Raw genomic sequence first — 55,051 nt, forward strand, 5'->3', positions numbered from 1 at the left:
AGTATGCACCTTCGATTTCCATTGGCTCAAGAAGCCTGAAGTCATATATTCAGACTATAGAAAAGTGCATTGATGAGTTTTGCCCAGATATTGTTTATGCTCAAGAAACTTTACCTGGATTAGCTGCTTTAATTTCACTAAAGCTTAGAAAGCACAGCAGTTCCTCTCTTGTATTAGATTTTCATACATTTTCAGCGTATGAATACTGGATGCGCTTATTTTCAGTTGCCAATCCTTTCAAAGAGTTTGTACAATGTATTAAGACATATATTGCTCAGGGAATTTTGATATTCTCTGGTAGTCCAATTATTGCAGCAGGTGACTCGATTCCTAAACTAATTTCTCAGTGGTATGGTAAAACTCCACAGCAGATTTATAGTATTGGGAATGGAGTGACCGAAGACTTGCTAAATACTGAATCGTTTTTGGATAAAGACCCCTATCAAGCATTTAGACCGGCAAAAATAGTGGTTCTTATTGCTCCTAAAACATTTCAATTTCCAAGTAATGATATGTCTGTATCAATGACTATTGAGGTTGCTAAACATCTCGAAAGTCATCAGCAAAAAGTACATTTTGTTATCATAGGTAGGGATAGTAGCGATATTTCAGAACCAATCCCCTCTAATATTTCTTTTTTAGGGTTTTTACCTAAAAGAGAGGATTTTGTTGAGCATCTTAAGTATGCAGATATTGCTTTGTTACCATTCTCTAAACAAGCAGTAGCAGGTGGCGCTCGTAATAAAGCATTAGATTATTTCGCTAGTAAAAAACTAGTTGTATCAACACCAGAAGGCTTGCGAGGTTTAGAAGAATTTCGGAATTTAGAACATCTTTTAGTAACAGGATACTCTACTGAAGAAGTTGCTAACACAGTGCTGGATGCAGCTTCAAACTTTGAAAAATATCAATCGCTTGTGGATACAGCATATACCTTAATTACAGAGAAATATTCCTGGAATGCAAGAGCGCACAATGTCGCCGAAATCCTTATGAAAATCAGTCATTCTTAGTTTAATCGAAGAATACTTAATATTTAAATATTTCCGAATTTAAATATTCTTACAAATTGCTTTTTAAATAATAACCTTACCTGTGACACTAACTCTCATAATTCTAAAAATAAAAATTTGAAGTCATGAAAAATCGATTTTCTTATAAGCTTCTTGGTGTTAAAGTTGATGCACTCTCTATCCCCGAGTTAAACTTATTAATTGAAGAATCTATTGATAAAAATGAGAAATGGATTATTGCTAATCATAACTTGCATAGTCTTTATCTCTTTCATAACGATCCAAAAATGCAATCTTTTTATGCCCAGGCTGAATATATCCATATTGATGGTATGCCTCTATTGTTTATTGGAAAATTGTTAGGTTTTCCGATGAAACGAGAACAAAGAGTAACCTATGCTGACTGGGTATGGCCTCTGATGGAAGAAGCAGCGAATAAAGGCTGGCGTGTATTCTATTTAGGTTCAAAGCCAGGAGTAGCGGAACAAGGAGCAAGTATTTTGCACCAGAGATTTCCTAGTTTACAGATTGCTTGCGCTCATGGCTACATTGATATGGATAAAGATAGTCAAGAAAATCTCGCTACTCTGGCTGCAATTAATGCTTACAAACCTCATGTATTAATGGTGGGAATGGGTATGCCACGCCAAGAGCATTGGATTTCTGAAAATCTTGAACATATTCATGCCAATAGTATTTTGACTAGTGGAGCCTGTATGGATTATGTCGCAGGAGTACTACCCACTCCTCCTCGCTGGATGGGGAAGGTGGGTTTGGAATGGTTGTATCGGTTGTTGTCTGAACCGAAAAGACTTTGGAGACGTTACTTACTTGAGCCTTGGTTTGTAGCTACATTATTTTTACGGGAAATTTGGAGTATGCCAAGCCAACAAAAAAAAAATAAAATGCTGTTATTTCTCAGTACAAGATTTCACAAGTTTGTTGCGTGATTGAGTCTTGCAAAGCCTTGTCAGTAGGTAACTCAATTCGTTATGAATTTATGAAATACTGTATTAAGGCTTAATCAAGAATTACTCAAGACTCCTTATTCTGCGTTCATAAATTCCAAATACCCATTACTAAGTTCTTTCACCGCCAAATCATAAAATTGTTTACCGTGTTCTGGCGTTGCTAAAGCCGGATTTGAACCCATCCGTCCATCGGGATAACGCACTCGAAAGTCAGCTGCACTATAAATTGTGTGTCCGCTTGCAACTTCTGGTGAAAGGAATGCTTGCTTAATCGCCTCTGGATAAACGTACTGGGTGAGAGCTACTTCACTTGGAGTTGCGTGAGAACCTTCTTGATTCCCATATAATTCTTTAGCCAGCTTATATACAGAACCACACATAAACCAGTTTGCTACTTGACATTGCACTTGCTGGGCATTGGGAATCTGCAAATCTTCTAAATGTGCGTAAGTTTCTGAAAATGCAGCTTTGAGGGTAGCGATGTTACCACCGTGTCCGTTGATAAAGTAGAACTTGGTAAAACCAGCTTTGGCTAAACAAGTTACATAATCTCGCACTACTTGAATTAAAGTGCTGGGGCGGAAACTGATTGTACCAGGAAAAGCAGTATGATGCAGTGCCATCCCCACATTGATTGTAGGGGCAACGATCGCTCGAGTCGCATCACCCACACCACGAGCGATCGCTTCTGCACAAATGGAATCAGTACCAATCAACCCCGTTGGCCCGTGTTGTTCTGTGGAACCAATAGGGAAAATAATACCCCGTGACTGCTCTAAATAAGCTTCGACTTCTTGCCAAGTACTTAAATGCAGTAACATTTTTGATGATTTTCCTCAATAAAATTGCGGTGGGACAAAAGCTTTTTCTGCAAAACAGCAGGTTTTGTAACTAAACTTCCGCTAACACGATTATGAACTCCTTTGCTATCTGGTGGTGGCGATCGCGATAAAATCAGTTGGGATGTTGAAGAGAAAGGAACCGCAGAGGCGCAGAGAGCGCAGAGAGAAGAAATGAATGTTAGGTTGTGGGTTGTAGGGTTGCTTGGAGTTTGAGTAAGCGATCGCTCGCTGTTTGTAATGTCTCAGGTGTTTTGCTGAAGCAAAATCTGATTAATGAGTGGCCTTTTTCTGGTTGGCTGAAAAAGCTGGAACCTGGAACTACAGCAACACCAATATTTTTAATTAGATGGTAAGTGAATTCAATATCTGTTTTGTAGCCAAATTTGGAAATATCTGCCAGAACATAATAGGCTCCTTGGGGAAGGAAGTAGGGAATGCCAACTCGATCGAGAATTTGTAAAATCCTGTCTCGCTTCTGGTGATAAAGTTTGGCTAGTTCTTCATAATAGGATGGTGGTAGTTGCATGGCAGCAACTCCGGCTCGTTGTAATGGTGCAGGTGCGCCAACGGTGAGGAAATCATGGACTTTGCGAATGGCTCCTGTTAATTTGGGGTTTGCCAAAATGTAGCCGACTCGCCATCCAGTGACGCTGTAAGTTTTGGATAGACCATTGATGGTAACGGTGCGTTCTTCCATACCGGGAAGGGTCGCTAAGGCAATATGTTGAGTGCCATCATAGAGAATATGTTCGTAAATTTCATCTGTGAAGGCTAAGACATCCCACTTTTGACAAAGTTCAGCAATTAGGGTGAGTTCTTCACGGGTGAAGACTTTGCCGGTGGGGTTGTGGGGTGTGTTGATAATAATGGCTTTGGTATTGGCATTGAAAGCTTGACGCAACTGTGCTTCATCAAAAGTCCACTGGGGAGGATGCAGTGTCACGTAGCGGGGTGTAGCACCAGCTAAAATCGCATCGGGGCCATAGTTTTCGTAATATGGCTCAAATACAATTACTTCATCCCCAGGATCGACTGTGGCTAGCATCACGGATGCCATTGCTTCTGTGGAACCACAAGTGACGGTGATTTCGGTTTCAGGGTCGATATCTAAGCCGAGATACCAACGAACTTTGTTGGCGATCGCATGACGAAATGGGCGATCGCCCCAGGTAATGGCATACTGGTTGACATCTGCCTCTATTGCATCATTTGCTGCCTGCTTTAACTCCAAGGGACAGGGAAAATCAGGGAACCCCTGAGCCAAATTCACTGCACCATGTTGCAGTGCTACCCGCGTCATTTCCCGAATCACCGACTCTGTAAATTGGTCTGCCTTCGCTGATATTTTTTTACGCCCAATCTTACTCAACCCGATACCTCCGTTGATTTCCATTGCCTTTAGGCGGGAGTTTGTCGAAAATCCATAATACAGATACATTTATCGTAGTATACTCAAATTCCAGATTCAGGGGGAATGCAACGTCATAATCTATATACTTAATTATTGATATTAATAGTCAATTACTGAAGTAACGATCCAGAATCATCATGAAATCTTTGCACCGTCCCGATCTCTATAGCTGGTCTAATTTCAATCCGGCAAGAAATATTGATTTCAATGGGATTGCCTGGATTCGCCCAGATGGAAACATCTTGATTGACCCAGTAGCCCTCTCAAACCATGATTGGAATCATCTCAAATCCCTCGGTGGTGTAGTTTGGATTGTGCTGACGAATTCCGAGCATGTTAGGGCAAGTAAAGATATTGCCGATCAAACTTATGCTAAGATAGCTGGCCCTGTGGCAGAAAAAGACACTTTTCCCATACCTTGCGATCGCTGGTTATCTGATGGTGAAGAGTTTGTACCTGGGTTAAAAGTAATTGAACTCCAAGGCTCGAAAACTCCCGGTGAATTAGCTCTGTTACTGGAGGAGACGACTTTGATTACAGGAGATTTAGTCAGGGCACGGAAAGCAGGTAGCTTAACTATATTGCCAGATGACAAACTGCTGAATCGAGAGGAGGCTGTTGCCTCTGTTCGCAGGTTAGCAGAACTGAGTCGGATAGAAGCAGTGCTGGTGGGGGATGGTTGGCCTATTTTTCGTGATGGACGCGATCGCTTACAGGAACTTGTCGCGACGCTGTAAATGGGTGGGAGTTATAAGAAGGGAAAGAGGAAGGCCGTTTTGCCACCCGAACGCGAGTGCGCCTCCCAGAGTTGGGCTTTTCCCTTTCCCGCTCTTTTTAATTATCAGAAGCAAAGCGCGATTCTTCTGTGGAAAGGCTGTGCGATCGCGTGCAGAATATTTACAGTGTTGCCTAAAATTATGGATAATTCCCCAGTGGTCGCTCAAGCAGATGCATCCTTACCAAATTACACTCAGGAAAATATACATTTAGTGGAGTCAGCAGTTATAAAAGAAAAAATCGGAACTGATTTTGACTCTCGCATGATGCTGCGGTGTTTAGAACTTGCTCGCCGCGCTTTAGGACGGACTTCGCCAAATCCGTTGGTGGGAGCGGTGATTGTCAAGGATGGTGAGATTGTTGGCGAGGGGTTTCATCCTCGTGCCGGTGAGCCTCATGCAGAAGTGTTTGCTTTGCAAGCAGCAGGCGATCAATCTTGTGGTGCAACAATCTATGTGTCACTTGAACCTTGCAATCACTATGGACGGACTCCCCCTTGTTCGGAAGGATTAATCCAAGCTGGAGTGGCAAAAGTAGTAGTAGGTATGGTCGATCCCAATCCATTGGTAGCTGGAGGTGGTATTGCCCGTTTACGGGCGGCGGGGATCGAAGTGTTGGTAGGAGTAGAAGAATCAGCTTGTTATCAACTAAATGAAGCTTTTGTGCATCGCATTCTCTACAAGCGACCTTTAGGAATTTTAAAATATGCTATGACTTTAGATGGCAAAATTGCTACCACCTCTGGTCATAGCACTTGGGTAACAAGCCAAGAGTCCCGCAATGAAGTACATCAATTGCGGGCGGCTTGCGATGCAATAATTGTCGGCGGTAATACAGTCAGACAAGATAATCCTTATTTAACCAGCCATCATGCAGAGGCACATAATCCCCTGCGGGTGGTGATGAGTCGCCATCTCAACTTACCGGAAAGTGCCCATCTGTGGCAAACTGCGGATGCTCCAACTTTGGTGTTGACAGAAAAGGGTGCTAACCCCCATTTCCAAGAATTGTTGCGAAAACTTGGGGTGGAAGTCGTGGAATTAACATCGCTTACACCAGATAAGGCGATGGCGTACTTATATGAACGGGGTTTTTGTAGCGTGTTGTGGGAATGTGGCGGTACTTTAGCTGCCAGTGCGATCGCTCAAGGAGCAGTGCAAAAAGTTTTAGCATTTATCGCCCCAAAAATCATTGGTGGTAGCATTGCTCCCACACCTGTGGGCGATTTAGGTTTTACTACCATGACTGAGGCGTTGTCTCTAGAACGTGTTCGTTGGCGTGTAGTCGGCTCTGATTGCTTAGTAGAAGGTTATTTTCCTCAAAAAGCCATAGTCAATAGTAATAACACTTGACTATCAATCAATTAATCGTGATTTTGCTATCATGAACACTGACGTTCATGGGCAAGATCGCGGATAAGAGCTAGCCGAGATTCAATGTAGTGGCTAAGAAAATCAGTTTCGTTAGAATCTAACAACACTTGTGTTTCGGTTTGTTTCACTAACCACTGCACCAAGCTAGCATCATCCAGTTGCAAGAGGAGCTTGGCTTGAGCGGTTTCAACCACTGACCAAAGCTGACGCATAATTGTAGGAGTCATCAGACCTCAATTGAATAATTTAGCTTTGCTGTTTTCAGATTACACAATTTCGATCGCACTTTAGGACATTAATGTAGAAGCTGAGACAAGTATTATTAAAAACTTAATAATGGGATTTATAACTTTATGAAGATTAAGAATTTGAAACTCAGTTGGAAGATAGGGATTAGGGATTGGGAAGACAGATTTTCATGAGTTGAGTTGCAAAAGCTAGAAGGCAAATACACTCAATTCTAAAAACTGGGTTTTTGTGTTTCTGAAGACCGAAATTATGTTGATTGTAGCTCAGTCAAGACAGTTTTCTAAAGACTATATTCAATCATGAATCTGTCTTCTAAGATACAAAAATCTCACTTTTGAGAACAATGGGTTACAGGAAATTAACACTGTCTGGCCGTCGAGGGACTGACAAAATCATGTAAATTTGCATCCCAAACACTGATGTAAATAAAATCACATTGTTGGCGGATAATTTGACCCTTGACTGAACCATTTTTAAAACTAAAATTATCAGACTGACGCTGTTGTATCTGCTTAAGTCCCTGCTTAATTTCTTCAGTGGCTTGCCCATCTAACAATCCATTCAAGGTAGTCTCCATTACCTGTGGGTCTACCGATTGGGCAAAAGATACCTCAGTTTGACGCAGCACTTTAGAATTTCGATCGAATAAGTAGCCAAGGTCAATTTTGTTTGGCACTAGTTTGTAAACAACAGCACGCGTCTTACCCCATGCGCCTCTTAAATCTTGATTTGGTTTGCCAAGGGTAGCTTCTACGGCACTTCTTGATGTACCTGTAGGAAATGCGGGAACACTTTGTCTGTTGTTAGTAAAAGCTACTTTACTAGGCGGACGATCGTTCTTCTGTGGTGCTGAAGGTACTTCTGGTGTGGGAACAGCAACATTTTCTGGTTCTGGCTGTGGTGTAGAACGCACTTCTGGCGCTGGAGTATCTGAAGTTACAGGTTCTTTTTCTGGCTGTGGTACGGATACAACTGGGGGATTAAAGGTTGGCAAAGGGGCGGGAATTACTCGCTGTCGTGGTCGTGAGATGGGTACAACTGGAACCGGAGAAGTTTGGGAAGAAACGGGCGATTTGGTGGATACGGGAGTGGGCAAAGATTCTGGCGATGGGGTGGAACTTGTGGCAATGGTTGTTTCTGGTTGTTGCTGACGAATGATGTTAGGAATTACTACTGCACCAATCAAGCCGCCTACCAGCAAAGTACCAACAATCAATGTTGGTTTTTGCCAGTTTCCAGGGGTGGAAGACCCTGGAATCACAGAATTTTTTTGCGGCGAATATAATGGCTGGGTTTGTCGAGTTGATGCCACAGTGGGATAAAAATTAACTGTGGGAGTATTTGCAGCTAACTCAGGAGGGATATTACTAGCAGATTGCAAAGCGTGTAACATTTTACTAGCAGTGCTGTAGCGATCGCCAGCATGGGGCTTAATTGCCTGATTGAGTATTGCCGCCAATTGGAAAGAGACGTTAGGGGCATATTGCTGCCAAAGTATTTCCCCAGTTTTCAGATCGGTTTGCAATTCTTGCGGGTGTTTGCCAGTCAGCAGATAAACCGCCGTTAAACCTAAACTGTAGATATCAGTGCCGTAAACTGGACGGCCAACAGCTTGTTCGCTAGGCATATACCCAGGCGTACCAATAACGAGCGATCGCGTGGGGTATCCTGGAGGATTCACCACGGAACGGATTGTTTCTTTGACTGCACCAAAATCAATCAAAACTGGCTTGTTATCAATCGAACGGAGAATGATGTTCTCTGGCTTGATATCTCGGTGAATAATGCCCTTACTGTGGACATAATCTAAAACTGATAGCAGACTCAAGAGAATTTGCCGAACAGCAGCTTCACTCTCAAATCCTTTGGCTTCGACAATTTTTGTCAGAGTTTGGCCGTGAATCCATTCTTGGACAAGGTAAAATTGCCCGTTCTCAGAAAAGTAGGCGTAGAGTTTAGGAATTTGGTTACTACTTTCACCTAAATACTCCAAGGTTGCGGCTTCCCGTTCAAACCGTTGTTGGATAAGTTGGTAATTTTGCGGGTCATTATTGGTTATCGGTTTAAGTTGCTTGATAACACAACGACGGCGAGAAGGCATGTGAACATCTTCTGCCAGAAAGGTTTCGCCAAAACCACCAGCGCCGATTACCTGGATAACTTGATAGCGATTGTTTAGCAGGGTTATTGTCATGAAAAATCACAAGCATAGACATCGGAGACACTCCGCCTCTGGGCTTGTCGTCAGACATCGCCCTTTCCAAATGTACATCACATAAGTAAAGCCAGGGCGAAGGTCATTCGCGTCTACACAAGCAAATTTTACCTCTGTGGACTAAGGATTTAAACCCACCTCGGAGTTTTTGGTTGTGTAGACGTGGTTTTTAACCGCCGATTTTGCTCAGAAAAAGTTAAGGGTTTGAAACCCACGGAGATGTTTTAAGCAAACTCTATAGTTTCAACAAACTCTAAAATACTTTCCTTAATATCTTCAGCTTCTTCTTCCAGGGAATCGGGAGTTTCGCCGTCCAGAAAGCTGTGCTGACTACTAACTATATACAAAAATTCACCACTAATAAAGGTGAGCAGTCCCCGGTACGCATCTAATCTGATCGCAGTTCCATTATTTTCTTGCTTAGAAATCGTTGAACCTTTAGGCATATCAATTAACACATAGTAAGCGCCTCGCAAAGTATTTTCCAGATATTCGGTATACTCCACAGAAGCATCTGGTACATTGGCAAAAATCGCCTGGGGTACATACTTGTCTACTAAAATTGTTTGTAAATATTCTTCTTGTCCAACAGATTCCAGTTCCTCTAACTGTTCTAGAGGGAAAGGATAATAATCGATCCTCAATAAAGTACCGATGTCATCAGAAAAGCCAACTACTCCTTCTTGGCTTTGAATTCTACCGCCCTGCTGGGGATCGACCGGAATTGGCACGGTAAAATTACCTAAAGGGGATTGATATGTCTGTTCGCTAAAATCTTCTATGACTACTGTCTCATCTTCGTCATCGTCTGCATATTCTTCTTCTTCTTCTGCTTCTTTAAAAGCTGCAATTACCTCCTTAATGATTTCCTCTGCTTCTTCATCTTCCAGTTCTAAAGCTGCTTGTAGCTTTTTGAGGTAGGCTTGTTTCGGTTTGGCGATCGCGAGTTCATCGTCTAAAAGCACTATCACCCCAGCTGCAAAACCATCCAGCACTAATTCATCCGAGAGAGAGACTTTAGCCGCATTAAACAGAGGCCCAATTCCCTCTTCTTGTGCAATGGAGATGAGTCTATCAACTATTTCGGTGATTTCATCTTCTGAGTATTCCTCAAAAACCTCGAATTCCCAGAGGATACCCGCTAAACTTTCTGCATCTACATCTTCAATCACGGAATCAGCGATCGCAGTGACAGTTGCGATCGCCGCCACCGCCTCCTCTGGACTTAGTGATTCCTCTGATGTCTTTGGTGAGTTAAAAACCTTGTCATATTTGGTCATAATTGCTACTTAAATTAATCCTTGATAGTAATAACAGATTTAAAGCGACAATGGTCAGTTTACCAATGGAGCGAATCTTCTAGAGAAAAAGTTAGCGAATACCTGGTTGAATCAATAATTAGTCAAAGATAACGAAACTTTCTTGACAGCTAATCTCCAGCGCTAATTAATCCGATTCTACAAACTACTGACTAGCCAACATCATGATTTGAGACATATTCCGAAGCGATCGGCGATATTTTTGTAAAAATAAATAAATGAGGGTGATTAATCAAAGGTTTGTAATCAGCCCTGGAGCCGCTTAACAAGAGCCAAAATATTGTAAATTTTTGTGATGAAGCTATTGTCGTTAATAACTGCTATATTCCTTTGTTTTTATCCTCTAGCAGATGAATTATATCTATCGATAGAATTATAAACTAGCTAGCGATAGATACCTACACCGCGAGCCGGATGTCACAATACCGATGTTTGTAGTGACACACAATACTCGAAATCTTTGTACTGTTAGTTCTACAACTGTGAATTACATAAATTTTGAGTCTTTTTATGGTAAGAACCCCTCCATCTCAGTTTTCGCCAGATCAATACAAAGTTGATTCTGCACAAGAAAAAGTAGACGCTATTGTAGAAACACCACCATCAGATACTGAGGTTGATCTAGAGTTTCTTTACACCAGAGATATTGAATTTCGTCAAGAAACTATTTACTTTCTTGTGGTCGATCGCTTTTATGATGGCGATCCAGATAACAGCGAAGGTGAAAACTCAGAACTGTACGATCCCAATAGACAAGAATGGGGTAAGTACTGGGGTGGTGACTTGCAAGGTATCATCGATAAATTAGATTATCTCAAAAATATGGGAGTTACTGCCCTTTGGCTAACTCCATTATTCGAGCAAGTAGAAGAGTTATTTATTAGCAATGCGGCGATGCATGGCTATTGGACAAAAGATTTTAAGCGGATTAATCCTCGCTACATTGCTAATGGAGAGAATCCTTCTTTAAATGCTACTCAAGAAGAAAAAAATACGACCTTCGATCGGTTAATTACAGAACTGCACAAGCGGAATATGAAGCTGGTGCTGGATATTGTCTGCAACCATAGCAGCCCTGATACCAGTGGGAGCAAAGGTGAATTGTATGATGATGGTGTTAAAATTGCTGACTTCAATGATGATGTCAATAATTGGTATCACCACTATGGCGAAGTGCAAAACTGGGAAGACGACTGGCAAGTACAGAATTGTGAATTATCTGGTTTAGCAACCTTCAATGAAAACAATACAGAATATCGGCAGTATATCAAGTCAGCAATTAAACAATGGCTAGACCGGGGTGTGGATGCACTGCGGGTTGATACTGTCAAGCACATGCCTATTTGGTTTTGGCAAGAATTTACTGGCGAGATGAGCAATCACAAACCAGATGTATTTATTTTTGGTGAATGGATTTACAGTAATCCTAGTGACGATCGCTCAGTAGAATTTGTTAACCACTCAGGCATGACACTTCTAGACTTTGGGCTATGTGTAGCAATTCGAGCCGCACTAGGGCAAGGTTCAGAAATGGGATTCCAAACAATTCAATACATTTTTGACCAGGATTATCGCTATAAGGGGGCAACAGAGTTAGTTACCTTCATCGATAACCATGATATGTCCCGCTTCCAATCGCTGAACCCCGATCCAGCGATGTTGAAGGTAGCGATCGCCTTAATTATGACATCTCGCGGTATTCCCTGTATATATTACGGCACAGAACAGTATTTACATAACGATACTGATGGCGGTAATGACCCATATAACCGCCCAATGATGGAAAATTGGGATACTGATAGCGAGGTTTATCGTTGTATCAGATTACTGTCTGGTTTACGGCGACTGAATCCAGCCGTGTCAATGGGTAGCCACTGGCAAAAATACTTGACCCCCGACGTTTACTGTTATGTGCGCCGTTCTCGTGATTCTCTGTGTTTTGTAGCTTTAAATCGCGGAGGAGAAGTTACCTTACCAGAAGTAGAAACAGAACTACCTGATGGTGAACATACTTGTGTGGTGACTCGCAATAAGTATGAAGTCAAAGACGGCAAGATTTATGACCTAGTACTACAAGAACGGGGAGTGCTTGTTTTCAGCCACGTTGGGGAACGCATCAAAGCACAAACAATTGTGCGCGTCCAACTCAATGGCGTAGATACCAAACCCGGTGAAATTATTGTGGTGACAGGAGATTGCCCAGAGTTGGGTAACTGGGATATCAGCAAAGCATATCCTTTAGAGTACATCAACTCAAATACCTGGTCTGCCGAGATTCCCTTTGATGAAAGTGCTGGTAAGCTGATTGCTTATAAATATGCCATGTGGCGGGAAGGGCAATCGCCTCTGCGCGAAAATTTGGTAAATCGTCGCTGGGTGATTGCAAAAGAAGGTACTGTTAAATGGCGTGATACTTGGGCATCGGGAAGAGAATCATAGAAATTTCATTCAGATAAAGAATGAAGTGCCAAGGAGCAAAATTTTCATCCTTCGCACTTTATTTTTTGTGAATTAATAACGCTTCTTGATGTCTTCAAGGTTTGGGCTATCTTTTGCGTAAGTCCTGACTCTGTTGGAGAACTCGAAGAGTAGCCGCTACATATCTATAGGAATCCGATTTGATTTGGAGAAAATATACGTAGGATGTGTTAGCGACAGCGTAACGCATCAAACCCATGATAATAGTGCGTTACGAACTTCGTTCTAACACACTCTACAATACTTAATTTCGTTCAAAAATCAAATAGTAATCCTATATGTATCCAATACCTGATTTCTAAATGCTTTTTCAATAAATATATATTTTAGCTTATGGTGATCTGGATCACACCATTTTGTCAGTAAAAATAGATAGTATCAAGCACATAAACATATAAAAACTGTCAAAAAAGGAGCTAAAGGCTCTATATTTTACAGTATAAAAGAACAGATAATACCTTTATGAGTATTAAACTCACCAGCTGTTAATTCTTACCAAGTCATCTAAAAAAAAGAGAAAAAGGTAAATGGTGATGTTCGACCTCTTGCTGGAAAATAAATTAAGCGCTTCAAAAAAACGAAAATTTAAAAAGGAAATTTTGGCACGAGTTCAATCTCGAAATCCAGACTATTTAGATGATGAAATAAATTTTTACAAAACTGAATTACTTCCCTATTTTATAAAATTGAGCCAACATAATCCTGTTGCCAGTGTTACAGAACAATTACGGCTTTTAGTGGGTGTTTGGACACCAATCTGGTCTACGATATCGTTACATGAAAGTTTACCCAAAAGAATACAAGAGCAGTCCTTCCAAATTTTCCAGCATGATGGTTACTGTGCCAGTGTAGCTCGCTACATCATGGGAAAAGAGCCTTCTTTATCCCATAATTATCAATCAAGTTTACCAGCTTATGATTTCATGGTAATCCAAAAGTATGGAGTTCAAAATGGTAAATGGTATCTTCAAAATATTGATAGATTTCAGGCTTTTCAAAATAGAGAAATTCCTCTAACTTTAGAATCAGTCTACAACTGGTTTACTAATATAGTTAACACTAAAGTCAACCTGAACTCGCCAAAAGATGATTTGCCTAAAGTTCTAAATTTAGACAACATAGAAATAAATCATCCTAATGAATTTCAAAAAACATCCTTAGCAACTTCTCAAATTTTTGAGAATTTATATATAGATAATGACTGGCGACTTGTGAAAACTCAAACAGATGCCTCACATCTACCTAGTTACACAATTGCTGTGAAGAGGCAATGATATTATGTCCATGTCATCAAAGCGCCTAACGCACTGCTATATATAATGCGGTGCGTTAGGCTAAAGCCGTAACACACATTAGCTTAAGATTCACTCCAAGAGAATAAGATTAATTGGTCTGAAGCAGGAAGTTAATGCTGATTCTAGCAGCGATTTCCAATCACTTTCTCATACACAATCTTAAAGTATCTTAATAAGCAATATGAATAAGTGGTACAAAGAAGACCTCGCATTTATTCATAATGACGGTTTCCGTGATTTCGCTCTTAAATCTGCTCCTGGAATTTTAGAAATCTTCGCTCAAAACAAAATACATGATGGACTAGTGGTTGACTTGGGTTGCGGTAGCGGATTATGGGCACAAGAACTTATCAAGGCTGATTATCATGTTCTTGGTGTTGATATTTCTGAGTCGATGATTAATATTGCCCGCACAAGAGTGCCAGATGCCGAATTTCGGATCGATTCATTATTTAAGACAGATATTCCGCTATGCAATGCCGTCACGTCCATTAGTGAATGCATCAGCTACCTGTTTGATGCAGATAGCGATCGCCATCTTGTTCAGCTTTTCTGGCGCATTTATAATGCCTTAACTGCTGGGGGTGTATTCATCTTCGACATTGCCGAAAAAGGACAAGTTGCACCAGGTACTACAACTAAGGGTTTCACTGAAGGAGAAGGCTGGATAGTACTAGTTGAAAAGTCAGAAGATCGAGAACAAAAAACTTTGACTCGCCGAATTACCAGCTTCCGTAAGATAGGAGAACACTACAGACGATCTGACGAAGTACACCAGGTGCGGTTATACGAAGCAACAACTATTGCAAGTGAACTCTGTGATATTGGTTTCCAAGTTGAAACAACTCGTAGTTATGGTCAATACGTTCTACCAAAGGGTCATGTAGCATTTATTGCACGCAAACCAGGATCGTAAATATCTGAATCAAATCCAATATCTAATTTTTTTGTTATGGTGATCCTAAAGGAATTGTTAAATACTTACGAGGTGTCAATGGAGTGAGCAATGGATTAACTTGTATATTAAAATACAAACACTTATAAATAATTTATCTATAAAGTATATCTATTTAGGTTGGGCAATACGCGCTTCAATATCTTCTAATGTTTGTAACAATAGACTCCTTGCCTGCAATTGCCAGCCCCATTTTTGAATTCTGTAAGCTGATACAGTCCCAACTATAGCTGCTAATAAAAAAAAGGGTTGATTTAAAGAAATTCCAAATAACAAACCCAATCCAGCAATTCCCCAAAATGGTAAGGCTACGGTTTGTCTTTGTTCTTCCACAATTTGAGTAATTATATTAGATTGTTTATTAGCTAATAATGCTTCTTTTACTTGTCGCTGTTCGGCTGCCGATACTGTTAAACCTATTTTTCGCCGTAGTTTTTCCATTTTACGGGCATCAGTGCTGTACTCAGTTAACTCATCTTCTGCCATTTTTAGCAGCCGTTCTAGTTGTGCCATTTTATATTGCATCCAGTATTTTGATACAACTATTAACTTGAATAATTGTTAATTTTTATTGACTATAGCGTTGTATTTAATCACCAAATTTAAAGTTACACGACAGAATGAAAAATCTAAAATTAAAGATGGGAAAAATATACTAAGTTAACCACTTACAAATTGAGTATAAATTTAAAAGGTAATTATGACTACAGTATCTAAAAGTACTTTATCTCCATCTGCTCAAGAGCGATCGCTCATCTTGTGGTTTGATGAAGTTGGCATTGCTGATATTCCGTTAGTTGGTGGTAAAAATGCCTCACTGGGGGAAATGATTCAACAGCTAACGCCGAAAGGGATTAACGTTCCTAACGGATTCGCCACCACTGCTTACGCCTATCGTCATTTCATCAAATCAGCAGGTTTAGAAGCAAAGCTACGCAAACTCTTTGCCGACTTGGATGTTGAAGATGTCAAAAATTTACGCGAAAGGGGGAAAAAAGCGCGATCGCTATTAATCCACACTCCATTTTCTGTAGAATTGCGAGAGGCGATCGCCACAGCCTACCAAAGTCTTTGCAAACAATACCATGTAGAGACAGATGTGGCAGTCCGTTCTAGCGCCACCGCCGAAGACTTACCCGATGCTAGTTTTGCCGGACAGCAGGAAACTTATCTCAATGTTGTCGGTGTGGAAGGAGTTTTAGCAGCTTGTCACAAATGCTTTGCTTCCATATTTACCGATCGCGCCATTTCTTATCGCCACACTAAGGGATTTGACCACTTTAGCATTGCCCTTGCCGTTGGTGTGCAAAAAATGGTGCGCTCTGACTTAGCAACCTCTGGGGTGATGTTTTCCATTGACACAGAAACAGGCTTTAAGGATGCAGCACTGATTACAGCCGCCTACGGTTTAGGTGAAAACGTTGTCCAAGGTTCTGTAAATCCCGATGAATATTATGTTTTTAAACCAACTTTAAAAGCTGGTTTCCGCCCAATTATTGATAAAAAATTGGGTAGTAAAGAACTGAAAATGATTTATGATGACGGTTCCAAATTTACGAAAAATGTGTCTGTTTCGCCCAGCGACAGAGGCAAATTTGCCCTGAGTGATGAAGAGATTTTACAACTAGGAACTTGGGCGTGTTTAATTGAAGATCATTATTCTCAAGTCCACGGCATTTTGACTCCGATGGATGTTGAGTGGGCAAAAGATGGAATTACTAACCAACTTTTTATTGTGCAAGCGCGTCCCGAAACCGTCCAGTCGCAGAAGACAGGAAATGTGCTGCGGAGTTATCGGTTGGTATTGGGGAATCGGGAATGGGGAATAGGGAATGGGGAAAAATCTCCTAACTCTTCACTCACCGATTCTCAATCGCCAATTCCCTTGGTTACGGGAAGTGCAATTGGAGAAGCGATTAGTCAAGGGAAAGCCCGCCTAATTTTAGATGTTCAGAAACTCGAACAGTTTCAACCTGGGGAAATTTTGGTGACAGAAAGAACTGACCCCGATTGGGAACCAATTATGAAACGCGCCAGTGCAATTGTCACCAACTCTGGTGGTAGAACATGCCATGCCGCGATTATTGCGCGAGAATTGGGTGTACCTGCGATCGTGGGATGCGGCAATGCTACAGAAATTTTGAAACCTGGTCAAGAGGTGACAATTTCTTGCGCCGAAGGAGAAGAGGGAAAAGTTTATGCAGGTTTATTACCTTTTGAAGTCGAAGAAGTTCCTTTAGAAAACTTACCGCGCACCCATACTCAAATTTTAATGAATGTGGGTAATCCCCAAGAAGCATTAAGTTTATCGGCAATTCCTAATGATGGCGTAGGTTTAGCACGGACAGAATTTATCATTGCTAACCAAATTCAAATTCATCCAATGGCGTTGATTCATTATGAATTATTAAAAGATGAATTTGCAAAAGCTAAAATTGCTGAAATTACCTCGCTTTATAATGACAAACCCCAATATTTTGTAGATAAATTAGCTCAAGGCATTGGTAGAATTGCCGCAGCATTTTATCCTAAACCAGTGATTGTGCGAATGTCAGATTTCAAAAGTAATGAATATGCGAATTTGTTAGGTGGGCGACAGTTTGAACCCCATGAAGAAAACCCAATGCTGGGTTGGCGAGGAGCAGCACGTTACTATGATGAAGGCTACAGAGAAGCTTTTGCTTTAGAATGTCATGCCCTCAAACGGGTACGGGAAGAGATGGGTTTAACGAATGTTATTCCGATGATTCCCTTTTGTCGTACTCCTGATGAAGGGCGGTTGGTTTTGGCAGAAATGGCGAAAAATGGTTTAAAGCAAGGTGTTAACGGCTTGCAGGTTTATGTGATGTGTGAGTTACCCAGTAATGTTATTCTGGCTGAGGAATTTGCCGAGGTATTTGATGGTTTCTCCATTGGTTCAAATGATTTAACTCAACTGACACTAGGGATAGATAGGGATTCGGCGTTGGTAGCGCGATTGTTTGATGAACGTAGTCCAGCTGTCAAGCGAATGGTAAAAATGGCCATAGAAGCGGCGAAAAAATGCGATCGCAAAATCGGCATTTGTGGACAAGCACCCAGCGACTATCCAGAATTTGCTCAGTTTTTAGTTGAACAAGGAATTGACTCAATTAGTCTGAATCCAGATTCGGTTTTAAAGACAATGCTGGAAGTGGCAAAAGCTGAGGGTAATAATTCGTAATTGGAGTAATTTATGCCAGCTAGAGACCGTTACCACGAGAATGTTAAAAATGCCCTCATCAAAGATGGCTGGACGATTACCGACGATCCGTTTCATCTGAAGTGGGGAAAAAGGGATATGTATGTTGACCTGGGTGCAGAGAAATTGATTGCTGCTGAAAAGGAAGGACAGCAGATAGCCGTTGAGATTAAAACGTTTCGAAGCGTATCGGACATGACCGCTCTTGAACACGCATTGGGACAGTACCTTGCATACCGCTCTGTGATGACTAGAACTAATCCCGATCGTGTCCTCTATCTCGCCGTTCGTGACGAAGTATACGCCGATATCTTTGATGAGCCAATTGCTAAACTTTTAGTAGAAGATTACAAAGTTCATATTGTTCTATTTCAGCTAGAGCAAGAGGTTATTTTTAGATGGATACCTTGGAGAAATACAGGCAGTTGATTCGGAATATTCTGATTGAACATACAAAAATCCCCTTCAGTGCTGGCAATATTCAATTTGAGACAATTTTCGACAACGAACAAGACCGCTATCTCTTGATGATTTTGGGAAGAGAACCAGCCTATGATTTGTCTCCTACTGTGACTCGACGCGTTCATGGCTGTCTGATTCACATTGATATTATTGATGGCAAAATTTGGATTCAACGTGATGGTACTGAAGATGGGGTAGCAACGGAACTGGTGAGCGCTGGTGTACCAAAGGATCGGATTGTGTTGGGATTCCGGTCTGAAGAACTGCGGGAAGATTCAGAATTTGCGATCGCATAACCAACAATAGTTGAACTTCTGGATCGCTGCCTGTAATATAGCGATCGCCATATTTTGTTTGTGTAATGGGAATAAGGAACAGGGGGATATTAACCAATGCCCAATGTCCAATGCCCAATGCCCAATGCCCAATGCCCAATGACTAATGACTAATGACTAATGACTAAAAAATGGTTCCGAATTGGGATGTTGGGTATATTTATCCTCTCACTCGCCTTACGGTTTTGGGGACTGGAGCGATTCAACACTCTGGTATTTGATGAAGTTTACTTTGCCAAATTTGGTAATAATTATCTCACACATACGCCATTTTTTAATGCTCATCCGCCGCTAAGTCAATATATGATCGGCATCGGCATTTGGATTGGCAGTCACATTCCTTTTTGGCACGATACAGTAAATGGGTTGACGGGTTCAATGCGATCGCCCTGGACTTATCGGTGGTTAAATGCCCTCACAGGCTCATTTATTCCTTTAGTTGTGGCTGCGATCGCTTATCAGTTGAGTTATCGCCGTAGCTTTGCAATCATAGCAGGTTTGTTTACAGCTTGTGATGGCATCTTTCTCGTTGAATCTCGCTATGCTTTAAGTAATATTTATATCGTTATCTTTGGTTTATTAGGGCATTGGTTTTTATTATTGGCATTAGATAACCAAAATCGGCGACGTTCATTTTGGTTAGTTTTTGCTGGCATTGCTTTTGGTGCATCAGTGGGTACTAAGTGGAACGGTTTATGGTTCCTATCAGGTGCTTATCTTATTTGGATAGTAGCTTGGGTAATTCAGGGAATACATTCTTTTCCTAACCCCAAACTCTTTTTTACATCCCCTTTATTTAATGAGGCAGGAGGCAGGAGGCAGGATAGCGCAGCGTTAGCGAGTCTGGGAACGTCAACAGGGGAGGGGGGACAAGAGGTAGAAGGCAGGAGGCAGGAGACAGGAATTAGTACTTGTTCTTCTCCCTCTACACCATCTCTATCATCTCAGACACCACTACAAAATTTGACTCAAATAAATATTTTCCAGATGTTATTTTATCTAGGAATTATCCCAGCTTCTATCTACAGCATCATCTGGATTCCCCACCTTCAACTAGATAAAACTTATGGATTTATAGAAGTACATCGGCAAATTTTGAAATTTCATTTACAACTAGGTGGTAATAGTCCGAACGTGCATCCTTATTGTGCTGCCTGGTACAAATGGCCTTTGATGACTCGACCAATGGCATATTATTATCAAACGGCTGAAAGTATCACCGAACCATTACCTGTAATGGGGCCACCTTTGCCTGCTGGTGCTGGAAAAGTTATTTATGATGTCCATGCAATGGGTAATCCATTTTTGTGGTGGTTTGGTGTTGCTGCCATATTATTTTTAGCAGGAATGTTAGTCGCACAAATCGTAATGCCTTGGGTGAAGGAAAAGCGTTTTTCTGTGCCTGCAATCCTTAGTGTTGATACTTGGATTGGATTGTATTTAGTTATCAATTATGCTGCTAACTTAGCACCTTGGGTGGAAGTGACGAGGTGCGTTTTCATCTACCACTATATGTGTGCAGTAGTATTTGTATTTTTAGCGATCGCTTGGTTTGTCGATCAGTGTCTTCGCAGTTATTATCAACAACTCCGGGTTTTAGGTGTCACCATTACTTTTATCATTCTGGCTGCTTTTATTTTCTGGATGCCTATTTATTTGGGTTTACCCCTTTCCCCTGACGGTTATAAAATGCGAATGTGGTTTAACTCTTGGATTTAAAGGGGCATGGGGAAGAATTCTTATAACTCCTATTTAGTATTCGGTTATTGATATCTCTAAGTAAGTGGATCAAATTAAATATAAAACCTCACCCTGCCTCTGGCTTCCCTCTCCTTAGTAAGGAGAGGGATTGAGGGTGAGGTTTGATCTTATATTTAATTACGCCTACCTACATAATCTCTAGTTATTACCCTTTCAAACAAAACCCGATAAACAGGTTCACCCTTTTTTTGCGTGCCTATTTCCCGTTCTGTGGGGACTGGTAGTGGATTTTCTGCTAACCATTCTCCTGCACCAACTTTCTGATAAGCTGGGTTAGCAGCGAAGCGATCGCGCATTTCCACCGCGATAAATTCCATATCTGATTGCACAAACACAACCCCACCAACCGCCAGATAAGTAGCTAACTCTGCCACTAATTCTGGTTGCACTACACGGCGTTTAGCATGGCGGGTTTTAAACCAAGGATCGGGAAATTGAATTGTAACGCGCTGTAAACTTCCTAGAGGGAGGGAAGATAAAAGTGAGTCGAGTGAATTATTCACATTGCAAAATAAGTAATGCAGGTTTGTGAAACCCAACTCAAAACGTAACTTATCCGCTTCCACCACCAGAGGTTCACGAATTTCTAAACCTAGATAATTCCAATTAGGTTCTATTTTGGCCATATTTAACAAAAACTGTCCTTTCGCGCAGCCAATATCTAAATGTAGTGGTTGATTTGGCTTTGCATAAATTTTTTCCCATTCAAGGGGACTTGCTGCTGTTTGATACTTTTTAGCAAGTGGATTAACATGCTGGCGGACTCGGACTGCTGCCAAAATTTCCTCTCCTTTACGTGAAAATATCTTGTTGATTCTGAATACTAAATTTTTGCGAGTTTTCCTTTAATTACATCTTGGAAGGCTTTCTCGAATTCTGCTATTTATCAAATATAAACTATCAATTATACCTGCATTTTTAATCCATTATTCAGCGACAAATATGTTAAAGAAGGATTATCAGAACAATAGCTTATAAAGCAAATGTTAGATTATTTTCTTAAATTTATCCTGTCAGATTTCAAGTTCAACAAATTCGCACTGAGCAACCTTTTATTCTACTGCTCTTGTTAAATAGCTAAAAGCTTTTCAGATGTGAGTTATTATATCTTTTTTTACTAGATATTTGGATTAGCTGACCAGACAAAAGAAGGCAATAATATGCTAGGATTGTATCAAATTATGGCAATTATTCAAGAGCAATTTAGCATAATTTTGCGCTTTGCCGAGTAAAAAAGCTAAAATCTACGATTTTTGGAGATTTTTAGGTTATGACAACCTCACAGGAGAGGATTATCCCGATAGACTTGCGAACCGAAATGTCGCAGTCTTATCTGGAATACGCCATGAGCGTGATAGTGGGTCGGGCGTTGCCAGATGCCAGGGATGGTCTAAAACCTGTGCATCGTCGCATTCTCTACGCAATGCACGAGCTAGGTCTACTTCACGATCGCCCCTTTAAGAAATGTGCCCGTGTAGTGGGGGAAGTGTTGGGTAAATATCACCCCCACGGCGACACGGCAGTATATGATGCCTTGGTGCGGATGGCGCAGGATTTCTCCATGCGATCGCCCCTAGTTAACGGACATGGTAACTTCGGTTCGGTAGACAACGATCCACCAGCCGCCATGCGATACACAGAATGTCGCTTACAAGCTTTAACTAGCGCTGGTTTACTGCACGACATCGAGTATGAAACTGTAGACTTTGCCGATAACTTCGACGGTTCGCAGCAAGAACCCACAGTCTTACCCGCACGGATTCCCCAATTGTTGCTCAACGGTTCCTCTGGGATTGCTGTGGGCATGGCAACCAACATTCCGCCCCACAATTTGGGCGAATTGATTGATGCTTTGGTGGCTGTAATCCACAATCCCGAAATCACCGATCTCGAATTAATGCAGTATGTCCACGGCCCAGACTTTCCGACTGGGGCGCAAATTTTAGGAACATCTGCCATTCGAGAAGCTTACACTACCGGGCGCGGTTCCATTACCATGCGTGGTGTTGCCAACATTGAAACCGTTGAACAACGGGGACGGCCAGATAGAGAAGCAATTATCATCACCGAATTGCCCTATCAAACCAATAAAGCGGCGCTGATTGAAAAAATCGCTGAAATGGTGAACGAGAAGCGGCTAGAGGGCATTGCAGATATCCGGGATGAAAGCGATCGCGACGGGATGCGAGTTGTCATCGAACTTAAGCGTGATGCTTATCCTCGCGTCGTTCTCAACAACCTCTACAAACAAACGCCACTGCAAGCCAACTTTGGGGCGAATATGCTGGCGTTAGTAAATAGCGAACCCCAGGTACTCACCCTCAAACAGTTTTTAACCGTCTTCTTAGATTTCCGCATCGAATCTATTGCTAGACGCACCCGTTACGAACTGCGGAAAGCTGAAGAACGCGATCATCTCCTGCAAGGGTTATTGATTGCCCTAGCCCAGTTAGATCCAATTATTGTCTTGATTCGCCATGCACCCGATGCACCCACAGCCAAAGGTGAGTTAATCACAACTTACGGACTATCGGAAGTGCAAGCAGATGCAATTTTGCAGATGCAATTGCGGCGGTTGACTGCCTTAGAAGCAGACAAAATCCGTTTGGAACACGAGGAATTACAAGCGAAAATTATCGACTTGCAAGATATTTTGGCACGCCGGGAGAGAGTGCTAGAAATCATTGAAACCGAAGTCGCGCAATTAAAAACTAACTTTGCCACACCCCGCCGCACGGTGATTTTACCAGGGGAAGGGGAATTAGACGATCGCGACCTAATTGCCAATGAGAAAGCAATAATTTTAGTTACAGAGCAAGGTTACATCAAACGGATGCCAGTTAACACCTTTGAAGCGCAAAGCCGTGCAACCAGAGGTAAAGCCGCAGCCAAGGTAAAAGATGATGATACCATTGAGCATTTCTTGACTTGCTGCGATCACGATAGTATTTTATTCTTTAGTGAGCGTGGTGTTGTTTATTGCCTGAGAGCTTATCAAATTCCAGCGAGTTCGCGTACCAGTCGCGGGACACCAATTGTCCAGATGCTACCCATTCCGAAAGAGGAAAAAATCACCTCAATTGTCCCTGTTGACGAGTTTAGCAACGAAGAATATCTGGTCATGCTCACTAAGGGCGGCAATATCAAGAAAACCGAATTGGCAGCCTTTAGTCACATTCGCGCCAATGGTTTGATTGCCATTTCCTTAGAAGAAGGCGACCAACTGCGCTGGGTGCGACGTGCCAGAGTCGAGGATAGCGTAATCATTGGTTCTCGTAACGGCATGGCGATTAACTTCCGGTGTAACCACGAACAACTGCGTCCTTTAAGTAGGGCAACTCGTGGGGTGAAAGCCATGAAACTCAAAAATAAAGATGAACTGGTGGGTATGGATATTCTGCCCGCAGCAATTCTGGAAACTTTGGATATAGTTACAGAAGCCGAAACAGAAGATATCGAAACAATTGAAATAATTGAAACAACCGAAACAATCGAAGCAATCGAAACAGAAGATATCGAAATTACCGAAACTAATGAAGAGTCCGCAGAAGTGCCTAGCAGTGGCATTGTTGGCCCTTGGGTGTTGGTAATTACAATGGGAGGATATGGTAAGCGCGTACCAGTTGCCCAATTCCGCCTGCAAAATCGTGCTGGTCAGGGTTTAATGGCAACCAAGTTCAAAAACCGCAAAACTAAAGACAAGCTGGCAACCTTACGCATTGTCAATAATGATGATGATGAAATCATGATGGTGACAAATCGCGGTATTATCATTCGTCAAGCGGTAAATGCGATTTCTATCCAATCGCGATCGGCAACTGGAGTCAGAGTGCAGCGCTTAGATGAAGATGATGCTATTACCGGAGTGGCAATAGTTCCACCTGATGCTGCCGATGCAGAAGAAGCAGAGTAAGAAGCAGGGGGAGCAGGGGAAACAGGGGGAGAGGTTTATCTCTTTACTTCCTTGGTTAATTGCCTTAGCTAGCGGCATTTTAATGGGGCTAACTGTAGCCCCAGTGGGTGCATGGTTTTTAGCTTGGATTGCCCTAGTTCCTTTATGGGTGCTAGTTGTCACTTCAACCAAACGCAAAAACCAATCCCCCCCTGCTCCCTTATCTTCCCCTGCTCCCCCAGCTTTCCTCTGGGGTATTGGTTTTCACGGTGTCGCCCTATTCTGGATTACCGGAATTCACCCCATGACATGGTTGGGTGTTCCTTGGTTGCCGAGTTTGGCAATCACACTTTTTTGTTGGGGATTTATCAGTGTCTTGGGAGGGGTGTTCCTGACTATTTGGGCGGCTGTGATGGTTCGCCTGGTTGGACAAAAACCGTGGTTGCGTGTACTTATTGGTACAGCCGTCTGGTGTGGATTAGAGAGTCTGTGGAGTGCGGGGCCTCTGTGGTGGAGTTCTCTTGCTTACACACAAAGTCCGCACAATCTCGTAATTGTCCATTTGGGTCAACTCTCTGGGCCTAATACTGTGACAGCAGCAATAGTTGCTGTGAATGGGTTAATTGCTGAAGGATGGATGAACCACAGAGATGCAAAGGGCGCAGAGAGAATTTCCTCTGTGTTCTCTGCGCCTCTGCGGTTCGTTAATAAATACTTCGTAATCGCCACAGGATTATTAATTACCCTACACTTGATTGGTTTTATCTTATACAGTCGTCCCATTGCCCAACCCCCAGAAGCAGCCTTAAAAGTGGGGATTGTTCAGGGTAATATCCCGAACCGACTTTTACGAAGTTCCGAAGGGTTTCGTCGCGCTCAAGAAAATTACACCAATGGATATCTAACTTTAGCAGACCAAGGTGTAGATGCAATTCTCACTCCAGAAGGAGCCTTACCAATTTTCCAGCGTAACTTGATGCAAACTGCCTTAGTCGCAGCAGTGAAGGAAAAAGGTGTGGTTGCTTGGATTGGCGCTTTTGGCGAACGGGGAGACAGTTATACAATTAGCTTGTTTACTTTCAACAGCAAGGGGGAAATTGTCAGCCGCTATGATAAGTCAAAGCTAGTACCTTTGGGAGAATATATTCCCTTTGAAGGAATTTTAGGCGGAATAGTTCAACGGTTGTCGCCTTTGGATGCACACCAAGTTCCGGGTTCAGCAAATCAGATATTTGACACTCCATTTGGTCGCGCGATCGCTAGTATATGTTATGAATCTGCTTTTCCTGAACAATTTCGCCGTCAAGCTGCTGCGGGTGGGCAATTTATCCTCAGTTCTTCTAATGATGCCCATTACACTGCATCGATGCCATTCCAACACCATGCACAGGATATCATGCGGGCAATTGAAACCGATCGATGGTCAGCACGGGCAACTAATACCGGATATTCAGCCTTTGTAGATCCTCACGGTAGAACCTTGTGGATGTCTGGATATAATACTTATGAAACTCATGCTGAAACAATTTATCGGCGACAGACACAAACTTTATATGTGCGTTGGGGTGATTGCTTAACACCTTTGTTGCTAGCATTGAGTATCTTAGGATGGTTTGTGCAGAGATTGATTAATTAACGCTAAGGAGTCGTGTAAAAATAAGTTGAACAATTTAATATTTGTAGTGCGGGCATCTTGCCCGCGCCAGTTAAGATGCACGCACTACTTATTTTTACTTGATGCCTAATATCAGATCGTACTAAATAGTCACTACTTGAATCTCTAAAAGAGGAATTGTGGCATGGAAGACCTTCAGCAACGCAAGCTTTTATCAGCCCTAAGCCACGGAGCAATATTTTTTAGCTCTACGATTATCTCCATTGGCATACCTATTGCAATTTTGTTAATTAGCAATGACCCGATTATCAAAAATAATGCCAAAGAATCACTAAATTTTCACATAAATCTTTATATTTATGTAATTATCTTTGCATTGTTGATTGTTGTGGGAATTGGTATTTTGTTGTTGATTGTGTTGGGCATAGTCAGTTTTATTATGCCAATTATTGCCATTATTCATGTTCTGAACCAGCCGAATGTGTCTTACCGCTATCCCTTTATTTTCCGATTTGTTTAGTTAAAAAAGTTGTACATTTGTAGATTGAGTTGAGCAATAGCGAAACCTAATAAGTCTTATCATAGATTTTAGATGTAGGCATCAATTCAACCTACAGGAGTTAGTGTTTTGTTATCTAATTAAACTTTATTGTAATGTAGCAAAGCTTTCTCGAAGTAGGACTAAGTATTAAGTAATTTACTAGTTTATGTGACACAGTTCGAGCCAATTTACAATTAGCCATAAGGATGAATTTTAAATCCAATATTTCATACCAAATTAAGTTTAAAAAAAGCGTATAAGCGATGATTTGCGGACTTTCAAGTGTTTTAATAAAGTTATTACCGAAAGTCTAGTGGAAGCAAAAACATGAAAGGTTTTAGGAAGTTATCCTCAATAGCACTATTGCTATGTGCCTTTGTGTATCCGCCCTCATTAGCTGAAGCAAAAGATATTTCTTTAAGTAATGTTCGCAATGAACAGAGGGCTGTAGCAGAAGCTAACCTAATTGGAGATAAAACTGGAGAGCTTTTAATTGCTCAACGAGGGCCAGAACGATACCGAGAGATTAGAAGACGAGAGTTCATCCGACGGCGGCAGATAATCCGACGACAGGAGCGTTTTGAACGATACGAAAATAACCGACGACGGGAGCGTTTTGGACGATACGAAAATAACCGAGGACGGGAGCGTTTTGGACGATATGAAAATAACCGAGGACGGGAGCGTTTTGAACGATACGAAAATAACCGACGACGGTATTGATGATTGCCGATCCAACTAAGGAGTCGTGTAAAAATAAGTTGAACAATTTAATATTTGTAGTGCGGGCATCTTGCCCGCGCGAGCAAGATGTTTGTCCTTCCCTGCGGGAGGCTGCGCCAACGGACACGCTCTCGCGTTCGCACTACTTATTTTTACTTGATGCCTAAACCAATTGTTAATGGTTAGTGGTTATTAAAATAACCACTAACCATTAAATAATGACTATCGTTACGTTCTAATGACTTGCTACAACTTCTCCTTCAAGGCGAACTAGTCGGTCTGCCAAAAGTTTTTCTAGGTCTTCTAATGCCTTGGTGAAACCTTTGATGCCCTCATCTAGTTTATCAGTTGCCATGCGATCGCCAGCGTGCATTTTTTCATAGCTAGCTTTGTCAATGGATATCTTTTCGATTGACAAGTTTGCTACCTTGGCAGGGTCAAGTTTACGTGGCAGTTCTCCCACTGTTGTCTGCAACTCAGCCAAAAGTGATGGAGAAATTGTCAGCAAATCACTACCTGCAAGTTCAGTAATTTCACCAAGATTACGGAAGCTAGCTCCCATAACTTCGGTTTTATAGCCGAATTTCTTGTAGTAGTTGTAGATTTGGGTTACAGACAAAACTCCTGGATCTTCGGTTGCTGGGTAGCTATCGCGTCCGGTATCCTTTTTGTACCAGTCGAGAATCCGACCGACGAAGGGAGAAATTAGGGTAACGCCAGCTTCTGCACAGGCGATCGCTTGGTGAAGACCAAACAACAAGGTAAGGTTACAGTGAATACCTTCTTTTTCGAGAATTTCCGCAGCGCGAATGCCTTCCCAAGTTGTGGCAATTTTAATTAAGACGCGATCGCGGCCAATTCCAGCAGCTTTATACTGAGCAATTAATTCCCGTGCCTTAGTCAGAGTAGCTTCGGTATCGTAAGACAAGCGAGCATCTACTTCTGTAGACACGCGACCGGGAATAATTTGTAAAATCTTTAATCCAAACGCAACTGCTAAACGGTCAAAAGCTAGAGAAACTATCTGTGCTTGGGTGGCTCCGGCTCCAGCATCTTTCTTCGCTTGCAGTAAAGTTTGATCGACAATTCCCTGATATTCTGGCATTTGTGCCGCAGCAGTAATCAGAGAAGGATTGGTGGTGGCATCTTGGGGTTTGAACTTTTCAATTGCCTGGATATCCCCTGTATCTGCCACTACAACAGTCACTTGTCGCAATTGTTCTAGTAAATTCTTAGACATAAAAGACTCCGTGATGAATGTTACAGGATTTACTTATTCCCCAGTTCTTTATAGCGGTTCTCGTTTACGTGAGGTACACCCGTAGGGGCACGGCACTGCCGTGCCCCTACACCTCGTGATGTAATGTTGTACCGCATCTGAATGGGAACCGCTATACACTCTTTACTGTCCCTTCAATTCTGATTCTGGCAATCTTTCTTAATGATTGCCTAATTTTGCTTACTATCTAGAGCCACAGCCCTATTCTAGATGCCTTATGCCGAAATTGGCTGTCCAATGGAATGCACTTTGATTAAACTAGTTGTGCCCGATTTACCAATTGGAACGCCAGAAGTAATCACTACTTTATCGCCCTTATTCGCTAGACCCATATCTACAACTGTGTTCACCACATTGGTAAACATCTCTTCAGCATTGTGGACTGGTGGGATTAGCAAAGCTTCCACACCCCAAGAAAGGGCTAGTTGGCGATAAGTAGTGATGTCAGAGGTGAGGGCAATAATGGGAGAAGTTGGCCGATATTTAGATACCATTCTCGCTGTACTTCCTGATGAAGTGTTGCAAAGAATTGCCCGTGAACCTGTTTCATAAGCGATGCGACACACTGATTCTGCCACAGATTCGGTAACGCTGAGACTGCCTGCTTCATGACACCAGGCATGTCTGCTACCCTCATCTAGAGCCTGTTCTGTCCGCACGGCGATGTTGTGCATCATCTGAACTGCGGCTACGGGATATTGTCCGACAGCTGTTTCACCAGAAAGCATTACTGCATCCGTACCATCTAAAATTGAGTTGGCAACATCCGTTGCTTCAGCGCGAGTGGGATCGGGGGCGCTAATCATCGACTCTAGCATTTGGGTGGCTGTAATCACGGGTTTGCCAGCCCGATTGCAACGGCGAATAATATCTTTTTGAATCAGGGGTACTTCGTGAATTGGGACTTCCACCCCTAAATCGCCACGAGCAATCATAATCGCGTCGGCAACTTTCAGAATGGAATCAAAATTCTCTACTGCTTCTGCTCTTTCGATTTTGGCAATTAAGCGGATGGAAGCGCCAGCAGCTTCAATCATGCGCTTTGCGGGTTCTAAGTCTTGTGGCGATTGGACAAAGGACACCGCTACCCAGTCTACACCCAACTGAATTCCAAAGCGTAGATCCAGCAAGTCTTTTTCGGTGATGGAACTGACAGGTAAAGGAGTTTGTGGGAGGTTTACTCCTTTATGTGTAGAAATTAACCCGCCAGTTTTCACTTGGGCACGAATGCGATCGGCATCGCGATCGCTAACAATCAACTTAACGCGACCATCATTAATTAAAATTGGTTCACCTGGTCGTACCATTGCGAACAAAGTCGGCAGTGGTAGAGGTATTTCGTCGATACTCTCACCTTTTTCTTGCAAAACAAAGGTGACTTCAGTACCAGCTTCTAAATTTAATCCTTCCGGTGGTAAGATTCCCAAACGAATCTTGGGGCCACACAAGTCTTGCATAATTGCGATCGGCTTTTGCTGCTCAGTGCTAATTTGTCTGAGATAGTGAGCAGTTTGGGCGTGGAATTCATAAGCCCCGTGGGAAAAATTCAACCGTGCCACATTCATTCCAGCTTCTACCAAGCCTTGCAGCTTTTCGGGTGCAGATGTAGCCGGCCCAACAGTACAAATGATTTTGGTTCGACGCATAGGGATTAGGGGTTGAGGAGTAACCTGTGAATTCGTAATTCGTAATTCGTAATTCGTAATTCAGAGACTTCAGATTTTATTTGGGTTTTCGGGTTTAAATCTTTAGCCTTCTTTCAAAGAATTAGTATTACGAGCCAAAAATCACATTTGCTTCATATCACTGGTTTGCTAAATAAAAATACTAGATTGCGTTTTGTTTTCGGCATCTTTCCCATTTGACCCAAATCCCAAAAGTCAAAGGTTAATCACCAATGACCATTAAACAATTCGTAGTTCGTAATTATGTTTTGTAACGGTGATTTCACCCCCGACTAACAACATACAAGCTGTTTATTATTCGTGAGTATCAACCCCTATTAAATTACGAATTACGAATTACGAATTACGAATTATACAACAGATGTCGGGGCGAGTTTTTCCTTTTGTGACATAGACAACATCAGGTCAATCACGCGATTCGAGTAACCCCACTCGTTGTCATACCAGGCAATTACCTTGAAGAAGTTGGAATTCAACTCAATCCCAGCACCTGCATCGAAGATACTAGAATGGGTATCGCCTTGAAAATCTGTGGAAACTACTTCTTCATCTGTGTAGCCCAAAATACCCGCTAGTGAACCTGCGGCAGCCTCCTTCATGGCAGCACAGATTTCTTTATAACTAGTGGCTTTGGCAGTTTTGAAAGTTAAATCAACTACAGAAACATCGGGAGTCGGAACTCGTAATGCCATACCAGTTAACCTGCCCTTCAATTCTGGTAAAACCAGTGCTACGGCTTTAGCTGCGCCTGTGGAAGAGGGAATAATATTCTGGCTTGCACCTCGACCACCCCGCCAATCTTTCTTACTGGGGCCGTCTACAGTTGGCTGAGTGGCAGTCATGGCATGAACTGTGGTCATCAACCCTTCTGTTAACCCAAAGTTGTCATTGATGACTTTAGCTATAGGAGCTAGACAGTTTGTAGTGCAGCTAGCATTGGAGACAATGATATCTTTGCTGGGGTCAAATAGATGATGATTGACACCGATTAACAGGGTAGTAACTCTATCTGGATCTTTGGTGGGAGCGGAAATTATGACACGCTTTGCACCTGCCTTCAGGTGGTTTGCGGCTCCTTCGTGGTCAGTGAAGAGTCCTGTAGCTTCTACGACATAATCTGCACCTAATTTTCCCCAAGGTAACTCTGCTGGATTCCTCACCGACACACAAGGAATGAAGTGTCCGTCAATGAGGATGCCGTCTTCCTTGGCTTCAACCTTGTGCTTTAATTGACCGTGGGTTGAGTCGTACTTTAAGAGGTAAGCGAGGTTATCTGGTGGTACTAGGTCGTTAATGCCCACAAACTCGATATTGGGATTATCGATGCCAGCGCGAAGCACGAGTCGCCCGATTCTACCGAAGCCATTGATACCAACTTTCAATTTAGTCAAGATTAAGCCTCCCGTTGTGGTGGAAGTTGAACAAAAGGAGAAAGTTAAAAGTCAAAATAGATTGCCTTTTACTCTTTACTCTTTGATCCTGACAGTATCAGCAAGTTAAGGCATATTTACTTGGCATCTTTTAAGGATTGGGGCATTGGGGATTGGGCATTGGGGATTGGGAATTGGGGATTGGGAATTGGGGATTGGGGATTGGGAATGGGGAGTTAAGAAGAATCGTAGGTTGGGTTGAACGAAGTGAAACCCAACAAAGCTTTGATAATGTTGGGTTTCGTTCCTCAACCCAACCTACACCTAACTCAGCACGGGCTAAACGCCCCGCTATCGCTAACAGCACTCAGCACTCAACTCATGAGAGGTAATCCACGATTTGTTAGGAGGTAAACAGCAAAAGTTCCTAGCCAGTGACTAGCTGCATAATGTTCAATTACAACATCTGTTAGTCCATGATGACGATGTTGAAGGGCAGCAGAGCGGAGTGTTTCGATGCGGCGATCGCTATTTGCCAATCCAGATACGATCCCCTCAAGCATCCAAGCCCGACTGAGGTTAAGACCGTAAAAGTGGGCTTGCATATAATCTTGGGGATTATCCACTCTGACAGGTTCTAACCAATTTACTGAATTATCAATGGGTATTTGTGGCAGAAAATCAGTCAGCCAGTCGGTAAAATCTGTTGTTGTAAGGACTCGCCGCATTAAGTCTGCTTCAGCAAGTCCAGGGGAGAGAAAATCATAGCCAAGGGGTTCAAATTGTAAGGAGTAGTTGCGATCGCTAAGATAAAATTGCCGTGCTTTGTTCTCTACTAACTGAATAAAATCAGTATTTTCGGTAATCCTTGCCCAATCTAGCATCAAACCAAGTGCAAAAGCTGTTTGGCTATGCATTCCTGTACGATTAGGAAGTCTCAGTCTGTCAATCCAGCGCTGTAAGTTACTCGCAATCAACTTTTCTAGCGGTTCCAATACAACCCGCCATTCTTTCCCTTGAGGATGATTCCACTCGTGAAGTTCCGCAGTCAGTTGCAGAAACCACGCTACACCGTAAGGAAATTCATAAAAGGGTAGCCGTTGGAAATGGGCAATTTCTCCTTGAATTTTCTCAGGTGTTAAACTCTGCCCAAGTGCTTGCTTTGAAGCTGCATTGAATGATGCTTCGGGGAAATGACGCATCAGACGTACCAGCAACCAGTGACCATGTACGGCTGAATGCCAATCTAAGCAGCCATAAAAAGCAGGAGTCAATTTACGCGGTGGTTTGATATCCTCGTCGCTATCAGCCCAATACAAATTACTGTTGGGATACTCCCGCTCGATACAATCCAGCACTAATTGAGCAAATTGTGCTGCGATCGCTTCACTAATCTCCAAATTATCCGATGGCATGGTAACATAATGCAATTTTGTCTAAAAGCGTAGCGTTTTAATGCAAGGGGACACATTAACATTGTATCAAGATGCATTGCCATTGCAGAGGGACGCATTAACATTGCATCAAGATGCATTGCCATTGCAGAGGGACGCATTAACATTGCATCAAGATGCATTGCTATTGCAGAGGGACGCATTAACATTGCATCAAGATGCATTGCCATTGCAGAGGGACGCATTAACATTGCATCGAGATGCATTGGCATTGCAGAGGTATTGCCAAATCTAATTCGCTAGGAATTAACCATCACTTGCGCTTCAGGTTTTACCCTAGCTTCTGCTTCCAAAAATCCAGCTACTTGAGCCTCAATTTCATCCCGGACAATTTGGCGATACTCCAAGAAATGCTCAATTTGGGCACAAACGGCTAAATAGCTACTCACTCCACCCGGATTATGCCGATACATACTCCACAAGTAACGCCAGAATTGCCAGCGCGTTTGACGACGTACACCTTGCCGCCAGCAAATCACCAGCAATGCTCGGAGGACTTTCCAGTTCAATGGTTTCTTGGCAGCTTTGCCCTTTTTCGGATAGGTTGCTTCACCCAAAAGACGGAAGTGTTTGTATGTACGCTCCAAAAACCGCTCTGGCTCATACAAATCACAGAACGCCTGCACATATTCACGAGCAATGTCTTCTAACGGTCGAGTTGGGACAAAGTTCATCAACGTAGTTTGGTTGATGTTGGCTGATTTATTGCGGAGTCGTCCTTCCTTTTCTAATCTATGCCAGAGGGCTGTATCTGGAAGCGCTTGCAACATACTAAATAAGGCTGTGGGAATTGCTGTTTGCTCAACAAACTTGACAATTCGCGCGCCGGCTCCTACTTTCTCGCCATCAAACCCAATAATAAAGCCTGCCATGACTCGTAACCCTGAGCGGGTAATCTTATTCACCGCATCACTGAGTGAGTCTCGCGTATTCTGATATTTCTGAGTGAAAGTGAGACTTTCTTCGTCGGGGGTTTCAATTCCCAGAAAAACGGCTCCAAAATTACACACTACCATCAAGTCCATAAGTTCTTGATCTTGGGCTAAATCAACTGAAGCCTCCGTCGCAAAAGAAAAAGGATAATTATGTTCTACCATCCAGGGCAGAAGAGACTTCAGAAATAATTTGACATTCCGCTTATTACCAATGAAGTTGTCATCCACCATAAAAATACTGCGCCGCCAACCCAGTTTGTAGAGATAATCTAGTTCTGCTAATATTTGTTCTGGGTTTTTGGTGCGAGGTTTGCGACCGTACAGCACAATAATGTCGCAGAATTCACATTGAAAAGGACATCCACGGGAAAATTGCACCGACATCTCCGCATAAGCTTCAAACTCTAGCAAGTCGAAGCGAGGGGTGGGAGTGTTGGTAACATCTGGTTTTTCACCGCCAGAGCGAAAGATACCTGTGCGATCGCCGCGTGCGATCGCTGCTACAAATAAGGGTAGGGTAATTTCCCCTTCGTCTAATATCAAGTAATCTGCCCCGGCGGATGTCATTTCATCTGGTAACGCTGTCGGGAAAGGCCCACCTACAGCTACTCGTTTACCTCTGCGTTTTGCTTCTAATATCTGACAGAGCAAATCTTCTTTTTGCACAATCATCGCCGACATAATCACCAAATCTGCCCAATCCCACTCTGCCTCCGTACAGACGCGAACATTTCGATCTACTAATTTATACTCCCATTCTTGAGGTAATATCGCGGCTACAGTCACCAAGCCTAAAGGCGGTAGCATTGCTTTACGGTCTAATAAAGCCAGTGTTTTTTCAAAAGACCAAAAACTTTTTGGAAAACGGGGATATAGAAGTAGAACATTCATATTTGATGCTTATAAACCTTGATTATCGTTGCTGGCTAAGTTCATGTAAAGGTGAACCAGCCTGACAGCATATTAGAGAAGCTTCTGTATCCAGTAGCTATAACCTCTACTATGACTTATTTAGACAAAGCAATATTTTTTGAGGGGAATTATTACTGCTTTTAGATTGGGGAGGACTCTGAAACTCCGGGCTTATCTTCAGACATGGCAATTTCCGCAAATCTTCAAACATGGGTGGGTGAATGATTTAGTCGGAAATCTCAGGATTTTTGCGACGGTTCTAAAATTTGTTCTTTTTATGATTTGGCAAATTGGCAGCTCTAAAAAAATTAACCGTGTTATCTTCAGTCCTAATACAAGGTGTATTTGCACTTTCAAGCTATTTAGACGGGCTGCAACCCGTCTTTATTTATCGCCAGATTCTTTATAAATATCGATTTTACAAAAAGAACTAGGGATTTTTAGAATAGTGGGATAGGTTCAGGGAATCATCCCAATTTGGCAAAAATATACGGGAGTGATGCAAAAACCCTTTTCAATCCTCTTCCCTATTGTTGCACTCATCACGAGCGTGATGGAAACGCCGCGACAAACATTAGAGCAGAAGGTATCAGAATGATAAAGGCGGAAGGTTCAGCCGTCTCTGCTGTAGGAGGGGTGGTAAGTCCTAATCTTGGGCGAAAGTCTAAGGGACTTCCAAAAAATAAAATATACAGTAGGGTGTGTTAGGCGAAAGCCGTAACGCACCGAGATATCTGGCGGTGCGTTACGCTATCGCTAACGCACCCTACAAAATTGGATATTTTTTTAATTGGAAGTCCCTAAGTTTAGGCACTCCCCCGTGATTACAGAAGCCCAAACTGTACTTGGTACTCCAAGTCAGTGTGGGTAGTTCACTTTATTACTCCTGAAAGCGGGTGCAGTATTGTTAAATGAAAGCTATGCCTAGTTTCAGCTTTCAGATACCGTTCTTGCAAAGGCTGCCACTGCTGCCACGACTGGTAACGATTTTCAGTTAGCAAAGTAGCAAGAGTAGGCAACTCGGTCTGAATTTCTGATTTGAATACATTTTCAAGCCAGTCAGTTAAGACAGCACTATCTTGCATAGTACCCAAAATTTCTTGGATACTTTTCACTTCTGTAAGATAAGCTTCATAAGACTCGCCATATAAGTCAGTAAATAACTCCATCTGGTAGCGGATGCGTTTAGCTTCTTTTCGCAAACTATGAAGAATTTCGCCTTCTGTTGTCAATTGTTTTTCGATCTTTTCTGGTTCCCAGTTTTTCTGGATTTTCAGTTCTGAATCGACAAATTGAGTGCCAACTAACCAACCTGGATGTAGTAAGAAGTTACTCACTTCTGGTAAAAGTAAATCTGGTAGTACTTGCTGAATAGTAATAGATGCCAAAGGTAGATAACTTGGTTTATCCAACCACTTATCTAATGTCTCTTTTAAAGACTTGTAAGATTCATCTTTTAACGTTTTCTGCACACTCGATAGTACATCTTCACGTTGTTTAGCTAAAGCTGTGAAAGCTGTTTGTAGAGATTCTTGTTCTTTGCGGGGTAAGTTTGGTTTGTAATTGTTTTCCAAACTTTCTTTGAGTACATCTAAATCTCGGAGATTACCAAGACGACGGGCTATTTTACCAATATTTTTATCGCTGACTGGTTTCGACATATCTAACGCTAGCTCAAACCTAGTTACAGCTGTCCGTAAGCGACGCATCCCCACTCGCATTTGATGCAGTGCTTCTGGATCTTCATCTTTCTTTACTGATTTTTCCCACTTCCAGGTTTTCTTAACGTGTTTTTGAATAGCTTGGTAGGCGTAGTCCCCTAGAGTTTTTACCGTGGGTTTTGTAGCTAATTTCATAATTTATCTTAATGACATACCTCATGAGGTGATTGCATAATAACATTAGTTAAAAGTTTGTATCTCATCTAATAGTATTGTTATATTTTTTCGTCCATGATAATTAACAGTTTTTCTTATAACTATTGATAGATGCTGCATATTTATAGATAAAATATACAACATCTATCAATAGGTAAAGAGAAGACTTACCCGTTGCAATTTGATATGTACGATAGCTTCTAAAAATATTGAGATGACATTAAATTATTTATTATGATATCATAATAAATCTTTTTGTAACCATGAAGATGATTTAAAATGTCAAACTCACATTTGTGTAATCAAGTTTTATTGACTTTTGTAGATAATTTTAAAGAACATAGAGAAGACTTATCAGCAGTGCTGCTAACACATCACAAGTATTTATGGTTAGGGTCAGATGAAACCTCAACTATTGAGCGTCTATCTTTAGCTGATACTGATAAATTTACAGAGCATCAACAATTTAGAGTAGCAGAATTTATCGACTTACCTGCACCAGAAGATCGAGAAATTGATATAGAAGGACTTGCTTACACTGATGATTATCTATGGTTTGTTGGTTCTCATAGCTACAAACGTAAAAAACCCAAACTCGATGATAAGACTGATGTCCAAAACTTTAAAAGGCTGGCAAAAATTGAGTCAGAACCTAATCGTTACGTCTTAGGACGGATTCCTTTAATAGACGGGAAGTTATTCTCATCTTACCCACATCCCCAAAATCCAGATGTGCAGTTGAGTGCTGCTAAACTAGAGATAACGGAACAGGGTAATTTGCTGATGACAGCTTTGGCAGACGATCCCCATTTAGGCTTGTTTATCAAAGCATTAATTCCAGGAAAAGATAACGGTTTTGATATTGAAGGAATAGGTGTTTATCAAAACCGGATTTTTTTGGGTTTGCGTGGGCCTGTATTGCGGGGTTGGGCTGTGATACTGGAAATTGAGTTAGAAGATTCTAGCGCTGGAATTCTAAAACTGCGGCAAATTGGAGAAGCGAAGGAGTTATATAAAAAGCATTTTATCTGGTTGAATGGCTTGGGAATTCGGGATTTGTGTGTAGATGGAAAAGATTTGTTGATTTTAGCCGGCCCAACGATGGATTTAGATGGGCCCATGCAAGTGTATCGTTGGACAAATGGCATTAACTTGCGAGAAAATATCTTCAGCAATCCAGATTTTATACAAGATATTCCCTATGGAAATCGGGAAGATCGTGCTGAAGGAATGGCGCTGTTTCAGGATGTAGCTGGTATACCTTCGCTATTGGTGGTTTATGACTCTCCAGCCAAAACTAGGTTGGTGGGTGATGGTGGTGTAGTAGCAGATGTGTTTAAGCTGGAATAGGATCAATTTTGGATTGTTAAAGGTTAGTAGAGATTGCTTGTACGGGACAAGTGGGGATACACTGTTCGCAAACGATACAACGCGATCGCGTGAATGTCAGTTTATACGTCTCAGGGTGGAGAGTCAGGGCTTCAGTAGGACAAACCCCAGTACACAAGCCACAATGGACACACACATCCTCATCGATCGCAATTTCGCCTAAAGTATAAGAAACGTTAACATGCCGCGATCGCATCCATTCGATAGCAGCATCTAATTGATCGATATCTCCAGCTAGTTCCACTACCAGTTTGCCAATTTGATTTGGGGCAACTTGGGCGCGGATAATATTGGCAGCGACGTTGAACTCTTTGGCCAGTACATAAGTGACTGGCATTTGCACAGCGCGTTTCGGGAAGGTGAGTGTTACTCTTTTTTTCACAGGTTTAGCAGAGGGTTTTTTCTGTTGTAGCGTATTGAAAGTTTTATAACTCGAAATTGACTAAATACCTCCAAAAGTCTCTAGTACCGCAAGGCGTAATTCGTAATTCGTAATTCGTAATTCGTAATTCGTAATTCGTAATTCGTAATTCGTAATTCGTAATTCGTAATTCGTAATTCGTAATTCGTAAGGGTTCTAGACATTTCCAATGGTTGGTTTATTTCCGCCGTGTTGTACTAGTCTACTGAAGTAGACTTTAGCTGTTAGCCTTGAACTGAAGTTCAAGGCGTGTGATGAAGCTAACAGTTAGGCTATTCCTAGCTTAAGTTGAAACTAATGATAACTGTAGTAGCAGATAAAGTGCGTTAAGCTACCGTTAACGCACTTGTTTAGCCGAAAAACTACTTAGGCAAAACCTGCCGCAGTGCTGCTAAAAGTTGGTCAACACTTTCCTTTCGACTATTAAAGCCCATCAATCCCACGCGCCAGACTTTACCAGCGAGTTCGCCAAGACCACCACCAATCTCAATATTATGTTCATTGAGTAACTGTTGTGCGATCGCTTTCCCATCTACTCCTGTTGGAATGCAAACAGTGGTAAGGGTTGGTAGTCTATACTCTTGTTTAACGTGCATACTCAGTCCTAAATTCTCCAACCCTTCCCAGAGATACTCTACGTTTTTCTGATGCCTTTGCCAGGAGTTTGCTAATCCCTCTTCTGCAAGCAAACGTAGTGCTTCCCGCAATGCGTAATATAAATTAATCGGTGCTGTGTGGTGATAGGTGCGTTCCGCGCCCCAATACTTACCCAGTAACGACATATCCAAATACCAGTTTGCAACCTTTGTTGGGCGCTGTTGCAATTTCTCAACTGCACGCGCACTCATAGTAAAAGGCGAAGCACCAGGCGGACAACCCAACCCTTTTTGGCTACAACTATAGGCTAAGTCAACTCCCCAAGCATCCAAAAACAATGGAACGCCACCCAAACTTGTCACAGTATCCACCAGCAGCAAAGTGCCAAATTCACGACACAAATCAGCCACTCCTTCTAAGGGTTGCCGTGCGCCGGTGGAAGTTTCGGCATGAACTAGAGCTAAAATAGCCGGACGATGAGTTTCTAAGGCAGTCTTGAGTTCATCTAGGTTGAAGACTTGTCCCCAAGGTTTGGTAATGCTTCGCACATCAGCACCATAACGTCCAGCCATATCTACGAGGCGATTACCAAAATAACCAGCTACACCAATCAAAACTACATTACCAGGTTCAACAGCATTAGCGATCGTTGCTTCCATTGCGGCTGTTCCCGTACCACTGACTGCAATGGTGAGTGGGTTTTCTGTCTGCCATACGTAGCGTAGCAATGACTGAATTTCATCCATGAGTGCGAGAAAAGTTGGGTCAAGATGACCAACTGGTGAGGTATTCATCGCCTGGAGAACTGTGGGATGGGCATTCGATGGCCCAGGCCCCAACAGTAGACGAGATGGGATTTCTAGTGGTGTGAGTTGCAAGCGCCCAGAGTCGTTGATTGAAATTGTTTGCGTCATAATCTGTCTTCGCCTAGACGATACTTACCGCATCATATAGGAGTCCTATTTCATTTTTGAAAAAACTCAGTACAACTTGAAAAGTCTGTTTCTCTATTGCTTGTTGTATGCAGTTCCTGAACGAACTTTGTCGGAAATTAGCTTTAAACATAAATAAGACAAGATTTTTGTATCAATTTATAAGTTGTCTTTTATTTAACTGACTTTGAAAGCTTTTTACCTAATCAACATATTTCCTTTTTTCATAAAGGATTGGAGGTACTTTTTATGCCTGCAAATTTCTGAAGTCTCATTGACTAAATTAGTGTATTTACTGAGGGAAAGAATTTATTTTATTCCTAGATTGAATGCATCTACCATAAATTACCTGCAAAAATTTTCATTTTTGCTCAATATCAGGTACTTAGGATATTTCTGAATAATAAATTACCGGGTCAGTTAAAAGAGTCCTTTTCCCAGTAGGGAATCAGAGCTACTCAATTGCTTTATCGGGTAATTTATTTTCCGGAAATCATCTAAACATGGCAATAAAGCCTATAAGCTAGATTTAGCAATAAATACAGGCTTTTTTTGTTGAAAAAGAAGACTGGCATTAAGAGCGATCGCATCACCAATATTTTATTGAATCTGTCATTTGCCAGAAGATGCGATTGTGCCGATTAGCTTACTATTCAAAACACCAAAAATTAATGGCTCACATCAGCCAAGTAACACTTTTTTACAATCATGGAGCTTCGACCCCAACTTAGCCCTTCTAAGCAGAACTGGACAGTAGCTGCACAACCTCATCCACGATTGACTCTGGACTCTCAAGCTTGACTAGAAATCGATCAAAGCCAGCATCCAAAGACTTACGACTTGAAACTTCCCGTGTATAAGAAGTGATGGCGATCGCTGGTAACTGCCTTAATAATGAGCTTGAATGTACACGAATTTGCTCGATCAACCAGTTCCCATCACGATTGGGCAACTTCACATTCGATAGCAAAAGATCGGGATGAAATAATTCGAGCATGGATAAGGCTGCTTCTGCGTCCATTAAAGCCATTACCTCTGCACCTGCTGTTTCCAAAATGAAAATCAGCAAGTCTGCAATATCTGGCTCATCCTCTACCAACAAAATCCTGATTCCAACAAGGTGCTGGGGCGAATTTAACTTACTTTCTCGATTATTCATTTGACCTGTCGCTATGCCGTCTTTTGATTTGCTCATACGGCTTATCTCTTCATCTATAAACACATTCACTCAATTGAGTGGCTTTTGCTATTGCACTACAGGCTTAGTCAAAGGGTGAAATTCATTCTTATATTGTTTAAGCATTCTTGCCAAGCTACCCTCTCTGGTCGTATTTTTAAATTAAACGATCCAGTAGAGAAGCGATCGGATGGTTAAATTGGGAGTACTATACCTGTGGTGGACAGAACTAACGCAAACTCTGCGCTCTCTCCCGTTTTATAATTACAGTTCAACTTACCTTTGTGTATAAGTTGTCTATAACTGTGATATCTCCTTGCTTAAAAATGTTCTGAATCTATATTTGTGAAACTTAACTTATTTAAAAACTTTGACTCTCGACCCCGACTAATCATTGCTGTCGGACTCGCTGTATTAGTTTCTGTAATACTTCCACATTTACTGCACTTACCGACTCGCATTCTCTGCGCTTGGAACTCCGGTGTTGACTTTTTCTTAGCTGTAACCTGGTGGAAAATGATCGTGGCTACACCAGAAAAAATTCGTCGTTATGCGGAGAGTGAATATGAAGGGCATTTGGCTATATTCCTGCTAGTGATAGCTGCGGCTTGTGCTAGTGTTTTAGCTATTGGGTTTTTGCTAACTGACAAAAAAGAATTGTCAACAATTCTGCTTACTCTACATGTCGTACTTGCAATTATAACCATTGTTGGTTCCTGGTTACTAGTGCATACGATGTTTGCAGTGCAATATGCACACAGCTATTACAAATATATTAACCATAAAAATAGTGAAGAAATTACCGGAGGTTTGGATTTTCCTAATAACGACTATCCAGACTATTGGGAATTTTTATATTATTCATTTGTAATTGGCATGACCAGTCAAGTTTCAGACGTGCAGACGACATCAAGCAACATGAGGCGCTTGACTTTGTTACATGGCATATTATCCTTCTTTTTCAATACCACCATTTTAGCTATGAGTATTAATATCATTGCATCGCTGATTTAAAATTTGCTTGATTTCTTTAGCCAAAAAGGTGATTATTTGCTTCTTTAATTCCAAAAAAAGGAAATTATATTCCCAGCCCAGCTTTTTAGCATGTAACTTAAGTTGAGAAGAATGCACTTATTTAGTCAATGTCCGATCGGATATCGATAGTCGTATAGAAAGCTACACTATGCTGTAAGTTAGTGTCATAACCTCTTACTAAGACTAATTATTGTTTTGATTATAACGCCACAGACCTAAGGATAAATTATTCTTAGGTATTTTTTGATTGCGGTTATCAAGCTCAAAATAGAACTTACCGAGATAGTTATCTAATATTCTCACATGAACATTATTCAGGTGGTAATACAAAGGATAAATTCCTACTAGCTCAAATCCCTTCTTGGGAAGAATCTGATTGTAGGTATCAAGACATCTCGCTTTGACATGGCTGCCTATCTGCTTGTCAGAAGAACCACCAAACCAATCTGTCAAAAGCAACAGTCCACCATCTTTAATGCTTTTAGCAATGTTGTCGAAAGCCTGGTTAAAAAGGTTAGAATCAACAATATGGTATACCACATCCCAGATGTTGATTATGTCAAATTTCTGATAAAAAAGACTAAAATTAGGATCGGTTATATCCTGTGTGTAGAATTCACCTTCATACTTTTGCTTAAGCTTTTTGATGCTTACATCAGTAATATCGATACCAGTGATATTTGCTCCTTTTTCGACATACCAATTAACGAAAAAACCTGTACCGCAGCCAATATCAAGTACATTCTTCCCTTGTAAGGTCGTTCCACTTAGACAAGATTCTATACACAGAGCTTTTCTGCGGTAAAGCCAACTGTTATAAGACTCACTAAATCCTATATGACCTACACCTTTGAGTGTAAAATTATTATTTAGTCGTTGCTCCCAATATTGCCTTGGATTGTAAGTAGTTTTCATGCAAATCCTCCCCTAAGACTTTGAGAATGCAATTTAAATGAATACTACATGAAAACTTAGCCTTAAGTTGAATATTTTTCTCCGCTACATAAAAATTAAATTTTATATTCAATATATATCTATGCTAAATATATCTATGCTAACTTTCTGATTAAAATTAAGTAGGCAAGCACAAATAAATATAACTATGTAACGAAAAGTAAAAGCAGTGAAAACCTTGTGATTGCTTCACTCCACTTCATTGCGTTCGCAATGACATAGTTATAAATTTTCTCACCCACCTACTTACTTGGTGGGAAAAATCTAGAAGATTTATTTAGCTAGATGTAAGCCAAATTCGCCACAGATTCAGGAAATTGGCGCTTTAATGCTGGAAACACGGGACAAGGAGCTTGTTCTTGTAAATTCTCTGGTTTACTCCAAGTAAAGGGGGCTTTCTGTGCTGCTGACATCCACACCAGACGCTTGGCCCGTGTCATCGCAACGTAGAGTAAACGGTACTCCTCAGATATTTTCAACTGCTTTGCTTGTTCCCATGCTTGTGTGACATCTGGGATGGTAGATTCTCCGTGGAGAGTAGCACGAATTTGGGCGCGGGCTACTTCTGATAAGGTAAAATCCCCTAAAAACTGGCTTTGAGGAGGAACCCAAAATCTCCCAGGAATTAAGTTTTCGTGGAGAAAGGGAAGAAATACATAGTCCCAATCCAGCCCTTTGGCTTTGTGCATGGTAATAATGGTCAGTTGACCGCGACGAGTATAACGTTCCTCTGAATCTTCGGTTTCCACTGGTTCAAACCGTTCGGAACTGACGATTTCACTTAAAGCTGACAGCATTCCCCCCATTGAACTATTGCCAGCTATCTGCTGGTTTACCCGTTCTGCAAGTTTGTCAGCAGTTGCTAATTCTGCCTGGTCGTAATTTAAGGTTAAGGCGAGAAAGGAAATTAGCTGGTAAAGGGGCAATTCCAAGCGGGCGCGAAGTAAATTGCGACACAAGCGTGCGGCTTTTTGGACTGTTTCTGCCTGGGGTGCTGCTAGGGGGCCAGGATACAAAAATTCTTCTGGTAAACTAGCAAGGGCGTTGAGGTCTTGGGTAGGAATTAGCTGGCGCTGTACTAATGCTTCTAATGCGGCTTTGAGGTAATCGGGGGAGTGGGGGCGATCGCAAAATTGCAGCAATGCTAAAATCTCTTGGGGAACATGAGAACGGCGATCGCGTTCTCCCACATCGTAAAGTGTAATTTTATGCTCTTTGCATATAGATGCTAGAGCCTCTCCTAACCATCTTCCTTGGCGATTTTCTCGCACTAAAATCGCTGCACTATTTTGTGTTGGATCTTCGCCAAATAACTCAACTACTCTTTTAGATAGCAATTCAACGGTGTGATGAATGTCACGCGGGGTATAAAGTTCTAATCCCCGCCCTATTGGTGCTGGATTGGCGTTCTTTTGCGGATCTCCGGTTTCAACAGGGCGAATTGTTTGTAAGCGAAATGGTACTTGTCGGTTGTCAGGAGTCTGTTGTCCGTTATTCGTTTTTGCTAAGGACTGATTATTGATCCATTTGAGGGCAAAGTTAGCGGCCTCAATGATAATTCTACTACTGCGACCAGCTCGATCCATCGTTGCCAATCGTTCGATGCGATCGCACTCTTCGCAAAATTGCCGAAAATAAATCGGATCGGCTGGGGTGAAGGTAGAGTTAATCGCCTGATTTGGATCGCCAACTCGGACTAGATTAAGTGAGGAGTTAGAGACGCGATTAATCGCGTCTGTACAAGAGTTATCTCCCCCATCACGTGCCAAAATTTCCAACAGCTGCGTTTGTAGCGGGCTAGAATCTTGGGCTTCGTCTTCAAATACGGCGAAAACTTGGTTTTGCTCGATGCGACGGGCGCTGTCGTTTTCTAAAACGCGCAGTGCGGCTAAAATCATATCGTCGTAATCGATGAAATCACGCGATCGCATTAAGTTTTGATATTGCTCATACAATCCCGCCGCTACGCTCAAAATTGTATATTCGTCTGTGGTTTGTCTACTCCACTCCCGCAATTTTTCTGGCGATATCCCCGAACTTTTTGCTTCATGAATTACCGTATTCGCTAATTCCGGCAATACTTCTGTTCGCAGCACCGATTGGCGACGCAACCTTTCTGTCTCTTCTCCGTCAAATTGATGACCTTCCAATAACCGTAAATATATTCTGGGATTATTTGCAATCCATTGTTCTACAGCTGTTCGGATAAAGCGATGACTTTGGGTTGGTGTAATTAATGTGACATTTTCTAACTGCAAACCCGATAAATCAGAATGGCGACTAGCAATGTTCAACGCTAAACCATGTAAGGTATAGACAAAAAAGCCCGTCTGAGGTAGAGATAAATCATCTCGTAAGAATTTGCGGATCTTCGCTTTAATGTTGGCAGCAGCAGAACGAGTAAAGGTGACAACCACCAGATGACGACGCGAGGATGGGCGCGACTGGGCATAACGTTCATATTGACGGGCGATCGCGATCGCTGCCGCCGCCGCCATCCCAGTAGATTTACCTGCGCCAGGAACGGCAGAAATAGCCAAAGGGCCAGATCCCCAGTCAGCCATTTGTTGTTGTCCGGGGCGTAGACTGTTGCGAATTGCGAGAATTTTATCTCGCAGAGAAGGAACAGGCGATCGCTCAGACAATTCTGAATGGAGTGATTCTTGAGCCACAGGAGCAATAAATTTAGAGTCTGACATATCAAATTTTATATTTGGAAGAATAATTCTTTAAGTAAGAATTCACAATTCAGCCATCTTAATGTTAGATTAACTTAATTTGATATCTTTCTGAGCTTCTAACTAAGCATAAAAATAAATAAACATGAAAATTAAAAAACTAATTACACATGCCCTGAGCTTATCTAATAATGCTATCTCTTATCATGTTAGTCAGGAGCTAGCAGCTATTTATCCTAAAAAAGCCTTGCTGGAAAGTAATGATAGTTCCTTCAATTTAGAAAAGTATGCTGAGGCAAATTTATGCAAAATTAAATATGATAATCAGATCCATAACCAGATGCTTACTGGTTGGAATGGCATGGAAAACGAAATTTATAAATATACTGAAAATGCCAGGTTTCAAGTTTCATGGCAAGGGAATAAACTTGATGTCCTCTTAATGAGTTGGAATGAAGGTTATTGTAAAACTCGCTATTCTTGGATTTTGGCGGATAGCAAAGAAGTAGCTGAAAACTTTTTCGCCGCAGTTTGTGAATGGAACTCAGAAATTCGTGACGAACTTTTAGTTTTTGAAGATGGTTGCTGGGATAAAAATCCAGACCTATTTCAATCTATTCAAAGCGCAACTTTTGATAATCTCATTTTACATAGAACTCTTAAACAAGATATTCAAGATGACCTAATCAACTTTTTTGCTTCCCGCGAAACTTACGCAAATTACAGCGTTCCTTGGAAACGTGGTATTTTGTTTATTGGCTCACCAGGAAATGGGAAAACTCATACAGTTAAAGCGTTGATTAACCAAATGCAGCAGCCTTGCTTATACGTTAAAAGCTTTAAGTCCGAGTATGCTACTGATAGCGATAATATCCGTAAAGTATTCAACCAAGCACGACAGTCTGCCCCGTGTGTTTTGGTATTAGAAGATATTGATTCTCTACTGAATGATGAAAACCGCTCTTTCTTTTTAAATGAGCTTGATGGCTTTGCCTCTAATCAAGGGATTGTGACTATTGCGACTACTAATCATCCAGAACGTTTAGATTCTGCAATTAGCAATCGCCCCAGTCGCTTCGATCGCAAATATCATTTTGACCTGCCAGCTATCCCCGAACGAGAAGCCTACATCACATTGTGGAATGAAAAATTAAAAAGTGCGATGGGCTTGTCTGAACAAGCTGTGAGTCAGATAGTTGAATTAACAGAAGGCTTTTCTTTTGCCTATCTCAAAGAATTATTTCTCTCATCAATGATTCGTTGGATGGGAACGATGGAAACTGGGGCGCTAGAGAAAATCATGATTTCTCAAGTTGCAATTTTGCGAGAACAAATGAGCAGCGCAACTGTTAGCAGCAAAGATTTAGAAAATTAAAATGGAAATTGATCGGAACAGAATTCAGAATTCTGACTCCTGAATTCTTCTTCAATTATTCATCAATTTGCCAGGAATCCTTAGTTAATTCTTCGTCCAGAATTTTCTTAGGACGCACAATGATAATAATTTGTCCTAGTAGAGGAATTTCTGGCTCAGTTTCAAACCACTGAAACTCTAATTCACCACCATTTTCAATGACAAAATAGCTAGAGGCATCCCATTCTCGTTTGGCACGATCTACCACAACTACAACGGGCCCTAGTTGGCTTTGAGTTTGGACGGGGAAGCGATCGCTATTCGCTAAAATCACTACTGGATCTTCTGCTGCTAACAGCACTTGCCAACCTGGTAATGGTACCCAAGCTTGCTCTCCAGAAAACTTAACCAGGCGAAATGGTTCAATTTCTGTCAAAATCGGCACAGATTGTAAGTCTTTTCGTGACAATGGCAACTCGCCTACCACGGGCAAAATTCGGGGTAATTGTTCTTCAAATTCCAGGCGGTAAAAGGGTAAAATTGGTGCTGGACGCTGGGGAACGCTAGTAAAATCAGTCAGAAGCTGTTCGATTTGTTTCCTGGCTGCTGGCGTGTAAGCAAAACGCAAACCTTTAGCGATCAGGCGCGATCGCTGTTGTAAATCTGTATTTTGGCGTGCCAGTTTCCAAACTTGGTGAGCAACGGCATCTCCAGGATGGGCAGAAAATCCTTCTGGCAAAGTCCGGTAATAAGAGAACTCTTTAATTGCTTTTGCCACTTCCTTCACTTCATCAGCATCGATTTTGTGGAGGAAGATCAGTTCGGCGGCGGCGGCGCGTTCTTCTTGAGTGAGCAAACGCAGTTCGTATAAAACATCACTGCCGCGTGTGGCGTAGTGCGATCGCGTTTCTGCCGATACTCCAGAGTTTTCCAAAGAATTGTAAACTTGGGAACCGACAACCACCTGATTTTGTTGAATCGGCTCAAATCCAGTCGCCTCAAAAATTTCTTGGGGGTTGTAACCGGTTTTTAGCAACGAGGCGATCGCTGTTCCCCATTCCACCCAGTTACCTTGTTTTTGCCTCAGCCTTCGTAGTAATTCTTGTGCTACATCGTTGGTAGCATTTTCTTCGGGATTCTGAGCGTTGGGTGGTAGATCAGTCATAAGAATACGCAGTATGCAAGAAACTCAGCGTCTTTAAACCTGAGAGGGAAGCGACACGAACGGTTTTAACCGCAGTTAATTTTAGGACTTACGCGAAACGAGATGCTGTAAGGGCAATTTATGAATTGCTCTAAGAAGAAAATCTTTCTTTTCGGCTATTGTTTGCGTAAGTCCTGAATTTGAGAAGTTGATTAACACTTCATGAGCAAGTTTAATTCTAATCTAATGCGATTTGACTGTGATTTAATAAAAGATTTTTTAACCGCAGATCCGCAATGGGCGCAAAGAGAAGAAAGAGATTTTAGAAGTCACATTGAAAAAGCTAGTTCTATAAATACTTAACCCAAGCTTGACTATGCTGTGTAAAACTCTCCCTAGACAAATGTAAGTAGAACAGGGTAAATAATTAAAGGTTTGTAGTGAGAACTTTAGGTCTCAAATCAGGACTAAAGTCCTTACTACGAACTGATTTTCGCTAAAATTACATTACTTTACATAGTTTGTTTTTTTCAAGTCGTTCTACTTATATATTTACTTGAGGTTGAGTTATTTGCCGATAATTTTGTGTTCCCAGATACATAGCTAAAAAATAAATCTTAGGAGAGATTGACATTACATTTTTTCTGTGAAGGTTTACTTCCTTTGTAGGAAACTGGTTATAATTATTTTCCACCTCTCTCAGAAATCAAATTCTCATATACACACACAGTATTTATATGGGACGTGTTCGTTCTAAATCTGACCTACCTACAAAAATCTGTCCGGTATGTCAACGTCCTTTCACATGGCGTAAAAAGTGGCAAGATTGCTGGGACGATGTGAAATACTGCTCAGAACGTTGTCGTCGTCGTCGTTCTGAAGCGAAAACTTAAAGGGACTGGGGACTGGGGACTGGGGAATAAATTCTTCTTCCCAATACCCAATACCTAATCCCTAATCCCCATTCCCCAATAAAACTAACCGCAACACAGACGCAAATAGCGCAGGGGATTAATGGAGTCACAGGTGCAACCTAAATTAATTATTCATGGAGGGGCTGGTAGTTCTCTCCACGGTAAAGGAGGATTAGAGGCGGTGCGCCGATCGCTCCATACAGTAATAGAAGAAGTCTATTCTCTGCTATTGTCAGGAGCAACTGCTTCTGAGGCGGTGGTGCATGGTTGCCAAATGCTCGAAGACAATCCCCGCTTTAATGCTGGTACTGGTTCAGTACTGCAATCTGATGGGCAAATTCGCATGAGTGCTTCCCTGATGGATGGCGCATTAGGGCGGTTTAGTGGCGTGATTAATATTTCGCGGGTAAAAAATCCCATTGAGTTGGCACAGTTTTTACAAAATTCGCCAGATCGAGTCCTATCAGATTTCGGCTCGGCTGAGTTGGCGCGGGAAATGCAACTTCCTAGCTATAACGCTTTAACTGATTTGCGGTTGCAAGAGTGGATGCAAGAACGCCAGGATAATTTTAAAAGTGCAATGGCTGGCGTGGTAGCAGAACCCGAACTGATAGAAACCAGTAATGCCGGACGTGGGACTATCGGTGTCGTAGCTTTAGATGCATCTGGTAGCCTAGCTGCTGGCACTTCCACTGGTGGTAAGGGCTTTGAGCGGATTGGCAGGGTAAGTGATTCTGCGATGCCAGCAGGTAATTATGCTACTAGTAATGCTGGTGTTAGCTGTACTGGAATTGGAGAAGATATCATCGATGAGTGTTTAGCCCCACGGATTGTAGTGCGTGTCACTGATGGAATGTCCCTGAAGGAGGCTATGGAGCGTTCCTTTGAGGAAGCGCACCAGAACAAACGGGATTTAGGAGCGATCGCTTTAGATGTGAGTGGAGCGATCGCTTGGGGCAAAACTAGCGAAATTTTACTCGCTGCTTACCACAACGGCGAAAAAATTGGTGATACTTTGGAATGGACTGGCGACGAACTGATTGGTTATTGTTGAATCAGTTCCAGCGCTTCGGCTAAAGTTTCTTGCTGGTTAACTATTGCTGCTAACTCTTGGGCTTCATAACTTCCCTCAAAAGCTTCTAGCGCCGCCCTTTTCAGTGCCACTTGATATCCTTGTTGCAGAATATCCATTAATTCTGTTTGATTCAAGTAAAAACCACCGGATTTGCGGCGCTTGTTTATTTTGTTGATTTCCCGCACCGTATTTTCTATCGAAACATCCCAAGAGCGAGTAGAACGTTTTTCAGCCTTTTGTTTAATTAAATGGATGAGAAGAATCACACCATAACTATCAATTTTATTGATTTTGTCACTGAGGCTCATTTCTTCTAACTCATCAACCAACAGCAGTGCCTCATAGATTTTGCCTTGTTCTAGAAGTTGCCTAAGTTCTAGCAGTTCTTCCATACTAAATTTTGTCTGTCTTGTTCTGATGACTTTTGGGACAAGCTAATCCACCATGAGATTGCTCAACCTACACTTTCTGCTAAGGGACTTCCAATTAAAAAAATATCCAATTTTGTAGGGTGCGTTAGCGACAGCGTAACGCACCGCCAGATATCTCGGTGCGTTACGGCTTTCGCCTAACACACCCTACTGTATATTTTATTTTTTGGAAGTCCCTAATTCACCTCAAAAAGAGCGCGTGACTTCTGTAATTAGCCTATCTTGGACTTCAGATGGGTCAGCTGTCTCAAAAAATAATTCCAACGCCTCAACTAAATTACTGCGTGCTTCTTCGATGGTGTCACCTTGGCTAGCAATATCGAATTCTGGACAAAGCGATACATAGCCATTTTCCTCACGCTCAATAGTCGCGGTCAGTTGTTTTATTTTCCTTATCTCTTACCTCTAGTTGAATCAGCTAATCTGATGATTTAATTATCGCTTTATTGGCTCTTCCTGCGCCAAGCAGGTTTCACTATCTGACGACTACGGGCAATCACCAGGGAATTATCAGGTACGTCTTCTGTGACTGTAGAACCAGCTGCAATGTAAACATCATCTCCCAAGGTGAGTGGAGCTACTAAAACGCTATTTGCACCAGTTTTTGTGCGATCGCCAATTGTTGTACGATGTTTCTTTACGCCGTCATAATTAGCAGTAATTGTCCCAGCACCAATATTCACCTGATTGCCGATAACACTATCACCTATATACGACAAATGGGCTGCATTTGTGCGATCGCCTAATTGAGTATTTTTTAATTCCACAAAATTCCCCACACGGCAATTAGCACCCACTTGTACCTGACCGCGCAAATGAGCATAAGGGCCAATTCGGCTTCCTGCCTGCACAGTGCTATCTGTTACTACTGAATACTGTACTCTGACATTTTCAGCTAAGTGACTATTTTCAATTAAACTCCCCGGCCCAATGTGACTTCCTGTTTGAATTACTGTATTTCCCCGCAGGTGAGTTTGGGGTTCAATAATTACATCCGGCTGTAATTCCACTGTTTCATCAATGGTGATACTTGTGGGGTCAATGAGAGTGACACCTGCTAGCATCCATTTTTCTTTGACTCGCCTTTGCAAAATTTCAGATGCTGTTGCTAGTTGCAGGCGATCGTTGATGCCGAGAATTTCTTGATAATCTTCCACATCCACGGCCATAACTTTTCCCACTTGAGTGACGGCATCAGTGAGATAGTATTCTTTTTGGGCATTGTTTGCCTGGAGATGGGGCAGTATCTTTGCTAAATCTGGCCAGTGAAAACAGTAAACCCCAGCGTTAATCCGGTGATTTTGTCTTTGAGCAGCAGTACAATCTTTGTGTTCAACCATAAGCTGCACAATATTTTCATCATTACAAAAAACTCGCCCGTAGCCTGTGGAATCGGATAGGTGTGAGGTGAGAATAGTGGCGGCGTTTTGATTTCGGGCATGAGTTTGTAACATCTGCTTGAGGGTTTCGCTGCGGATCAACGGTAAATCGCCGTTAAGTATTAGCAAATCCCCAGTGTAGTCTTCCAAGTGTGGAAGTAATTGCTGGATGGCATGACCTGTTCCCAATTGCACAGTCTGTTCGACAAACTCCAAATTGGGAATTGAATGCATGGCGGCTTGCACTTCCTTGGATTGATATCCCACAATTACGATTCGCCGTGAGGGGGAAAGTGGTTCTACACTTTCAAGAACTCTCTCGACTAGCGATCGCCCACCCAAAGAATGTAAAACTTTGGGTAAGCTTGATTTCATCCGTGTGCCGCGTCCCGCCGCTAGAATTGCTACAACTACCATAATTAGCTATCAGCTATCAGTGAAAGTTTTGATTAATGCTGTTGGTACTTTAAGATTTAGGCTCAAATCATACCAGCTAATCATAGAAGACTGAAATATACAATGAGTCAGGATAACTACTTTCCTCAAAAGCGAAGATTATAGTACCAATTCCCGCTCATGACAGCAGCGATAAATCATTATCCTCCCTACTTTTTCTCTTGATAAAATTGAATAAACTCTACAAACTCCTGCATTAGCTTAGGATTGCGCCAACCAGAATCAGCTTCTTTTTCCATCACTAAAAGTGCCTCTGCAAAAGTAAAAGCTCTTTTGTAAGGTCGTTCGCTAGTTAGGGCATCGTAAATATCAATTAACTGAAATACTTGTGCCAGAAAAGGAATATCATTGCCTTTAAGTCCATCAGGGTAGCCTGAACCATCCCAGCGTTCGTGGTGATGGCGAATTATGGGAATTACACCCTGCATACTGCGTAGTGGCTGGCAGATTCTTTCTCCAATTAAAACGTGCTGCTTCATGATCTGCCAATCTTCGGAGGTGAGTTCACCTTTTTTTAGCAGTATTGCATCGGGAATACCCACCTTGCCGATATCGTGGAGATAACCACCCCATCTCAAATCTCGAATTTGGTAGCGTGAGAGGCTGAGGTATTCACCAAAAAGTTGTCCCAGTTTTAATAGGCGTTGGCAATGGTCGCCGGTGTTAGGATCGCGACTTTCAATAGACATGGCAATGGAAAATAGTACTTGTTCGGCATGGTCTAAATCTTCGTTCAGACGCTTTTGCCGTACCAAGGACTTCACCCGCGCCGCCAGTTCCACACGATCGAAGGGTTTGGTGAGAAAATCATCTGCCCCAACTTCAATTCCCCGAATCCGCGATCGCCTGTCATTTAATGCTGTAATGAAAATCACTGGAATCAGTCTAGTCTGCTCATCCTGTTTGAGCAATTGACACACTTCAAATCCATCCATTCCTGGCATCATCACATCCAGCAAAATCAAATCTGGCTGTTTTTCAGTTACCAATCCCACAACAAGAGAACCACTGTCCGCCTCAATCACTTCGTATCCTTCCATCCCCAAGAGGGCAACAGCAGTCATACGGCTAGCGGCATGATCGTCAACTATTAAAACCTTCGGCGGATCTAAATCAAACCCATTCACTTTAGAACCTTTGGCTTGTAGTGTTCTAGAAACCAATGAATCATCACCATAATTAATATCAGATTTTATCCAAGAAGACATTGCTTGCTTATCTTTAAGCATCAGGTCTTCTTGAGATAAGCCTAAAGAATAAGCCTCCACATTATTCTGCGAGCCTACAACATGATTTGAACCGATACTCTTTACTGTGTTAGTGGGGTTTGACCCACTAACAATTTGTTCTGTAAAGTCTGGATGGTTGGATTTCCATTGAATCACAAAGGCACTCCAAGTTTTTGCACAAGTTAACAGTGTTAGATTTCAAAAAGAAATTTAATATTTGACTGTATCTAAGCCAGAGTTTTCATAGGGATTAATGCATTATGTAAAGCTGCCTCTCTAATTTTTTTTGCAGCTTGTATCTTTTATCTTACGAATAAGGGATGTCTTGTTGTCAAATTTTTTGCTTCTAGTTCCAGTATGATAAATTTGCACAAATGTTAAATCAGGTTTTTTACGGAGGTTTCTTAACACAAAAAACCTAGAAAGCACTGTAGTTGCTCGCTTTGTATTAAATTATAGGATTTTTAGTTAGAAGTCTTTATGGTAATCATTAAGTATACATATTTTTACTTACTTAGTTATCGTAATCTAAAAACACTGCCATAAAAAATGTAAAATTAGATACTATCATAGATTTTATTTATTTGCATCGGAAAAACTAATTACCTGAGGATCTAGAAAGGAAATCAGAATTTTTGGAAAATATAGATAATTTCTTTGGAATTAAGGATTGAGGAACTACTTGAGGTTGCGATCGCTGCCTAATAGTAATTTTTTGTTAAATTGCTCAAAATCACGCTCGATCGCACTTGGGGCTTGAGCAATTTGTTCAGAAAAACCTCACAGGTAATCGATATAAGAGTACTCCAAGAAAGAAAATGCCCAATTGTCGTTGCGAGCGAAGCGAAGCAATCGCAGCCCTTGGGATTGCTTCGCTTCGCTCGCAACGACGGGTTTTGGATCATTTATTTTTTGGAACACTCTAAA

44 protein-coding genes and 1 pseudogene (1 of these 45 running past the window's edge) are annotated in these 55,051 nt (G+C 41.8%); 22 read left to right on the forward strand and 23 right to left on the reverse strand.

Going from position 1 to position 55,051, the window contains the following annotated elements; all coding sequences use genetic code 11:
• Positions 1–1,013, forward strand: the 3' portion of a protein-coding gene (locus CDG79_RS04580; protein WP_094341075.1) for a glycosyltransferase family 4 protein. 139 nt of this gene lie to the left of the window's left edge; 1,013 of the gene's 1,152 nt are visible here — the last part of the coding sequence; its start codon lies off the left edge, out of view; its stop codon occupies positions 1,011–1,013.
• 125 nt (positions 1,014–1,138) lie between these two features.
• Positions 1,139–1,963, forward strand: coding sequence for a WecB/TagA/CpsF family glycosyltransferase (locus CDG79_RS04585; protein ID WP_094341076.1), 825 nt, complete (start codon positions 1,139–1,141; stop codon positions 1,961–1,963).
• A gap of 95 nt (positions 1,964–2,058) precedes the next feature.
• On the opposite strand, the gene CDG79_RS04590 is transcribed toward CDG79_RS04585, so the two are convergent.
• A complete protein-coding gene (locus tag CDG79_RS04590) occupies positions 2,059–2,805 on the reverse strand; it encodes a creatininase family protein (protein ID WP_094341077.1) in 747 nt (248 codons plus the stop codon).
• Between the two features lie 199 nt (positions 2,806–3,004).
• Positions 3,005–4,219 (reverse strand): pyridoxal phosphate-dependent aminotransferase, encoded by a 1,215-nt coding sequence (locus CDG79_RS04595; RefSeq protein ID WP_223278008.1) that lies wholly within the window; start codon positions 4,217–4,219, stop codon positions 3,005–3,007.
• A 155-nt stretch (positions 4,220–4,374) separates the two neighbouring features.
• On the opposite strand from CDG79_RS04595, the gene CDG79_RS04600 reads away from it, so the two are divergent.
• Both CDG79_RS04600 and ribD read left to right on the forward strand, forming a co-directional pair.
• Positions 4,375–4,974 (forward strand): MBL fold metallo-hydrolase, encoded by a 600-nt coding sequence (locus CDG79_RS04600; protein WP_094330764.1) that lies wholly within the window; start codon positions 4,375–4,377, stop codon positions 4,972–4,974.
• 180 nt (positions 4,975–5,154) lie between these two features.
• Positions 5,155–6,366 (forward strand): bifunctional diaminohydroxyphosphoribosylaminopyrimidine deaminase/5-amino-6-(5-phosphoribosylamino)uracil reductase RibD, encoded by a 1,212-nt coding sequence (gene ribD, locus CDG79_RS04605; protein WP_094341078.1) that lies wholly within the window; start codon positions 5,155–5,157, stop codon positions 6,364–6,366.
• 29 nt (positions 6,367–6,395) lie between these two features.
• Here ribD and CDG79_RS04610 read toward each other — a convergent pair whose 3' ends face one another.
• The 3 genes from CDG79_RS04610 to CDG79_RS04620 all read right to left on the reverse strand — a co-directional run bounded on the left by CDG79_RS04610 (position 6,396) and on the right by CDG79_RS04620 (position 10,131).
• Positions 6,396–6,614, reverse strand: a complete 219-nt coding sequence (locus CDG79_RS04610; RefSeq protein WP_094330763.1) for a hypothetical protein — start codon at positions 6,612–6,614, stop codon at positions 6,396–6,398.
• Positions 6,615–6,994: 380 nt separating this feature from the next.
• Positions 6,995–8,830: a serine/threonine-protein kinase gene (locus tag CDG79_RS04615; RefSeq protein WP_094341079.1), complete on the reverse strand. Its 1,836-nt coding sequence runs from the start codon at positions 8,828–8,830 to the stop codon at positions 6,995–6,997.
• A 245-nt stretch (positions 8,831–9,075) separates the two neighbouring features.
• Positions 9,076–10,131 (reverse strand): hypothetical protein, encoded by a 1,056-nt coding sequence (locus CDG79_RS04620; RefSeq protein WP_094341080.1) that lies wholly within the window; start codon positions 10,129–10,131, stop codon positions 9,076–9,078.
• 549 nt (positions 10,132–10,680) lie between these two features.
• On the opposite strand from CDG79_RS04620, the gene CDG79_RS04625 reads away from it, so the two are divergent.
• The 3 genes from CDG79_RS04625 to CDG79_RS04635 all read left to right on the forward strand — a co-directional run bounded on the left by CDG79_RS04625 (position 10,681) and on the right by CDG79_RS04635 (position 14,859).
• Positions 10,681–12,609, forward strand: coding sequence for an alpha-amylase family glycosyl hydrolase (locus CDG79_RS04625; protein ID WP_094341081.1), 1,929 nt, complete (start codon positions 10,681–10,683; stop codon positions 12,607–12,609).
• A 584-nt stretch (positions 12,610–13,193) separates the two neighbouring features.
• Positions 13,194–13,922, forward strand: coding sequence for a hypothetical protein (locus CDG79_RS04630; protein ID WP_143855417.1), 729 nt, complete (start codon positions 13,194–13,196; stop codon positions 13,920–13,922).
• A 202-nt stretch (positions 13,923–14,124) separates the two neighbouring features.
• Entirely contained in the window at positions 14,125–14,859 is a 735-nt protein-coding gene (locus CDG79_RS04635; protein WP_094341083.1) for a class I SAM-dependent DNA methyltransferase, read from the forward strand.
• Positions 14,860–15,009: 150 nt separating this feature from the next.
• Here the strand turns inward: CDG79_RS04635 and CDG79_RS04640 are convergent, their stop codons facing one another.
• Positions 15,010–15,411, reverse strand: coding sequence for a hypothetical protein (locus tag CDG79_RS04640; protein WP_094341115.1), 402 nt, complete (start codon positions 15,409–15,411; stop codon positions 15,010–15,012).
• Between the two features lie 187 nt (positions 15,412–15,598).
• Between CDG79_RS04640 and ppsA the strand changes: the two genes are divergently transcribed.
• The 4 genes from ppsA to CDG79_RS04660 all read left to right on the forward strand — a co-directional run bounded on the left by ppsA (position 15,599) and on the right by CDG79_RS04660 (position 20,634).
• On the forward strand, positions 15,599–18,100 hold the full coding sequence (ppsA, locus tag CDG79_RS04645) for a phosphoenolpyruvate synthase (protein ID WP_094341084.1): 2,502 nt from the start codon (positions 15,599–15,601) through the stop codon (positions 18,098–18,100).
• A gap of 12 nt (positions 18,101–18,112) precedes the next feature.
• Positions 18,113–18,547, forward strand: a complete 435-nt coding sequence (locus tag CDG79_RS04650) for an element excision factor XisH family protein (RefSeq protein WP_094341085.1) — start codon at positions 18,113–18,115, stop codon at positions 18,545–18,547.
• Complete coding sequence (locus CDG79_RS04655) at positions 18,517–18,876, forward strand: XisI protein (RefSeq protein WP_094341086.1); 360 nt, start codon at positions 18,517–18,519, stop codon at positions 18,874–18,876. The genes CDG79_RS04650 and CDG79_RS04655 overlap by 31 nt, the downstream gene beginning before the upstream one ends.
• Positions 18,877–19,035: 159 nt before the next feature.
• Entirely contained in the window at positions 19,036–20,634 is a 1,599-nt protein-coding gene (locus CDG79_RS04660; RefSeq protein ID WP_094341087.1) for a dolichyl-phosphate-mannose--protein mannosyltransferase, read from the forward strand.
• A gap of 155 nt (positions 20,635–20,789) precedes the next feature.
• Here the strand turns inward: CDG79_RS04660 and trmB are convergent, their stop codons facing one another.
• Positions 20,790–21,455 carry a tRNA (guanosine(46)-N7)-methyltransferase TrmB gene (gene trmB / locus CDG79_RS04665; RefSeq protein WP_094341088.1) on the reverse strand — a complete coding sequence of 222 codons (666 nt, stop codon included), beginning with the start codon at positions 21,453–21,455 and terminating at the stop codon, positions 20,790–20,792.
• A 491-nt stretch (positions 21,456–21,946) separates the two neighbouring features.
• Between trmB and gyrA the strand changes: the two genes are divergently transcribed.
• The 4 genes from gyrA to CDG79_RS04685 all read left to right on the forward strand — a co-directional run bounded on the left by gyrA (position 21,947) and on the right by CDG79_RS04685 (position 27,447).
• Positions 21,947–24,589: a DNA topoisomerase (ATP-hydrolyzing) subunit A gene (gene gyrA / locus CDG79_RS04670; RefSeq protein ID WP_094341089.1), complete on the forward strand. Its 2,643-nt coding sequence runs from the start codon at positions 21,947–21,949 to the stop codon at positions 24,587–24,589.
• Positions 24,570–26,204, forward strand: coding sequence for an apolipoprotein N-acyltransferase (lnt, locus tag CDG79_RS04675; protein WP_094341090.1), 1,635 nt, complete (start codon positions 24,570–24,572; stop codon positions 26,202–26,204). The genes gyrA and lnt overlap by 20 nt, the downstream gene beginning before the upstream one ends.
• Before the next feature lie 163 nt (positions 26,205–26,367).
• Positions 26,368–26,703, forward strand: coding sequence for a DUF4870 domain-containing protein (locus tag CDG79_RS04680; protein ID WP_094341091.1), 336 nt, complete (start codon positions 26,368–26,370; stop codon positions 26,701–26,703).
• A 348-nt stretch (positions 26,704–27,051) separates the two neighbouring features.
• Positions 27,052–27,447: a hypothetical protein gene (locus CDG79_RS04685; RefSeq protein WP_094341092.1), complete on the forward strand. Its 396-nt coding sequence runs from the start codon at positions 27,052–27,054 to the stop codon at positions 27,445–27,447.
• A gap of 235 nt (positions 27,448–27,682) precedes the next feature.
• Here the strand turns inward: CDG79_RS04685 and CDG79_RS04690 are convergent, their stop codons facing one another.
• The 3 genes from CDG79_RS04690 to gap all read right to left on the reverse strand — a co-directional run bounded on the left by CDG79_RS04690 (position 27,683) and on the right by gap (position 31,802).
• The gene (locus tag CDG79_RS04690) at positions 27,683–28,687 is read right to left on the reverse strand and encodes a transaldolase (protein WP_094341093.1); all 1,005 of its coding nucleotides are present in this window, start codon (positions 28,685–28,687) and stop codon (positions 27,683–27,685) included.
• A 254-nt stretch (positions 28,688–28,941) separates the two neighbouring features.
• Positions 28,942–30,372, reverse strand: a complete 1,431-nt coding sequence (pyk, locus tag CDG79_RS04695) for a pyruvate kinase (RefSeq protein WP_094341094.1) — start codon at positions 30,370–30,372, stop codon at positions 28,942–28,944.
• Positions 30,373–30,761: 389 nt separating this feature from the next.
• The gene (gap, locus tag CDG79_RS04700) at positions 30,762–31,802 is read right to left on the reverse strand and encodes a type I glyceraldehyde-3-phosphate dehydrogenase (protein ID WP_094341095.1); all 1,041 of its coding nucleotides are present in this window, start codon (positions 31,800–31,802) and stop codon (positions 30,762–30,764) included.
• Positions 31,803–31,954: 152 nt separating this feature from the next.
• Between gap and CDG79_RS42090 the strand changes: the two genes are divergently transcribed.
• Positions 31,955–32,173 (forward strand): hypothetical protein, encoded by a 219-nt coding sequence (locus CDG79_RS42090; RefSeq protein WP_189524881.1) that lies wholly within the window; start codon positions 31,955–31,957, stop codon positions 32,171–32,173.
• On the opposite strand, the gene CDG79_RS04705 is transcribed toward CDG79_RS42090, so the two are convergent.
• The 3 genes from CDG79_RS04705 to CDG79_RS04715 are packed head-to-tail and all read right to left on the reverse strand — an operon-like array spanning position 32,156 to position 35,061.
• On the reverse strand, positions 32,156–33,196 hold the full coding sequence (locus CDG79_RS04705; RefSeq protein ID WP_094341096.1) for a DUF2891 domain-containing protein: 1,041 nt from the start codon (positions 33,194–33,196) through the stop codon (positions 32,156–32,158). The genes CDG79_RS42090 and CDG79_RS04705 overlap by 18 nt on opposite strands.
• Entirely contained in the window at positions 33,139–33,441 is a 303-nt protein-coding gene (locus CDG79_RS40740; RefSeq protein WP_223278009.1) for a hypothetical protein, read from the reverse strand. Before CDG79_RS40740 ends, CDG79_RS04705 begins: the two co-directional genes overlap by 58 nt.
• Before the next feature lie 33 nt (positions 33,442–33,474).
• Entirely contained in the window at positions 33,475–35,061 is a 1,587-nt protein-coding gene (locus tag CDG79_RS04715; RefSeq protein WP_094341098.1) for a B12-binding domain-containing radical SAM protein, read from the reverse strand.
• A 546-nt stretch (positions 35,062–35,607) separates the two neighbouring features.
• Between CDG79_RS04715 and CDG79_RS43400 the strand changes: the two are divergent.
• Positions 35,608–35,790: pseudogene (locus CDG79_RS43400) on the forward strand (hypothetical protein); the annotation flags it as partial.
• 164 nt (positions 35,791–35,954) lie between these two features.
• Here CDG79_RS43400 and CDG79_RS04725 read toward each other — a convergent pair.
• Positions 35,955–36,938, reverse strand: a complete 984-nt coding sequence (locus CDG79_RS04725) for a CHAD domain-containing protein (protein WP_094341099.1) — start codon at positions 36,936–36,938, stop codon at positions 35,955–35,957.
• Positions 36,939–37,238: 300 nt separating this feature from the next.
• Between CDG79_RS04725 and CDG79_RS04730 the strand changes: the two genes are divergently transcribed.
• Positions 37,239–38,309 carry a DUF3616 domain-containing protein gene (locus tag CDG79_RS04730; protein WP_094341100.1) on the forward strand — a complete coding sequence of 357 codons (1,071 nt, stop codon included), beginning with the start codon at positions 37,239–37,241 and terminating at the stop codon, positions 38,307–38,309.
• A gap of 16 nt (positions 38,310–38,325) precedes the next feature.
• Here the strand turns inward: CDG79_RS04730 and CDG79_RS04735 are convergent, their stop codons facing one another.
• The 3 genes from CDG79_RS04735 to CDG79_RS04745 form a co-directional block, all read right to left on the reverse strand.
• Entirely contained in the window at positions 38,326–38,730 is a 405-nt protein-coding gene (locus tag CDG79_RS04735; protein WP_012411079.1) for an NIL domain-containing protein, read from the reverse strand.
• 401 nt (positions 38,731–39,131) lie between these two features.
• Entirely contained in the window at positions 39,132–40,280 is a 1,149-nt protein-coding gene (locus tag CDG79_RS04740) for an alanine--glyoxylate aminotransferase family protein (protein WP_094341101.1), read from the reverse strand.
• 754 nt (positions 40,281–41,034) lie between these two features.
• Positions 41,035–41,493 carry a response regulator gene (locus CDG79_RS04745; RefSeq protein ID WP_223278010.1) on the reverse strand — a complete coding sequence of 153 codons (459 nt, stop codon included), beginning with the start codon at positions 41,491–41,493 and terminating at the stop codon, positions 41,035–41,037.
• A 327-nt stretch (positions 41,494–41,820) separates the two neighbouring features.
• On the opposite strand from CDG79_RS04745, the gene CDG79_RS04750 reads away from it, so the two are divergent.
• Positions 41,821–42,489: a DUF1345 domain-containing protein gene (locus CDG79_RS04750; RefSeq protein WP_094341102.1), complete on the forward strand. Its 669-nt coding sequence runs from the start codon at positions 41,821–41,823 to the stop codon at positions 42,487–42,489.
• Between the two features lie 204 nt (positions 42,490–42,693).
• Here the strand turns inward: CDG79_RS04750 and CDG79_RS04755 are convergent, their stop codons facing one another.
• Positions 42,694–43,425, reverse strand: a complete 732-nt coding sequence (locus tag CDG79_RS04755; RefSeq protein ID WP_094341103.1) for a class I SAM-dependent methyltransferase — start codon at positions 43,423–43,425, stop codon at positions 42,694–42,696.
• Between the two features lie 320 nt (positions 43,426–43,745).
• A complete protein-coding gene (locus CDG79_RS04760; RefSeq protein WP_094341104.1) occupies positions 43,746–46,163 on the reverse strand; it encodes an ATP-dependent helicase in 2,418 nt (805 codons plus the stop codon).
• 124 nt (positions 46,164–46,287) lie between these two features.
• Here CDG79_RS04760 and CDG79_RS04765 point away from each other — a divergent pair, with 124 nt between their 5' ends.
• A complete protein-coding gene (locus CDG79_RS04765; RefSeq protein ID WP_094341105.1) occupies positions 46,288–47,517 on the forward strand; it encodes an AAA family ATPase in 1,230 nt (409 codons plus the stop codon).
• 55 nt (positions 47,518–47,572) lie between these two features.
• Here the strand turns inward: CDG79_RS04765 and CDG79_RS04770 are convergent, their stop codons facing one another.
• Positions 47,573–48,661 (reverse strand): RuBisCO accumulation factor 1, encoded by a 1,089-nt coding sequence (locus tag CDG79_RS04770; RefSeq protein WP_094341106.1) that lies wholly within the window; start codon positions 48,659–48,661, stop codon positions 47,573–47,575.
• A gap of 716 nt (positions 48,662–49,377) precedes the next feature.
• On the opposite strand from CDG79_RS04770, the gene CDG79_RS04775 reads away from it, so the two are divergent.
• The gene (locus CDG79_RS04775) at positions 49,378–49,533 is read left to right on the forward strand and encodes a DUF2256 domain-containing protein (RefSeq protein WP_094341107.1); all 156 of its coding nucleotides are present in this window, start codon (positions 49,378–49,380) and stop codon (positions 49,531–49,533) included.
• Between the two features lie 121 nt (positions 49,534–49,654).
• Positions 49,655–50,608, forward strand: a complete 954-nt coding sequence (locus tag CDG79_RS04780; RefSeq protein ID WP_094341108.1) for an isoaspartyl peptidase/L-asparaginase — start codon at positions 49,655–49,657, stop codon at positions 50,606–50,608.
• Here the strand turns inward: CDG79_RS04780 and CDG79_RS04785 are convergent.
• From CDG79_RS04785 to CDG79_RS04800, 3 genes are all read right to left on the reverse strand, one after another.
• The gene (locus CDG79_RS04785) at positions 50,599–51,021 is read right to left on the reverse strand and encodes a DUF29 family protein (RefSeq protein WP_094341109.1); all 423 of its coding nucleotides are present in this window, start codon (positions 51,019–51,021) and stop codon (positions 50,599–50,601) included. The genes CDG79_RS04780 and CDG79_RS04785 overlap by 10 nt on opposite strands.
• A gap of 482 nt (positions 51,022–51,503) precedes the next feature.
• A complete protein-coding gene (gene glmU, locus CDG79_RS04795) occupies positions 51,504–52,856 on the reverse strand; it encodes a bifunctional UDP-N-acetylglucosamine diphosphorylase/glucosamine-1-phosphate N-acetyltransferase GlmU (protein WP_094341110.1) in 1,353 nt (450 codons plus the stop codon).
• Between the two features lie 188 nt (positions 52,857–53,044).
• Positions 53,045–54,280: a response regulator gene (locus CDG79_RS04800; protein WP_094341111.1), complete on the reverse strand. Its 1,236-nt coding sequence runs from the start codon at positions 54,278–54,280 to the stop codon at positions 53,045–53,047.
• Between the last annotated feature and the right edge of the window lie 771 nt (positions 54,281–55,051).

This window comes from Nostoc sp. 'Peltigera membranacea cyanobiont' 232 (assembly GCF_002245985.1).
Classification (GTDB): domain Bacteria; phylum Cyanobacteriota; class Cyanobacteriia; order Cyanobacteriales; family Nostocaceae; genus Nostoc.

Bases quoted from the DNA above. Each gene is read 5' to 3' on its own strand.
- CDG79_RS04590 (WP_094341077.1), bottom strand. From the start codon at position 2,805: ATGTTACTGCATTTAAGTACTTGGCAAGAAGTCGAAGCTTATTTAGAG.
- CDG79_RS04615 (WP_094341079.1), bottom strand. From the start codon at position 8,830: ATGACAATAACCCTGCTAAACAATCGCTATCAAGTTATCCAGGTAATC.
- CDG79_RS04655 (WP_094341086.1), top strand. From the start codon at position 18,517: ATGGATACCTTGGAGAAATACAGGCAGTTGATTCGGAATATTCTGATT.
- CDG79_RS04785 (WP_094341109.1), bottom strand. From the start codon at position 51,021: ATGGAAGAACTGCTAGAACTTAGGCAACTTCTAGAACAAGGCAAAATC.
- lnt (WP_094341090.1), top strand. From the start codon at position 24,570: ATGCAGAAGAAGCAGAGTAAGAAGCAGGGGGAGCAGGGGAAACAGGGG.
- CDG79_RS04725 (WP_094341099.1), bottom strand. From the start codon at position 36,938: ATGAAATTAGCTACAAAACCCACGGTAAAAACTCTAGGGGACTACGCC.
- CDG79_RS04755 (WP_094341103.1), bottom strand. From the start codon at position 43,425: ATGAAAACTACTTACAATCCAAGGCAATATTGGGAGCAACGACTAAAT.
- CDG79_RS04585 (WP_094341076.1), top strand. From the start codon at position 1,139: ATGAAAAATCGATTTTCTTATAAGCTTCTTGGTGTTAAAGTTGATGCA.
- glmU (WP_094341110.1), bottom strand. From the start codon at position 52,856: ATGGTAGTTGTAGCAATTCTAGCGGCGGGACGCGGCACACGGATGAAA.
- CDG79_RS04635 (WP_094341083.1), top strand. From the start codon at position 14,125: ATGAATAAGTGGTACAAAGAAGACCTCGCATTTATTCATAATGACGGT.
- CDG79_RS04745 (WP_223278010.1), bottom strand. From the start codon at position 41,493: ATGAGCAAATCAAAAGACGGCATAGCGACAGGTCAAATGAATAATCGA.
- CDG79_RS04780 (WP_094341108.1), top strand. From the start codon at position 49,655: ATGGAGTCACAGGTGCAACCTAAATTAATTATTCATGGAGGGGCTGGT.
- CDG79_RS04705 (WP_094341096.1), bottom strand. From the start codon at position 33,196: ATGCCATCGGATAATTTGGAGATTAGTGAAGCGATCGCAGCACAATTT.
- CDG79_RS04680 (WP_094341091.1), top strand. From the start codon at position 26,368: ATGGAAGACCTTCAGCAACGCAAGCTTTTATCAGCCCTAAGCCACGGA.
- ribD (WP_094341078.1), top strand. From the start codon at position 5,155: ATGGATAATTCCCCAGTGGTCGCTCAAGCAGATGCATCCTTACCAAAT.
- CDG79_RS04620 (WP_094341080.1), bottom strand. From the start codon at position 10,131: ATGACCAAATATGACAAGGTTTTTAACTCACCAAAGACATCAGAGGAA.
- CDG79_RS04760 (WP_094341104.1), bottom strand. From the start codon at position 46,163: ATGTCAGACTCTAAATTTATTGCTCCTGTGGCTCAAGAATCACTCCAT.
- CDG79_RS04690 (WP_094341093.1), bottom strand. From the start codon at position 28,687: ATGTCTAAGAATTTACTAGAACAATTGCGACAAGTGACTGTTGTAGTG.
- pyk (WP_094341094.1), bottom strand. From the start codon at position 30,372: ATGCGTCGAACCAAAATCATTTGTACTGTTGGGCCGGCTACATCTGCA.
- CDG79_RS04600 (WP_094330764.1), top strand. From the start codon at position 4,375: ATGAAATCTTTGCACCGTCCCGATCTCTATAGCTGGTCTAATTTCAAT.
- CDG79_RS04625 (WP_094341081.1), top strand. From the start codon at position 10,681: ATGGTAAGAACCCCTCCATCTCAGTTTTCGCCAGATCAATACAAAGTT.
- CDG79_RS04740 (WP_094341101.1), bottom strand. From the start codon at position 40,280: ATGACGCAAACAATTTCAATCAACGACTCTGGGCGCTTGCAACTCACA.
- gyrA (WP_094341089.1), top strand. From the start codon at position 21,947: ATGACAACCTCACAGGAGAGGATTATCCCGATAGACTTGCGAACCGAA.
- CDG79_RS04730 (WP_094341100.1), top strand. From the start codon at position 37,239: ATGTCAAACTCACATTTGTGTAATCAAGTTTTATTGACTTTTGTAGAT.
- CDG79_RS04775 (WP_094341107.1), top strand. From the start codon at position 49,378: ATGGGACGTGTTCGTTCTAAATCTGACCTACCTACAAAAATCTGTCCG.
- CDG79_RS04770 (WP_094341106.1), bottom strand. From the start codon at position 48,661: ATGACTGATCTACCACCCAACGCTCAGAATCCCGAAGAAAATGCTACC.
- ppsA (WP_094341084.1), top strand. From the start codon at position 15,599: ATGACTACAGTATCTAAAAGTACTTTATCTCCATCTGCTCAAGAGCGA.
- CDG79_RS04715 (WP_094341098.1), bottom strand. From the start codon at position 35,061: ATGAATGTTCTACTTCTATATCCCCGTTTTCCAAAAAGTTTTTGGTCT.
- CDG79_RS04660 (WP_094341087.1), top strand. From the start codon at position 19,036: ATGACTAAAAAATGGTTCCGAATTGGGATGTTGGGTATATTTATCCTC.
- CDG79_RS40740 (WP_223278009.1), bottom strand. From the start codon at position 33,441: ATGCATCTCGATGCAATGTTAATGCGTCCCTCTGCAATGGCAATGCAT.
- CDG79_RS04685 (WP_094341092.1), top strand. From the start codon at position 27,052: ATGAAAGGTTTTAGGAAGTTATCCTCAATAGCACTATTGCTATGTGCC.
- CDG79_RS04650 (WP_094341085.1), top strand. From the start codon at position 18,113: ATGCCAGCTAGAGACCGTTACCACGAGAATGTTAAAAATGCCCTCATC.
- CDG79_RS04610 (WP_094330763.1), bottom strand. From the start codon at position 6,614: ATGACTCCTACAATTATGCGTCAGCTTTGGTCAGTGGTTGAAACCGCT.
- CDG79_RS04595 (WP_223278008.1), bottom strand. From the start codon at position 4,219: ATGGAAATCAACGGAGGTATCGGGTTGAGTAAGATTGGGCGTAAAAAA.
- CDG79_RS04765 (WP_094341105.1), top strand. From the start codon at position 46,288: ATGAAAATTAAAAAACTAATTACACATGCCCTGAGCTTATCTAATAAT.
- CDG79_RS04640 (WP_094341115.1), bottom strand. From the start codon at position 15,411: ATGGCACAACTAGAACGGCTGCTAAAAATGGCAGAAGATGAGTTAACT.